The 56,561-nt window shown below is 63.8% G+C and carries 52 protein-coding genes (2 of these 52 cut by a window edge); 27 read left to right on the top strand and 25 right to left on the bottom strand.

All coding sequences use genetic code 11. The annotated features are described in order from the left end of the window. Window positions 1-119 carry the 3' portion of a hypothetical protein gene (locus OEG79_RS10715; protein ID WP_264145015.1) on the top strand. Its footprint begins 241 nt before the window's first position, so 119 of the gene's 360 nt are visible here — the last part of the coding sequence; the start codon falls outside the window, past its left edge; its stop codon occupies window positions 117-119. 689 nt (window positions 120-808) lie between these two features. Next, window positions 809-991, top strand: a complete 183-nt coding sequence (locus tag OEG79_RS10720) for a hypothetical protein (protein WP_264145016.1) — start codon at window positions 809-811, stop codon at window positions 989-991. Between the two features lie 11 nt (window positions 992-1,002). On the opposite strand, the gene katE is transcribed toward OEG79_RS10720, so the two are convergent. Continuing rightward, window positions 1,003-3,141, bottom strand: a complete 2,139-nt coding sequence (katE, locus tag OEG79_RS10725) for a catalase HPII (RefSeq protein ID WP_264145017.1) — start codon at window positions 3,139-3,141, stop codon at window positions 1,003-1,005. Between the two features lie 279 nt (window positions 3,142-3,420). Between katE and OEG79_RS10730 the strand changes: the two genes are divergently transcribed. Further along, window positions 3,421-3,945, top strand: a complete 525-nt coding sequence (locus OEG79_RS10730; RefSeq protein WP_264145018.1) for a DUF4142 domain-containing protein — start codon at window positions 3,421-3,423, stop codon at window positions 3,943-3,945. Window positions 3,946-3,989: 44 nt separating this feature from the next. Here the strand turns inward: OEG79_RS10730 and OEG79_RS10735 are convergent, their stop codons facing one another. After that, a complete protein-coding gene (locus OEG79_RS10735; protein ID WP_264145019.1) occupies window positions 3,990-4,472 on the bottom strand; it encodes a CinA family protein in 483 nt (160 codons plus the stop codon). A 234-nt stretch (window positions 4,473-4,706) separates the two neighbouring features. Here OEG79_RS10735 and glgA point away from each other — a divergent pair, with 234 nt between their 5' ends. From glgA to OEG79_RS10790, 11 genes are all read left to right on the top strand, one after another. Further along, window positions 4,707-6,242 (top strand): glycogen synthase GlgA, encoded by a 1,536-nt coding sequence (gene glgA / locus OEG79_RS10740; RefSeq protein ID WP_413247501.1) that lies wholly within the window; start codon window positions 4,707-4,709, stop codon window positions 6,240-6,242. A 23-nt stretch (window positions 6,243-6,265) separates the two neighbouring features. Then, window positions 6,266-7,996, top strand: a complete 1,731-nt coding sequence (gene treZ, locus OEG79_RS10745) for a malto-oligosyltrehalose trehalohydrolase (protein WP_264145020.1) — start codon at window positions 6,266-6,268, stop codon at window positions 7,994-7,996. Beyond that, on the top strand, window positions 7,993-10,047 hold the full coding sequence (malQ, locus tag OEG79_RS10750; protein WP_264145021.1) for a 4-alpha-glucanotransferase: 2,055 nt from the start codon (window positions 7,993-7,995) through the stop codon (window positions 10,045-10,047). Before treZ ends, malQ begins: the two co-directional genes overlap by 4 nt. Then, the gene (locus tag OEG79_RS10755) at window positions 10,040-12,802 is read left to right on the top strand and encodes a malto-oligosyltrehalose synthase (protein ID WP_264145022.1); all 2,763 of its coding nucleotides are present in this window, start codon (window positions 10,040-10,042) and stop codon (window positions 12,800-12,802) included. The genes malQ and OEG79_RS10755 overlap by 8 nt, the downstream gene beginning before the upstream one ends. After that, a complete protein-coding gene (locus tag OEG79_RS10760; RefSeq protein WP_264145023.1) occupies window positions 12,799-13,065 on the top strand; it encodes a DUF2934 domain-containing protein in 267 nt (88 codons plus the stop codon). Before OEG79_RS10755 ends, OEG79_RS10760 begins: the two co-directional genes overlap by 4 nt. Before the next feature lie 10 nt (window positions 13,066-13,075). Next, entirely contained in the window at window positions 13,076-15,196 is a 2,121-nt protein-coding gene (glgX, locus tag OEG79_RS10765) for a glycogen debranching protein GlgX (protein WP_264145024.1), read from the top strand. 184 nt (window positions 15,197-15,380) lie between these two features. Further along, window positions 15,381-16,649: a zinc-dependent alcohol dehydrogenase gene (locus OEG79_RS10770; RefSeq protein WP_264145025.1), complete on the top strand. Its 1,269-nt coding sequence runs from the start codon at window positions 15,381-15,383 to the stop codon at window positions 16,647-16,649. 16 nt (window positions 16,650-16,665) lie between these two features. Further along, on the top strand, window positions 16,666-17,454 hold the full coding sequence (locus OEG79_RS10775; RefSeq protein WP_264145026.1) for an endonuclease/exonuclease/phosphatase family protein: 789 nt from the start codon (window positions 16,666-16,668) through the stop codon (window positions 17,452-17,454). Further along, a complete protein-coding gene (gene clsB, locus OEG79_RS10780; RefSeq protein WP_264145027.1) occupies window positions 17,451-18,653 on the top strand; it encodes a cardiolipin synthase ClsB in 1,203 nt (400 codons plus the stop codon). Before OEG79_RS10775 ends, clsB begins: the two co-directional genes overlap by 4 nt. Further along, the gene (locus tag OEG79_RS10785; RefSeq protein ID WP_264145028.1) at window positions 18,650-19,642 is read left to right on the top strand and encodes a lysylphosphatidylglycerol synthase domain-containing protein; all 993 of its coding nucleotides are present in this window, start codon (window positions 18,650-18,652) and stop codon (window positions 19,640-19,642) included. The genes clsB and OEG79_RS10785 overlap by 4 nt, the downstream gene beginning before the upstream one ends. Before the next feature lie 117 nt (window positions 19,643-19,759). Then, on the top strand, window positions 19,760-19,981 hold the full coding sequence (locus tag OEG79_RS10790) for a hypothetical protein (protein ID WP_264145029.1): 222 nt from the start codon (window positions 19,760-19,762) through the stop codon (window positions 19,979-19,981). A gap of 48 nt (window positions 19,982-20,029) precedes the next feature. Here OEG79_RS10790 and OEG79_RS10795 read toward each other — a convergent pair whose 3' ends face one another. Further along, the gene (locus OEG79_RS10795; protein WP_264145030.1) at window positions 20,030-22,495 is read right to left on the bottom strand and encodes a glycogen/starch/alpha-glucan phosphorylase; all 2,466 of its coding nucleotides are present in this window, start codon (window positions 22,493-22,495) and stop codon (window positions 20,030-20,032) included. Between the two features lie 184 nt (window positions 22,496-22,679). On the opposite strand from OEG79_RS10795, the gene OEG79_RS10800 reads away from it, so the two are divergent. Genes OEG79_RS10800 through OEG79_RS10810 form a run of 3 tightly spaced genes read left to right on the top strand, consistent with a single transcriptional unit; the run spans window position 22,680 to window position 24,963 of the window. Then, window positions 22,680-23,108, top strand: a complete 429-nt coding sequence (locus OEG79_RS10800; RefSeq protein WP_264145031.1) for a hypothetical protein — start codon at window positions 22,680-22,682, stop codon at window positions 23,106-23,108. Further along, window positions 23,108-24,196 (top strand): DUF3182 family protein, encoded by a 1,089-nt coding sequence (locus OEG79_RS10805; RefSeq protein ID WP_264145032.1) that lies wholly within the window; start codon window positions 23,108-23,110, stop codon window positions 24,194-24,196. The genes OEG79_RS10800 and OEG79_RS10805 overlap by 1 nt, the downstream gene beginning before the upstream one ends. After that, window positions 24,193-24,963 (top strand): alpha/beta hydrolase family protein, encoded by a 771-nt coding sequence (locus OEG79_RS10810; protein ID WP_264145033.1) that lies wholly within the window; start codon window positions 24,193-24,195, stop codon window positions 24,961-24,963. Before OEG79_RS10805 ends, OEG79_RS10810 begins: the two co-directional genes overlap by 4 nt. A gap of 25 nt (window positions 24,964-24,988) precedes the next feature. On the opposite strand, the gene glgB is transcribed toward OEG79_RS10810, so the two are convergent. From glgB to OEG79_RS10830, 4 genes are all read right to left on the bottom strand, one after another. Next, window positions 24,989-27,151, bottom strand: a complete 2,163-nt coding sequence (gene glgB / locus OEG79_RS10815; protein ID WP_264145034.1) for a 1,4-alpha-glucan branching protein GlgB — start codon at window positions 27,149-27,151, stop codon at window positions 24,989-24,991. Then, complete coding sequence (gene treS / locus OEG79_RS10820) at window positions 27,148-30,453, bottom strand: maltose alpha-D-glucosyltransferase (protein WP_264145035.1); 3,306 nt, start codon at window positions 30,451-30,453, stop codon at window positions 27,148-27,150. Before treS ends, glgB begins: the two co-directional genes overlap by 4 nt. Window positions 30,454-30,469: 16 nt before the next feature. Further along, entirely contained in the window at window positions 30,470-32,452 is a 1,983-nt protein-coding gene (locus tag OEG79_RS10825; protein WP_264145036.1) for an alpha-1,4-glucan--maltose-1-phosphate maltosyltransferase, read from the bottom strand. Between the two features lie 160 nt (window positions 32,453-32,612). After that, complete coding sequence (locus OEG79_RS10830) at window positions 32,613-33,131, bottom strand: MgtC/SapB family protein (RefSeq protein ID WP_264145037.1); 519 nt, start codon at window positions 33,129-33,131, stop codon at window positions 32,613-32,615. A 157-nt stretch (window positions 33,132-33,288) separates the two neighbouring features. On the opposite strand from OEG79_RS10830, the gene OEG79_RS10835 reads away from it, so the two are divergent. Beyond that, window positions 33,289-33,663: a Rho termination factor N-terminal domain-containing protein gene (locus OEG79_RS10835; RefSeq protein WP_264145038.1), complete on the top strand. Its 375-nt coding sequence runs from the start codon at window positions 33,289-33,291 to the stop codon at window positions 33,661-33,663. Here the strand turns inward: OEG79_RS10835 and OEG79_RS10840 are convergent. The 5 genes from OEG79_RS10840 to OEG79_RS10860 all read right to left on the bottom strand — a co-directional run bounded on the left by OEG79_RS10840 (window position 33,660) and on the right by OEG79_RS10860 (window position 37,164). Further along, window positions 33,660-33,860: a metallothionein gene (locus OEG79_RS10840; RefSeq protein ID WP_264145039.1), complete on the bottom strand. Its 201-nt coding sequence runs from the start codon at window positions 33,858-33,860 to the stop codon at window positions 33,660-33,662. The genes OEG79_RS10835 and OEG79_RS10840 overlap by 4 nt on opposite strands. Then, window positions 33,857-34,279, bottom strand: a complete 423-nt coding sequence (locus OEG79_RS10845) for a hypothetical protein (protein ID WP_264145040.1) — start codon at window positions 34,277-34,279, stop codon at window positions 33,857-33,859. The genes OEG79_RS10840 and OEG79_RS10845 overlap by 4 nt, the downstream gene beginning before the upstream one ends. Window positions 34,280-34,351: 72 nt before the next feature. Next, the gene (locus OEG79_RS10850) at window positions 34,352-34,696 is read right to left on the bottom strand and encodes a DUF2892 domain-containing protein (RefSeq protein WP_264145041.1); all 345 of its coding nucleotides are present in this window, start codon (window positions 34,694-34,696) and stop codon (window positions 34,352-34,354) included. Window positions 34,697-34,803: 107 nt separating this feature from the next. After that, complete coding sequence (locus tag OEG79_RS10855) at window positions 34,804-35,970, bottom strand: zinc-dependent alcohol dehydrogenase (RefSeq protein WP_264145042.1); 1,167 nt, start codon at window positions 35,968-35,970, stop codon at window positions 34,804-34,806. A 57-nt stretch (window positions 35,971-36,027) separates the two neighbouring features. Further along, window positions 36,028-37,164 (bottom strand): carboxylate-amine ligase, encoded by a 1,137-nt coding sequence (locus OEG79_RS10860; protein WP_264145043.1) that lies wholly within the window; start codon window positions 37,162-37,164, stop codon window positions 36,028-36,030. 160 nt (window positions 37,165-37,324) lie between these two features. Here OEG79_RS10860 and OEG79_RS10865 point away from each other — a divergent pair, with 160 nt between their 5' ends. Beyond that, the gene (locus tag OEG79_RS10865) at window positions 37,325-38,725 is read left to right on the top strand and encodes an iron-containing redox enzyme family protein (RefSeq protein WP_264145044.1); all 1,401 of its coding nucleotides are present in this window, start codon (window positions 37,325-37,327) and stop codon (window positions 38,723-38,725) included. Between the two features lie 14 nt (window positions 38,726-38,739). Then, window positions 38,740-39,705: a class I SAM-dependent methyltransferase gene (locus OEG79_RS10870; protein WP_264145045.1), complete on the top strand. Its 966-nt coding sequence runs from the start codon at window positions 38,740-38,742 to the stop codon at window positions 39,703-39,705. Window positions 39,706-39,752: 47 nt separating this feature from the next. Here the strand turns inward: OEG79_RS10870 and OEG79_RS10875 are convergent, their stop codons facing one another. The 9 genes from OEG79_RS10875 to gorA all read right to left on the bottom strand — a co-directional run bounded on the left by OEG79_RS10875 (window position 39,753) and on the right by gorA (window position 45,848). After that, window positions 39,753-40,223, bottom strand: coding sequence for a hemerythrin domain-containing protein (locus OEG79_RS10875; protein WP_264145046.1), 471 nt, complete (start codon window positions 40,221-40,223; stop codon window positions 39,753-39,755). Window positions 40,224-40,300: 77 nt separating this feature from the next. Then, window positions 40,301-40,471, bottom strand: coding sequence for a general stress protein (locus OEG79_RS10880; protein ID WP_264145047.1), 171 nt, complete (start codon window positions 40,469-40,471; stop codon window positions 40,301-40,303). A 91-nt stretch (window positions 40,472-40,562) separates the two neighbouring features. Continuing rightward, a complete protein-coding gene (locus OEG79_RS10885) occupies window positions 40,563-41,417 on the bottom strand; it encodes an SDR family oxidoreductase (protein WP_264145048.1) in 855 nt (284 codons plus the stop codon). 27 nt (window positions 41,418-41,444) lie between these two features. Next, window positions 41,445-42,308: a UTP--glucose-1-phosphate uridylyltransferase GalU gene (galU, locus tag OEG79_RS10890; RefSeq protein WP_264145049.1), complete on the bottom strand. Its 864-nt coding sequence runs from the start codon at window positions 42,306-42,308 to the stop codon at window positions 41,445-41,447. A 145-nt stretch (window positions 42,309-42,453) separates the two neighbouring features. Beyond that, window positions 42,454-42,621 carry a general stress protein gene (locus OEG79_RS10895; RefSeq protein WP_264145050.1) on the bottom strand — a complete coding sequence of 56 codons (168 nt, stop codon included), beginning with the start codon at window positions 42,619-42,621 and terminating at the stop codon, window positions 42,454-42,456. A gap of 118 nt (window positions 42,622-42,739) precedes the next feature. Then, the gene (locus OEG79_RS10900) at window positions 42,740-43,189 is read right to left on the bottom strand and encodes a DUF421 domain-containing protein (RefSeq protein ID WP_264145051.1); all 450 of its coding nucleotides are present in this window, start codon (window positions 43,187-43,189) and stop codon (window positions 42,740-42,742) included. A gap of 10 nt (window positions 43,190-43,199) precedes the next feature. Then, complete coding sequence (locus tag OEG79_RS10905) at window positions 43,200-43,691, bottom strand: hypothetical protein (RefSeq protein ID WP_264145052.1); 492 nt, start codon at window positions 43,689-43,691, stop codon at window positions 43,200-43,202. Window positions 43,692-43,858: 167 nt separating this feature from the next. Then, a complete protein-coding gene (locus tag OEG79_RS10910; RefSeq protein ID WP_264145053.1) occupies window positions 43,859-44,482 on the bottom strand; it encodes a trimeric intracellular cation channel family protein in 624 nt (207 codons plus the stop codon). Between the two features lie 7 nt (window positions 44,483-44,489). Further along, a complete protein-coding gene (gene gorA / locus OEG79_RS10915) occupies window positions 44,490-45,848 on the bottom strand; it encodes a glutathione-disulfide reductase (RefSeq protein WP_264145054.1) in 1,359 nt (452 codons plus the stop codon). A 71-nt stretch (window positions 45,849-45,919) separates the two neighbouring features. Here gorA and OEG79_RS10920 point away from each other — a divergent pair, with 71 nt between their 5' ends. Continuing rightward, complete coding sequence (locus OEG79_RS10920; RefSeq protein WP_264145055.1) at window positions 45,920-46,354, top strand: VOC family protein; 435 nt, start codon at window positions 45,920-45,922, stop codon at window positions 46,352-46,354. 141 nt (window positions 46,355-46,495) lie between these two features. Here OEG79_RS10920 and galU (OEG79_RS10925) read toward each other — a convergent pair whose 3' ends face one another. Then, window positions 46,496-47,335 (bottom strand): UTP--glucose-1-phosphate uridylyltransferase GalU, encoded by an 840-nt coding sequence (gene galU, locus OEG79_RS10925; RefSeq protein ID WP_161866841.1) that lies wholly within the window; start codon window positions 47,333-47,335, stop codon window positions 46,496-46,498. Window positions 47,336-47,608: 273 nt separating this feature from the next. Here galU (OEG79_RS10925) and OEG79_RS10930 point away from each other — a divergent pair, with 273 nt between their 5' ends. The 3 genes from OEG79_RS10930 to OEG79_RS10940 all read left to right on the top strand — a co-directional run bounded on the left by OEG79_RS10930 (window position 47,609) and on the right by OEG79_RS10940 (window position 51,203). Then, window positions 47,609-48,256 (top strand): hypothetical protein, encoded by a 648-nt coding sequence (locus OEG79_RS10930; protein ID WP_264145056.1) that lies wholly within the window; start codon window positions 47,609-47,611, stop codon window positions 48,254-48,256. Between the two features lie 161 nt (window positions 48,257-48,417). Then, window positions 48,418-50,211: a thiamine pyrophosphate-requiring protein gene (locus OEG79_RS10935; protein WP_264145057.1), complete on the top strand. Its 1,794-nt coding sequence runs from the start codon at window positions 48,418-48,420 to the stop codon at window positions 50,209-50,211. 17 nt (window positions 50,212-50,228) lie between these two features. Beyond that, on the top strand, window positions 50,229-51,203 hold the full coding sequence (locus tag OEG79_RS10940; RefSeq protein WP_264145058.1) for an SDR family oxidoreductase: 975 nt from the start codon (window positions 50,229-50,231) through the stop codon (window positions 51,201-51,203). 8 nt (window positions 51,204-51,211) lie between these two features. Here OEG79_RS10940 and ligD read toward each other — a convergent pair whose 3' ends face one another. The 3 genes from ligD to OEG79_RS10955 all read right to left on the bottom strand — a co-directional run bounded on the left by ligD (window position 51,212) and on the right by OEG79_RS10955 (window position 54,939). Next, window positions 51,212-53,740 (bottom strand): DNA ligase D, encoded by a 2,529-nt coding sequence (gene ligD / locus OEG79_RS10945; protein ID WP_264145059.1) that lies wholly within the window; start codon window positions 53,738-53,740, stop codon window positions 51,212-51,214. A 15-nt stretch (window positions 53,741-53,755) separates the two neighbouring features. Further along, window positions 53,756-54,616, bottom strand: coding sequence for a Ku protein (locus OEG79_RS10950; RefSeq protein WP_264145060.1), 861 nt, complete (start codon window positions 54,614-54,616; stop codon window positions 53,756-53,758). Window positions 54,617-54,714: 98 nt separating this feature from the next. Next, on the bottom strand, window positions 54,715-54,939 hold the full coding sequence (locus OEG79_RS10955; protein WP_264145061.1) for a PLDc N-terminal domain-containing protein: 225 nt from the start codon (window positions 54,937-54,939) through the stop codon (window positions 54,715-54,717). Window positions 54,940-55,124: 185 nt separating this feature from the next. Here OEG79_RS10955 and OEG79_RS10960 point away from each other — a divergent pair, with 185 nt between their 5' ends. The 3 genes from OEG79_RS10960 to OEG79_RS10970 form a co-directional block, all read left to right on the top strand. Next, complete coding sequence (locus OEG79_RS10960; RefSeq protein ID WP_264145062.1) at window positions 55,125-55,997, top strand: DUF72 domain-containing protein; 873 nt, start codon at window positions 55,125-55,127, stop codon at window positions 55,995-55,997. A gap of 67 nt (window positions 55,998-56,064) precedes the next feature. After that, entirely contained in the window at window positions 56,065-56,472 is a 408-nt protein-coding gene (locus tag OEG79_RS10965) for an antitoxin Xre-like helix-turn-helix domain-containing protein (protein ID WP_264145063.1), read from the top strand. Beyond that, window positions 56,472-56,561, top strand: the 5' end (the start) of a protein-coding gene (locus tag OEG79_RS10970) for an RES family NAD+ phosphorylase (RefSeq protein WP_264145064.1). 606 nt of this gene lie beyond the right edge of the window; 90 of the gene's 696 nt are visible here — the first part of the coding sequence; the start codon lies at window positions 56,472-56,474; its stop codon lies off the right edge, out of view. The genes OEG79_RS10965 and OEG79_RS10970 overlap by 1 nt, the downstream gene beginning before the upstream one ends.

Consider the following 56,561-nt stretch of genomic DNA (forward strand, 5'->3'; position numbering starts at 1 on the left):
AGTTCAGCCGCTCCATTCTCACTTGCTCGAATATATATCGCGCCCCTCTGCGCACACACGCAGAGGACAGACCCGCCAACGTGATGATCGAAGTGATCCGCTCCAATCACACCTTCTAGATGCCCTTCGGCTGGCATTTCCGGCCATCAATACTGCCTTTCTCCACCTCGCCTTTTATTGCGCCCCGATTATTTGATCGAATCATCGGGGTGACTGTCGATATGCACATAGCGTTAAACAGCGCAGAACTGTTCGCCAATTTATTTCTCCGCCCCCGCGATAAGCGGCAATAAGCGAAACCCCTTGCGTGGACAGGAAGGATAAAACCCGGAAACGCTGTTGCGATCAGGCAGCATTTCTTCTTGGCAAATAGATACTTAGCCCGTTGCCCGATCAAATTGTTCCTTATTGGTACAGGAAAGATGTTCCTACAGCATTTATACAAGAAGGCGTGAAATGAAAGGCATCGACAATTATCAGCAACACGTCAACGCCTACAACCATTGCGCAAACGCCTGCGAGCAATGTGCATCCGCCTGTCTTGATGGAGGTGATGCCGCTCATTATCACTGCATCGAGTCATGTCGAGATTGCGCAGACCTTTGTCGCCTGACGGTCACACTAATGTTGCGCAACAGTCCCTATGTCTCAGTGGCCAGCCAGCTATGCCGGATCGCCTGTCTGTCCTGCATGGAAGAGTGCATCCGACATTCCAGTCGGCATTGCCAGGAGTGCGCGCGCATTATTGCCAGGAGTGCGCGCGCATTTGCCAGATCTGTGCGCAGGAACCCTTATTGGAGTCAGCCTGATGAGCAAGAAAACGCAGAACAGCGACGAGCGGGTACCCGTGGCGCGCTCTGACGAGGCGCTGCTGGATGACCCTGGCAACGAAGACCCGGGCTCGCTACTCGATGCCCCCGTGCCGCTGCGCCCTTCGACCAGGGTGCAGCGGGGCGGAAAGCCCGGACCAGGCGAGGTCAAGCCGCGCTAGTCCGGGGTGGCTCAGGCCGGGATGCTCTTGGTCCGCGGTTCGCGAGCCCAGATGCGATGCTGCTTGAGCGCTGCCTCGAAACGCTTGTACAGCGGATCGAACCTGTCGCCACCGAGCATGCCGTCATCCTCTTCCAGGCCCAGCATGGTCGCCAGTTGAGCGGCATCGCCACTGAGCGCGATAGGCTTGAGGTGCTTGTAGGCTTCCAGCAAGTAATGCTTGGCCACACCATCGCCCTGCAGGGTCTTGAGCACCTGCTCGCCGCCCGGCACGAACACCGCATCGACGGTGATCGACGGCTCCGAGGCGAAGCTGCCGTCTGGCTGGATCGGCTGGCCGGCGGAGTCCTTCACCGCCGCTGGCGAAGGCGCCAGCAGTTTGGCCACGGCGCCGGCACCTTTGAGCATCTTCTTCAGACCGGCGACTTCATCGGCGTTGCAGCCGGGCGTCAGCAGAACTGCGACGCGCCGCCCGCGAATGTCGCCAGGCAGCAGATTCATCTGGCTGAGCGCCGGGGAAATCTGCGTCTTGCCCTCCTCCTTCGACTTTGAGGTGTCATCCAGGTCGATCCCCAGGTTCTGCGCCACGCGCAACGCCAGCTGCGGGTCGATATGGACGAGGATTTCCTTTACCTGACGCTCGCGGATGTACAGACGCTCGACCTTCGACAGCTCGAAGCTGTAGGCGTCGACGATGTGCTGCTGCTCGGCTTCGCTCATGCTGCGCCAGAACATCGTGGCCTGGGAAAAGTGGTCGGCGAAGCTGGGCGAGCGTACGCGGATCTTGGTGCCGTGGACCGGCTCGGGATAGGAACTGTAGCCGCCCCCGCTTGGCGCCGGTGGCGTTTCACGCGGCCAGTTGCCGTCGATCGAGTTCGGTTCGTAGGCGGCGCGACCGCGATTGATCTGCTGGCGATGAGGCGCATCGCGCTGGTTGTTGTGGAACGGGCACAGCGGCCGGTTGATCGGGATTTCATTGAAGTTGGGTCCGCCCAGACGCATCAACTGGGTATCGGTATACGAGAACAGCCGGCCCTGCAGCAGCGGGTCGTTGCTGAAATCGATGCCCGGCACCACGTGACCGATGTGAAATGCCGACTGTTCCGTCTCGGCGAAGAAGTTGTCAGGGTTGCGATCGAGCACCATGCGTCCGACCACGCGCACCGGCACCAGCTCCTCGGGCACCAGCTTGGTTGGATCGAGCAGGTCGAAGCCGAAGCTTTGCGCGTCTTCCTCGTTCATCACCTGCAGGCCCAGTTCCCATTCCGGGTAGAGGCCGCGCTCGATGTCTTCCCAAAGGCCGCGGCGGTGAAAGTCCGGGTCCTTGCCAGCGAGTTTCTGCGCTTCGTCCCACACCAGCGAACAGACGCCGGCCTTGGGCCGCCAGTGAAACTTCACCAGCTTGCTCTGGCCCTCGGCGTTGACCAGGCGAAAGCTGTGCACGCCAAAACCCTGCATCGAGCGATAGGCGATAGGAATGGCGCGGTCGGACATGGTCCAGAGCACCATGTGCGCCGACTCCGGGGTCAGCGAGACGAAGTCCCAGAAGGTGTCGTGGGCCGAGGCACCGGTCGGGATCTCGTTGTGCGGCTCGGGCTTCACCGCGTGGACGAAGTCCGGAAACTTGATCGCGTCCTGGATGAAGAACACCGGCATGTTGTTGCCCACCAGATCGAAATTGCCTTCCTCGGTGTAGAACTTCACGGCAAAGCCGCGCACGTCACGTACCGTGTCGGCCGAACCGCGCGGGCCCTGTACGGTGGAGAAACGCACGAACACCGGGGTGCGCTTGCCGGCTTCGCTGAGGAAGTTGGCGCAGGTCAGGTCGGTGGCCGGGTCGGTCACTTCGAAATAGCCATGGGCAGCCGATCCGCGCGCATGCACCACACGCTCGGGAATGCGCTCGTGGTCGAAGTGGGTGAGCTTCTCGCGCATGATGAAGTCTTCCATCAGCGTCGGCCCACGTTCACCTGCGCGCAGGCTGTTCTGGTTGTCGGCAATGCGCACACCGGTATTGGTGGTCAGGGCCTCACCGGTGGCGTCCTCGCGAAATTGCTCGAGCTGTTCGAGCTTGGCGTTGCTGTTGCTTCTGTCGAGCGTATCGCTGCCGGCCATCTGGCTGTTCCCGGCGCTTTTCGGTTGCTTGCTCATGGACTACTCCCTGCTGTTGGGGGGCACGCATGGGGCCGCGCGCTGATTGTTCGTGGCCATGTCAGGCATGGCGAGCCCGCAGGCCACGGTCGAGACGCTACGGGTAGTTTTTGGAGGTGGTCAGTCGCGGTTCCGTTCGACCTGAATTTTTCCTTTGCACCCGGCCGGTTGCGCCGTTTCGCTTGTCGTATCGCGGTTTCGCTGGCGCAAATTTGTCCTGAACTTCACCAGTGCCTTGCCCTTCTACCCCTGTGAACTCACATCCCAGGAGGATCGAACATGCACCCATTGAAACCACTGGCCTTGTTGGCCGCAGCCGCCTTTGCACTTTGCGCGGTCACCAGCCTGCAGGCCGCGAGCAAGACGGAATCCATCAGCAGCGAGGAGTTCGTCGAAGAAGCCTCGGCCAAAGGCATCGCCGAGATCGAGACGGCCAAGCTGGCTCTGGAGAAATCCCAGAACGATACGGTCAAGAGCTTCGCGCAGATGATGATCGACGATCATCGCCAGGCGAATCAGAAGCTGGCCGACCTGGCCAAGAGCAAGGATCTGGAGGTGTCCGATGACGCCGAGCTGCTCAATCAGGCCAAGGCCATGGTCCTGAAGCTGCGTGGCGAGGCGAGCTTCGACAAGGCGTACATGAACAATCAGGTGGTCGCCCACCGTGAAACCATCGAGTTGTTCCGTCGCGCGGTGAATGTCGATGACGAACAGCTGGCAGCCTTCGCACGCGAGACGCTGCCCAAGCTGGAACACCATCTGCAGCGCGCCGAGCAGCTCAATGGTCAGTTGCCGGAAGAGTAAGCACTCGCCTGCCGGATCGCTGCGGCGGTCCGGCAGAGTCCCAATCAGGCCTGGCGCAGGCGCTCGTAGTAATAAGCCAGCTGCTTCAGGGCATAGCGCGCCGCCTGTTCACGCACCTCGTTGCGGGAACCGCTGAACTGCACCGTCTCGCTGACCACGCCCTGATGCTGGTCGAGACGCATCGCACAGGCGATGCACTGCACGCCGTCCATGTCCCCTTCCGCTTCCGCCAACCCGGTATTGGCCAGCACGATATCGGCATCACTGCGCTGCAGCGCGCCGAGTGCCATTTCCCGCGCCACTTCCTCGCTGGTCAGGCCAAAGCGCTCGATGGTGTTCGGGTTGACGCCCAGGCAGCGCTGCTTGGCCTTGGGTGAATAGGTGACGAATGCGCAGTCGAGCACCTGCCCGCTACCCGGCACATCCGCCACCAGTGAGCTGATCAGACCGGCCGTACAGGACTCGGCAGTGGCCAGGCGCAGCTTGTACTTGCTGAGGAAATCAACCACCTGCTCGACGTTTTGCATTTTCCGTTCTCCCAGAGGCTAGCCGTGAAGCTCTGTGGAAGCGTCAGGCGCATGCAAAGTTCAACCTTTCACGCTCCGTCGGCCGCTGAAAAAAGGTCGAACCTTTGTCGCGATCACCCCGTCAGGAGAAGGGTAAGGGGGGAGATTGCGGATCATGTTCGTCCCATCGTCCTCCTTCGCAGGCCCTCGCTCAGCAGGCGAGTCGTCCCAAGGCCCAACTCAATGGAGAGAGACATGGCAAGTGCTGCAGCCTCTGCACATATTCAGTCCACCCCGACCCTTTACGCCGCAGCCAAGCTACCCCTGCAGATGCACAGCGAGCATCCCGACCGAAAGCGCGTGCTGTTCGTCACGTCGGAGTTCGCCGATCTGATCAAGTGTGGCGGGCTGGGTGACGTTTCCGCCGCCCTGCCTCGCGCGCTTTCTCCGCAACACGACATACGCCTGCTGATCCCCGGGTACCGGCAGGTCGTGGAAAGCGGACGGCCGATCCGCATCGTCGGGCAGGTGCCTGGCGTGGCCGCCCTGCCGCCCTGCCAGATCGGGCGGATGGATCTCGCCGATGGTCTGATCGTCTACGTCCTGCTCAACCATGCGCTGTACGAGCGCGACGGCACGCCTTACGTCGATGCGCATGGCCGCGACTGGGCCGACAGCCACATTCGCTTCGCCCGCCTTGGCCTGGCCGCAGCGGAAATCGCCACGGGCGACGCCGGTATCCAGTGGCGTCCGGAGCTGGTACACGCCAATGACTGGCCCGCAGCGATGGCGCCCGCCTACATGGCCTGGCGCCAGGCCGGCACGCCCGCCCTGCTGACCATTCACAACCTGGCCTATCAGGGCCTCTGCGACATGCGCTGCGCCAGCGAGCTGGCGATACCGGAGTCGGCGTGCGGCGTGGATGGCCTGGAATTCTATGGCCAGCTGTCCTTTCTCAAGGCCGGCATCGCCTACGCCCAGCATGTGACTACCGTAAGCCGCCGCTATGCCTGGGAAATCACCACATCGGAGCATGGCTGCGGCCTGGACGGCCTGCTGCGGGCCAAGGTGCTGGGCAATCAGCTCAGCGGCATCGCCAACGGCATCGATGAGAGCTGGCAGCCGGAGAGCGATGTGCACCTGGTGCAGGGCTTCAGCGCCGGCGACTGGGCCGGCAAGCAGGCCAACACCGAGTACGTGCAGCGCTGGCTGAATCTCGACGCTGACGGCCCGCTGTTCGCGGTGGTATCGCGTCTGGTGCAGCAGAAAGGCATAGACCTGACCCTGGAAGTCGCCGAGCACATCGTCGCCCGCGGTGGTCGCATCGGTGTGATCGGCCAGGGCGAGCCGGCCCTGGAAGCTGCCATGGCCGATCTTGGCCGGCGCCATCCCGGCCGCGTCGGCGTGCACATCGGCTTCAACGAGAGCGATGCGCGGCGCCTGTACGCTGGCAGCGACTTCCTGCTCATGCCTTCGCGTTTCGAGCCCTGCGGCCTCAGCCAGATGTACGCCCAGCGCTATGCCTCGCTGCCCATCGCGCGCTGCACCGGCGGCCTGGCCGATACCATCGAGGATGGCGTCAGCGGTTTTCTCTTCGATGCGCCGCATGTCGATGCCTACCGCGAGGCCATCGACCGCGCATTGAAGGTCTTCGAGCATCCCGAGCTGCTCGAAGCCATGCGCTGCCATGCCATGCGCTCCCCGCTCTACTGGCGCCAGTCGGTTCAGCCTTATGACCGCCTGTTCAAACGCCTGCTGAGCCAGGTCAGCGCCCGTCGGGCTCTGCGTTGATGTACAGCCATGGCGCTCGGCCAATGGCCGATGGACGTGTGCGCTTCGCCCTGTGGGCGCCCAGCGCCAGTCAGGTTGAGCTGGAACTGCAGGACGGTGGCTTGCAACCGATGCAGGCGCAGGAGGACGGCTGGTTCGTGGCGCTGCTGCGCTGTCCGGCCGATACCCGCTATCGCTACCGCATCGACGGGCAGTGGTCGGTACCTGACCCGGCCTCGCGGCGTCAGGTCGAGAACGTGCATGGTTTCAGCCAGGTAGTCGACCATTCGGCCTACCCCTGGCGCCACCACGAGTGGAATGGCCGCCCCTGGCACGAGACGGTGCTGTACGAGCTGCATGTCGGTCTGTTCGGCGGTTTCCAGCAGGTCGTAGAGCATCTGCCGCACCTGGCCGACCTGGGCGTCACTGCCTTGCAGCTGATGCCCCTCAATGCCTTCTCCGGAACGCGCAACTGGGGCTACGACGGCGTTCTGCCCTTCGCCCCGGCCAACGCCTACGGCACCCCCGACGAACTCAAGCAACTGATCGACGCCGCCCATGCCTATGGCCTGATGGTGTTCGTGGATGTGGTCTACAACCACTTCGGCCCTGACGGCAATTATCTGGGTGTGTATGCGCGGCAGTTCTTTCATGAAGAGCGCATCACGCCCTGGGGTGCGGCCATCGATTTCAGCCGCCCGCAGGTACGTGATTTCTTCTGCGAAAACGCCCTGATGTGGTTGCTGGATTACCGCGTCGACGGCCTGCGCCTGGACGCCGTGCACGCCATCGACGATGACGATTTTCTCAGGGAACTGGCGGCGCGCGTGCGCTCGGCAATGCCTCAGCAGCGCCAGGTGCATCTGGTGCTGGAGAACGAGCACAACGCCGCGCACCTGCTGCGTGACGGCTTCGATGCGCAGTGGAACGACGATGGCCACAACACCCTGCATGCGCTGCTCACTTTCGAGAACGAAAGCTACTACGCCGACTACGCCCAGGCGCCGACGCGCAAGCTGGCTACCTGCCTGGAACAGGGCTTCGTCTATCAGGGCCAGGCCAATCGCCACGGCCAGCCACGCGGCGAACCCAGCGCGGATCTGCCGCCGCACGCCTTCGTGCTGTTTCTGCAGAACCACGACCAGGTGGGCAACCGCGCCTTCGGCGAGCGACTGACGCTGCTGGCCGACGTCGACGCACTGAAGGCCGCCACCGTGCTCCTGCTGCTGTGCCCGATGGTGCCGCTGCTGTTCATGGGGGAGGAATGGGGCAGCAAGAGGCCGTTCCTGTTCTTCACCGATTACCACGACGAGCTGGCCAATGCCGTGCGTGAAGGCCGGCGCAACGAGTTCGCCGACTTTTCCCAGTTCAACTCGGCGCACAGCCGCGAGGCCATCGCCGACCCCAATGCCGAAGCCAGCTTCCAGCGCTCGCAGCCGGATCTGGCGCCGGCCCTTGAGCCGCAGCAGCGCGATTGGCTGGCCTTCTATCGCGGCCTTCTGCAGGTGCGCCACAGCCGCTTGCTGGCGGGCTTGCAGGAGGCCCGTAGCCTCGGTGCACAAGTGTGGGGCGACGGCGCCGTACTGGCACGCTGGCGACTCGGCAACGGGCCGGCGCTGAGCATCGCCGTCAACCTGGGTACCAGCGCCGTATCCCTGCCTGCCGAGGCCATGCACGGCGAACGCCTGTACACCTTGCACATCGACGATGCCGACCTGCGTCAGGGGCAGCTGCCGTCGCGCAGTGCCCTGGTCACCCTGGAGCCCGCCCGATGAGTGATCAACTACTGGCCGAACTGGCCCGGGCTGCGGACCTCAGCATCGACTGGGTCGATGCTTACGGCCAGCCACAAAGCGTCACCCCGGAAGCGCAACGCAACCTGCTGGAGGCATTGGGCTACCCGGCGCAAAGCCCCGGGCAGCTGCGTGAAAGCCTGAACTCGCTGGTGCACCGCCAGCAGGTGCCGGAAGACTGCGCCCTGCTTCTGCAGGACCAGGGCCAAGCGCTGTCCCTGACCCTTTACCCGGCCGAAAGCCCCTACCGCCTGACCGACGAACAGGGCAACGTCAGCGAGGGACGACTCGACTCGAAGGGTCGTTTGCCGCCCCAGCAGCAGACGGGTTACTTCCAGCTGGAAATCCGCGATAGCCGACATGCGCTGGCGGTGGCGCCTGAGGCCTGCATGTCGCTGCAGCAGCTGTGCGGCAAGCCGCGCATCTGGGGTCTGACCGCGCAGCTATATGGTCTGCGCCGCGCCGGCGACGGTGGCCTGGGCGATACCCTGGCCGTTGCCGACCTGGCCCGGCATACCGCCAATCACGGCGCCGATGCGATCGGCCTGAGCCCGGTACACGCCCAGTTCAGCGCCGATCTGCGCAGCTATGGCCCCTACTCGCCCTCGAGCCGGCTGTTCTTCAACACGCTGTACGCGGCCCCGGTCACCCTGTTGGGCGAGGAGCGCGTCAGGCATGCCGTCCAGGCCGCCGGGCTGCAGGATGAAATGACACGTCTGGAAGCGTTGGAACTGATCGACTGGCCGGCTGTGGCGACCGCTCGCCAGCGCCTGTTGCGTCAGCTGTACGCAGACTTCTGCCAGGAGCCGGGAGCGCTACAGGCCCGTTTCGCGGCATTTGGCGCAGCCGGCGGCGAAGCCCTCCAGCAACATTGCTGTTTCGAGGCCATTCATGCGCATCGCCTGCGTGAAGGAGCCAGCGGCGACTGGCGAACCTGGCCGGATGAGCTGCGCAGCCCCAACCAGGGTGCGGTGACACGTTTTGCCATCGAACATGCAGATGAGCTGCACTTTCACGCGTTCTGCCAATGGCTGATCGCCCACGGGCTGGAAACAGCACAGGCCACGGCCTGCGGCGCCGGTATGGGCATCGGCCTTATCGCCGACCTGGCGGTGGGTGCCGACTGCGGCGGCAGCCAGGCCTGGTCGCGACAGGACGAACTGCTGCCGCGGGTTACCGTCGGCGCACCGCCGGATGTGCTCAATCGCCAGGGGCAGAACTGGGGCGTCGCCGCCTTCTCGCCGCAGGGCCTGCGCCAGCATGGCTTTCGCGCCTATATCGAAATGCTCCAGGCCAACCTGGCGCATGCCGGCGGCATCCGCATCGACCATGTAATGGGCCTGCAGCGGTTGTGGGTGATCCCCCAGGGCGGGGAATCGCAACACGGCGCCTATCTGCGCTACCCGCTGGATGACCTGTTGCGCCTGCTGGCTCTGGAATCGCACCGCCATCGGGCGCTGGTGATCGGCGAAGATCTCGGCACTGTGCCCGATGGCCTGCGCGAGAGGCTCGCCGCACGCAACATACTCGGTACCCGAGTGCTGCTGTTCGAGCAGGACGACCTCGGCTTCGTGCCGGCCGAGCGTTGGCCGGGCAATGCCCTGGCGACCACCACCACTCACGATTTGCCGACGATCAAGGGCTGGCTCGCCGGACGCGATCTGGAATGGCGGGTGCGTGCCGGCCAGCGCGATGTCGAGCTGCTGGAGGGCGATCACGCCGAGCGTGCCGCAGAACGCGTGGCGCTGCGCCAACTGCTGGAACGCCAGGGCATGGTGGCCGGCGGTGATGACGATGCCTGCCTGCAGGCCTGCATCGAACATGTCGGCCGTACACCGGCGCCACTGACGCTGCTGCCGCTGGAGGACGCCTGCGGCCTGGAGCAGCAGCCCAACCTGCCCGGCCCCGGCGATATCCACCCGAACTGGCGGCGGCGCTACCCGCTGCCGGTGAGTGAACTGCTGGAACAACCGGCCGTCAGTGCGCGCCTGGCCACCCTCGATGAAGCACGCCTGGAGGCTGGCAATGATTGAGTTGCGCGCAACGCAGCGCCTGCAGCTGCACAAGGATTTCACCCTGTTCGACGCCGCTGCGCAGGTGCCCTACCTGGCGCAGCTGGGAATCAGCCACCTGTATGCCTCGCCGATCCTCACCGCCCGGCCGGGCTCGCAGCACGGCTACGACGTGATCGACCCGAGCCGGATCAACCCCGAACTGGGAGGTGAAGAAGCGCTGGTGCAGCTGGTCAATACCCTGCGCGCCCATGACATGGGGCTGATCCTGGATATCGTGCCCAACCATATGGCCGTCGGTGGCGATGGCAACCCCTGGTGGCTGGACGTACTGGAATGGGGGCAAGGCAGCCCTTACGCGGCCTTTTTCGACATCCAGTGGCAATCCCACGACCCCTTGCTCAGCGGGCAGCTGCTGGTGCCCTTCCTGCGCACCGACTACGGCGAGGCGCTGCGCGACGGCACCCTGGAGCTGCACTTCGATGCCGAGCGCGGACGCTTCCATGCGCAACACTTCGAGCATCGCCTGCCGCTGACGACCTCCAGCTACGCCATCATCCTGCGCAGCAGCGATGATCTGGCCCTGCGCGAACTGGGCCAGCGTTTCGCCCGTCTGGGCAATGACGAGGCGAGTCGCGCGCAGGCCGCGCCGTTATGCGCCGAACTGGCCGCTCAGGCGCACAAGGTGCCGCCTCTGCTCGCCAGCTTTCAGGGCCGTGATGAAGCGGCGCAGAAACGCCTGCACGCCCTGCTGGAACGTCAGCACTACCGCGTGGCCAGCTGGCGTACCGCGGCGGACGACATCAACTGGCGGCGTTTTTTCGATATCAATGAGCTTGGCGCGCTGCGTGTCGAGCATCGCCAGGTGTTCGAACAGACGCATGCCAAGGTTTTCGAGCTGATCGAACGCGGCCTGATCGACGGCCTGCGCATCGATCATATCGACGGCCTGGCCAACCCGCGCGCCTATTGCAGTCGTCTGCGCCGGCGCATCCGCCAACTGCGCGGCTATGCGCCCTTCCCCATTTTCGTGGAGAAGATTCTCGGTGCCGGCGAACGCCTGCCGCAGGAATGGCCAGTGGACGGCACTACCGGCTACGAATTCATGAATCAGGTGTCGCTGCTGCAGCACGACCCGCACGGCGAACTGCCGCTCAGCGAGCTGTGGCAAACGTTCAGCGGGCGGCCAGCGGCCTTCGGGGAAGAAATCCAGCAGGCACGGCGCCTGGTGCTGGAAGGCTCGCTGGCCGGCGATCTGGAGGAAGTCGCCCAGCGCCTGCTGCACGTCGCCCGCCACGATATCGCCACCCGCGATCTGACCCTCGGCGCGATTCGCCGGGCGCTGCGCGAGCTGATCGTGCATTTCCCGGTGTACCGCACCTACGCTCAGGCCTGTGGCCGCTCGCAGCAGGATCGGCGCTTCTTTCAGCAGGCGCTGGAGGCCGCACGGCAGACGCTGGCCGAGGCCGACTGGCCATTGCTGCCGCATCTCGATGACTGGCTCGGGGGTACCGCCCTGCGCACCCTGCCACCAGGCCGGGCGCGGCGTCTGCGTACTCAGGCGCTGACGCGTTTCCAGCAACTGACCTCGCCAGCGGCCGCCAAGGCCGTAGAAGACACGGCGCTGTATCGCGCCGGGGTGCTGCTCTCGCGTTACGACGTGGGCTTCGATGCCGAGCACTTCAGTGCCAGCGTCGAGAGCTTTCACCAGGCCTGCGCCGAACGGTCCGCGCAGCATCCGCTCAATCTGCTGGCCACTGCCACCCATGACCACAAGCGTGGTGAAGACTGCCGCGCCCGCCTGGCGGTACTCAGCGAGCGCGCTGCCTGGTATGCCGAACGTGTCAGGCGCTGGCATGACCTTGCGCAACCGTTGCGCAGCGACCACCAACAGGCACCGGATGGCGGCGAAGAGGCGATCCTCTACCAGGCGCTGCTCGGCAGCTGGCCGCTGGGGCTTGAAGCGGATGACCAAGTGGGTCTGGACGCCTACCTGCAGCGCCTGCTCGGCTGGCAGCGCAAGGCGCTGCGCGAAGCCAAGCTCAACAGCGCCTGGAGTGCGCCGAACGACGCCCACGAGACAGCTTGTGCGGCCTTCCTGCGGCGCATGCTATGCGAGCCTGCGGGACTGGCCATGCGGCAGGAACTGGCCGACACGGTTGCCGCGATAGCTCCGGCAGGTGCGTTGAACAGCCTGGTGCAGAGCCTGCTGCGTCTGACCACGCCCGGGGTGCCCGATCTCTACCAGGGCTGCGAATTCTGGGATTTCAGCCTGGTCGATCCGGACAACCGGCGTCCGGTGGATTTCACCGCGCGCCAGGCCGCCCTGCACGCCGAGGTCAGTGCCGAGGCCAGGCTTGCCAACTGGCAGGACGGACGCATCAAGCAGTGGCTGATCCGTCAGGCACTGGCCTTGCGCAGCGAGCGCCCGCATCTGTTTAGCCAGGGCAGCTATCGCCCGCTTGGCGTCACCGGCGAGCACGCCGCCCAGGTGCTCGCCTTCCTGCGCAGCCATGGCGACGATCACCTTCTGGTCATCGTGCCGCGCCTGGCGGCCGGCCTGCTCGGCGAGCACCCGCTGCCGCACGTACCGCCCCGGCGCTGGGGCAACACCACTGTGCTACTGCCCGAAGAACTGCACGGCCTGCAGGCCACGGGCCTGCTCGGCGACTGTCAGATCGCCACGGGCCAGGGCATAGCGCTTGCCACGGCGCTGGCCGGGTTCCCGGTCAACCTGCTTCGCATCCACCCCGTCACTACAGGAGCCACGCCATGATCGATGAACAGCGTATCCGCGAGTTTGCCTTCCAGATCTGGGAGTCCGAAGGTCGTCCCCATGGCCAGCATGAACGGCACTGGAAAATGGCCAGCAAACTGGCCGAAGCCGAGGCGCAGGCTCAAGCTCAGACGCAGCCCCAGGCAGCGCCCAAGCCGCGGCGTATCAGCAAGCCGAAGACGGTGCCGCTGAGCGAAGCCGAACAGCCCGTGCTGCTGAAGAAACCCCGTGCCCCGCGCACACCAAAAACGCCGAAAGCCTGAGGTCACCATCATGCGCAAACAACAGCGCTCGCGCGTCACCGAAGGCACACCCTTCCCCCTGGGTGCCACCTGGGATGGTCTCGGCGTCAACTTCGCCCTGTTCTCGGCACACGCTACACGCGTCGAACTGTGCCTGTTCGACGAACAGGGCAAGACCGAAATCGAACGCATCGAACTGCCGGAGTACACCGATGAGATATGGCACGGCTATCTGCCCGATGCGCGCCCCGGCCAGGTCTACGGTTACCGCGTGTACGGCCCCTACGAGCCGGAAGCCGGGCACCGTTTCAACCCCAACAAGCTGTTGATCGACCCCTACGCCAAGCAACTGGTGGGCAAGCTGCAATGGTCGGAGGCGTTGTTCGGCTACACCATTGGCCACCCCGAAGCCGACCTCAGCTTCGACGAGCGCGACAGCGCGCCGTTCGTGCCCAAGTGCAAGGTGATCGACCCGGCCTTCACCTGGGGCGAACAGCCGCCGCCACGCATTCCCTGGGACAGCACGGTGATCTACGAGGCGCACCTGCGCGGCCTGAGCATGCGTCACCCGGCGGTGCCCGACGCGCACCGCGGTACCTGCGCGGCACTGACCAATCCGCAGTTGCTGCGCTACCTGCGCGAACTGGGCATTTCCAGCCTGGAACTGCTGCCGGTACACGCCTTCGTCAACGACCAGCATCTGCTGGAAAAGGGCATGAACAACTACTGGGGCTACAACAGCATCGGTTTCTTCGCGCCCCACCCCGCCTACCTCGCCAGCGGCAAGATCAGCGAGTTCAAGGAGATGGTCGCCCACCTCCACGCGGCCGGCCTGGAGCTGATCCTCGACGTGGTCTACAACCACACCGCCGAGGGCAACGAACGCGGCCCGACCCTGTGCATGCGCGGCATCGACAACGCCAGCTACTACCGCTTGATGCCCGACGAGCGCCGCTACTACATCAACGACACCGGCACCGGCAACACCCTGGACCTGTCGCATCCCTGCGTGCTGCAGATGGTCACCGACTCGTTGCGCTACTGGGCCACCGAAATGCGCGTGGATGGTTTCCGTTTCGACCTGGCGACCATTCTCGGCCGCTATGCCGACGGCTTCGACGAGCGCCACAGTTTTCTCGTCGCCTGCCGCCAGGACCCGGTGCTGAGCAAGGTCAAGCTGATCGCCGAACCCTGGGACTGCGGCCCCGGCGGTTACCAGGTCGGCGGTTTCCCACCCGGCTGGGCGGAGTGGAACGACAAGTTCCGCGACAACGTGCGCGCCTTCTGGAAAGGCGACGAAGGCGAGCTGGCCGAGCTGGCCAGCCGCCTTACTGCCTCCGGCGACCTTTACAACCAGCGCGGACGACGGCCGTTCGCCTCGGTCAACTTCATCACCGCCCATGATGGCTTCACCCTGCGCGACGTGGTGTCCTACGACCACAAGCACAACGAGGCCAACGACGAGAACAACCAGGACGGCACCGACCACAACATCTCCTGGAACCATGGTTGCGAAGGCGAGACGGACGATCAGGACATCCGCCAGCTGCGCCTGCAGCAGATGCGCAACCTGCTGGCCACCCTGCTGTTCGCCCAGGGTACGCCGATGCTGCTGGCCGGCGACGAGTTCGGGCGTACCCAGCACGGCAACAACAACGCCTACTGCCAGGACAACGAACTGAGCTGGGTCGACTGGGCCATCGACGAGGAAGGCCAGGCGCTGACCCGCTTCTGCCAGCGTCTGATCACCCTGCGCCGCAGCCACCCGATCCTGCGCCGCGGACGCTTTCTGGTCGGCCACTACAACGAGGAACTGGACGTCAAGGACGTCACCTGGCTGGCTCCCGGTGGCGAGGAAATGACCGAAGCGCACTGGCACGACGGTGAGGCGCGCTGCATGGGCATGCTGCTCGACGGACGCGCCCAGCCCACCGGCATCAAGCGCAGCGGCGCCGACGCCACCCTGTTGCTGCTGCTCAATGCCCATCACGACGGCCGCACGTTCCAGCTGCCCGAAGTGGCGGGCGGCAAGCACTGGATCTGCCTGGTCGACACCCATCGTCCGGACGAAGCCGGTGAGCAGCGTCCGCTGCATAGCGAGGCCCTCGAACTGGCCGGCCGCTCCCTGCAACTGCTGGAGTTGCAGCGCTGACAACGGAGCCATGGATGGCGGACCGGAAAAAAAGCCTGAACCCTGCTTTCGTCTGCCGACTCGAAACCACAAAGACGTCGGACAAACCCGTGGCGCCATTTTTCCGGCGTGCACGGGCTTGTCCTATGGCAGATGCCCAGCCGATCCATGCGCGCCGGCATCTGACCGACAACGGGAGACACTCATGAAGGCAGTGGTATTTCACGACATCGGCGACATCCGCCTCGAGGATGTGCCGGAACCCGAGGTACAGGCGAGTACCGATGCGGTCATTCGCATTACCGCATCGGCCATCTGCGGCACCGACCTGCATTTTGTACGGGGCACCGTCGGCGGCATGCGTAAGGGCACCATCCTCGGTCACGAGGCCGTGGGTATCGTCGAGGCGCTGGGCAGCGATGTGCGCAACCTGAACATCGGCGATCGCGTGGTGGTGCCCTCCACCATCGCCTGCGGCAACTGTAGCTACTGCCGCGCCGGCTACTATGCCCAATGCGACGAGGCCAACCCCAACGGCAAGCAGGCCGGCACCTCCTTTTACGGCGGCCCTGAAATCACCGGCGCCTTCCACGGCCTGCAGGCCGAGATGGCGCGTATTCCCTTCGCCAATATCGGCCTGGTGAAACTGCCCAGCGAAATCAGCGACGACCAGGCCATCCTGCTCTCCGATATCTTCCCCACCGGATATTTCGGCGCTAAGCTGGCCGAAGTCGGCAGCGGCGACACCGTGGCCGTCTTCGGCGCCGGCCCGGTCGGTCAATTCGCCATCGCCAGCGCCAAGCTGCTGGGTGCTGCGCGCGTATTTGCCATCGATCACCTCGACGACCGCCTCGACATGGCCCGGCGCCAGGGTGCCGAGGTGATCAATTTCGATCGTGAAGATCCGGTCGAAACCCTGCGCCGGCTGACCGATGGCATCGGTGTGGACCGCGCCATCGGTGCCGTGGGCGTCGATGCGCAGTGCCCTGCCCACGGTCACTCGCCGCGCCAACCCGAAGGCCACGAATGGCAGCCGGGTGATGCTCCCGAGCAGGCTCTGCAGTGGGCTGTCGATGCCCTGGCCAAGGCCGGCACGCTTGGCATCATCGGTGTATATCCGCAACAGGCGCGTGAGTTTCCCATCGGCCAGGCGATGAACAAGAACCTCAGCGTCAACATGGGCAACTGCAACCACCGCCGCTATATCCCGGAACTGATCGAGATGGTCCAGGCCGGGCGTATCGATCCGGCGAAGATCCTCACCCAGGTCAAACCCATGAGCGACGCCATCGAGGCCTTCAAGGCCTTCGACCGACGTGACAGCGGCTGGATCAAGGTGCAACTGCAGCCGGCGAAGAACGACGCCGGCCACGGCAGCGAAGAGCAGGTGCACGGCGAAGCGATTCTCGACCGCGCCATAGCAGAGGCCGACCCGCTCGGCGAGTCACGCTCGAAGAAGCCTGCCAGCCTGTGAACGAGTGCCGTCGGACATGAACAACACCATTGCCCAGCCGGAGGTGATCATCGACCGTGTGACCCCGGTCAAGTGCCTGCGCGTGCTGACGATCAACACGCACAAGGGCTTCACCGCCCTCAATCGCCGCTTCATCCTGCCGGAGCTGCGCAGCGCCGTGCAGTCCACCGGGGCCGACCTGGTGTTCCTCCAGGAGGTGCTCGGCAGCCATGCCCAGCACGCCAGGCGCTTCCATGACTGGCCAAGCGTGCCGCAATACGAATTTCTCGCCGACAGCATGTGGCCGCAGTTCGCCTACGGGCGCAATGCCGTGTACCCGCACGGTCACCACGGCAACGCCCTGCTTTCGCGCTTTCCCATCCTCGAACATCACAACCTCGACGTGACGGTCAGCGGCACCGAGCAGCGCGGCCTGCTGCATTGCCGGCTGGACGTGCCGGGGCACGATGCCGTGCATGCGGTGTGCGTGCACCTCGGTCTGCGCGAGGCGCATCGACGTCAGCAGATCGGCTTGCTGCTCGATCTGCTGGCGACCTTCGATCCCGGCGCGCCAGTCATCGTGGCGGGTGATTTCAACGACTGGCGCCTGCAGGCGGACCGGCAACTGGCTCCGCATGGCCTGCGCGAAGCCTTCGAGCATCGTCACGGCAAGCCCGCGCGCAGTTTTCCGGCACGCATGCCGCTACTGCGCCTGGATCGCATCTACACCCGCAACGCAGCGGCACACCAACCGCAAGTGTTGTCCACCCGGCCGTGGTCGCATCTGTCGGATCACGCGCCACTGGCAGCGGAGGTTCACCTGTGAGCGGTATATGGAGAGACGGCAACCAGCTGCGCCTGCTGATCAATGGCGAAGACTACTACCCGAGGGTTTTCGAATGCATCCGCGCGGCGCGCGTCGAAGTGCTGCTGGAAACCTTCATCATCCGTGAAGACAAGGTCGGCCTCGAACTGCAGGAGGTGCTGATTGAAGCCGCACGGCGCGGAGTACGCATCGTCATCGCCGTGGACGGCTACGGTACTGCCGACCTGCAGCACGAATACGTCACGGCCCTGACCCGAGAAGGAGTGAAGATCCACGTTTTCGATCCGAGCCCCAGGCGCTTCGGCATGCGCACCAACCTGTTTCGTCGCCTGCACCGCAAGCTGGTGGTGATCGACGGCGAGCGTGCCTTCGTCGGCGGTATCAACTATTCGGCCGACCATCTCGGCGATTTCGGCGAGATGGCCAAGCAGGATTATGCCGTCGAAGTGATTGGCCCGATCGTCAGCGATCTGCACGTGGCCATGCTGCGTCTGCTGCGCCCTGCCCTCAGCGAACCGAGCCCGGCGCAGCCGTCGAAACAGCCAGTGGGCGACGCGCGGGTGATGCTGCTGGAACGCGACAACGAGCGCCATACCACCGACATCGAAGACGAACACCTGCGTGCCTTCGAGTCGGCACGAAAGCGCCTGGTGGTGGCCAACGCCTATTTCTTCCCCGGCTACCGGGTGCTGCGCGCCTTGCGCAATGCGGCACGGCGCGGCGTGCGGGTCACCCTGATTCTTCAGGGACAACCGGACATGCGCTGGGTCCAGGCCTTCTCGCGCCTGCTCTACAACTACCTGCTGCGCGACGGCGTGGTGATCTACGAGTACTGCCAGCGGCCGCTGCACGGCAAGGTGGCACTGGTTGACGAGGAATGGTCCACCGTGGGTTCGAGCAATCTGGACCCGCTGAGCCTGGCACTGAATCTGGAAGCCAACCTGGTGATTCACGACCGCGACTTCAACCAGTACCTCCACGACCATTTGCTCGCGCTGTCTGCCGAGCACTGCAAACGCATCGAACTCGAAAGGGTGATACGCGGCTACTGGTGGCGTGCGCCACTGGTATTCGTGTGCTTTCACTTCCTGCGCCGCTTTCCGGCCATCGCCGGCTGGCTGCCGGCGCACCGCAAGAAACTGAAACCGCTGGAACCAGCCGACAAGGCCAGCGGTTATGAAGAGGAAAAAACCGGATGAACAGTGCACAGAACAACCCCTGGATGCGTTGGGGCAAACGCGCGCTGACGCTGTTTTTCCTCCTGGCGGTGCCAGCGTTGCTGTACATGCTGGCGCGCAATCTGGACTGGGGCGAGGTACGTCAGTCTCTCAGTGATTACAGCACCCGGACGCTGCTGGTGGGTTTTCTGATCACCTGCGCCAGCTATCTGGCATTCAGCTGCTATGACCTGCTTGGCCGCAAGTACAGCCGCCACCACCTGCCGGCGCGTCAGGTCATGCCGGTGGCCATGGTCTGCTATGCCTTCAACCTGAACTTCACCACCTGGATAGGCGGCGTAGCGATGCGGTACCGGCTTTACATGCGCCTGGGTCTGGGCGCCTCGACGGTAACGCGCATTCTCAGCCTCAGTCTCCTTACCAACTGGACTGGCTACATGGCGCTGGCCGGGGTGATTTTCTCCCTGCGTCTGGTGCACTTGCCCGAGAGCTGGGGCCTTGGCGTCACGGGCCTGCAGCTGGTGGGTTTTGCGTTGCTGGGCGTGGTCAGCGCCTATATCGGTGTCTGCGCTTTCGCCACGCAACGCGTATGGCACTTTCGTGACCGGGCCATCACCCTGCCCTCGTTGCGAATGGCGCTGATGCAGCTGTGTCTGGGAGCCAGCAACTGGGCACTGATGGCGGCACTGATCTACTGGCTGCTGCCGGAAGGCGCGGCCTACACCTCGGTACTCGGCGTGCTGCTGATCAGCTGCATCGCCGCTGTGGTGGCACATATCCCCGCCGGGCTGGGTGTACTGGAGACGGTGTTTCTCGCCCTGCTGCAGCACCAGTACAGCCAGGCCAGCCTGATCGCCGCCCTGCTCGCCTATCGCGTGCTCTACTACCTGCTACCGCTGCTGGTGGCCAGTATCGCCTACCTGGTGCTGGAAAAACGCGCGAAAACCCTGCGCAAGAAGGGTCAGCAGGCAGCCGAACCGGAGCCGCATCGAACCGTCCATGGCGCCTGATCTGAGCCAAACGGAGGCTCGGCCTGGCGTCAGGCGAGCCACCCGGCGGATGGCGGGAACTCCCAAGCGAGTTGCGTGGGTCCACTGCATATCACTCGGCAAAAACGGAGGCACACCATGGCCAAACCACTGCATCTGATCAGCTACATCCTGCACAACCAGCCACACAGCGTCGAAGTCGAATCGGATCGTGAGCAGCTCACGCCTGATCAGGCGCGTTTCTACCTGAGTGCCCTGCATACCTTCGAATGGCCCAGCGAGTTCACCGACGTGCAGGTCACCCGCATCCTGCATCCGAAGAAAGGCAGCCCCACCCCGGCGCACCGAGTTCAGCGCTGAGCGTCCTTTCGGGTCGCTTCGAATGAACACGAGGAGGGGGTGAGGCGCTCAGTCCCCTTCACGCGGCGGCAGCGGCACCTGCCAGATGTCGCGGGCGTATTCGGCGATGGTGCGATCGGAAGAGAACCAGCCCATCCGAGCGGTGTTCAGCACCGCCGAACGCCACCACTGTTCCGGCCGCTGCCAGCGCTGATCGACCAGGCGTTGCGCCTTCCAGTAGGCATCGAAATCGGCGCAGACCATGAAGCGGTCGTCGTACAGCAGAGCATCCACCAGGCCCACGTAACGCGCGGGATCGTCCGGTGAGAACACCCCCGCGCGGATGGCGCCCAGGGCTGCGCCCAGGCGCTCCGAGCCGGCTACCACATCGCCCATCTGCAGCCCCAGACGTTGTCGCGCAGCAACCTGCTGGGCATTCATGCCGAAGATGAACATGTGCTCCTCGCCGATCTGCTCGCACATTTCCACATTGGCGCCGTCCAGCGTGCCAATGGTCAGCGCGCCATTGAGAGCGAACTTCATGTTGCTGGTGCCGGAGGCTTCCAGCCCGGCCGTGGAGATCTGCTCGGAGAGATCGGCGGCGGGAATGATGGTTTCGGCCAGGCTGACGTTGTAGTTGGGAATGAACACCACCTTGAGCAGCCCGCGTACGGTGGGATCGCCATTGATGGTGCGGCTGATGTCGTTGGCCAGCTTGATGATCAGCTTGGCCTGGTGATAGCTGGCTGCCGCCTTGCCGGCGAAGATCTTCACCCGCGGCACCCAGTCGGTGGTCGGATCGTTGCGGATGGCCTGGTACAACGCCACGGTGTGCAGCAGGTTGAGCAACTGGCGCTTGTACTCGTGGATGCGTTTGACGTGAACGTCGAAGATGGCCGTGGTGTCGAGGTGGATGCCCAGCAGTTGCCGCACCCGCTCGGCCAGAACCTCCTTGTTGCGCTGGCGGCACAAGGCGTACTCGTCGCGAAAGTCCGCGCGCTCGGCGTAGGGCTCCAACGCCTTCAGATGGGCCTCGGGCCGTTGCAGCACGGGCTCGCCGAGAGCATCGACGAGCAGGTGGGTCAGCCCCGGATTGACCTGAAACAGCCAGCGGCGGAAGGTCACGCCATTGGTCTTGTTGTTGACCCGGTCGGGGTACAGCCTGTGCAGGTCGCGGAACACCGTGTCGCGCATCAGCCGCGTATGCAGTGCGGAAACCCCGTTGATGCTGTGTGCGCCGAGAAAGGCCAGGTTGCCCATGCGCACGCGCCGGCCATGGTCCTCCTCGATCAGCGATACCGCGCGCAGCAGGCGAAAGTCGTGAATGTCCTTGGCGCGCAGCGCATCGATATGCTCGGCGTTGAGCAGATAGATGATCTGCAGGTGGCGAGGCAGCAGACGCTCCATCAGCGCCACCGGCCAGGACTCCAGCGCTTCCGGCAGGAGCGTGTGGTTGGTGTAGGCGGTAGTCGCCACCGTCAGCTGCCAGGCCTGCGCCCAGGGCATGCGATGCTCGTCCACCAGCAGACGCATCAGCTCGACCACGGCGATGGCCGGGTGAGTGTCGTTGAGCTGGATCGCCACGTGCTGCGGCAGGCTTTGCAGGTCCTGATGCAAACGCAGGTGGCGCTCGATCAGATCCTGCAGCGAGGCGGAAACCAGAAAGTACTCCTGGCGCAGGCGCAGCTCCTGACCCGCCTCGGTATCGTCGGCCGGATAGAGCACACGCGAGATGCTCTCGGCGCGGACTTCGCCGGCCACCGCGCCAAAGTGATCGCCGGCATTGAAGCGGTCCAGCTGCAGGTTTTCCTCGGCGCGCGCGCGCCACAGCCGCAGGGTGTTGACCGAAGCACCACGCCAGCCTACCACCGGCGTGTCGTAGGCGATGGCGCGTACGCTCTCCTGCGGCTGCCACAGTTGCCGCGCGGTGCCCGTACCGTCGTCGAGGCTCATCACGCCGCCGCCGAAGCCGATGCGATAGGCCACCTCGGGACGCTCGAACTCCCAGGGATTGCCGAAGTCCAGCCAGGTTTCGGTCTGCTCGGCCTGCCAGCCGTCGATGATCGCCTGGCGGAACAGACCATGTTCATAACGGATGCCGTAGCCATGCGCGGCCAGGCGCAGGGTCGACATGCTCTCCATGAAGCAGGCTGCCAGGCGCCCGAGGCCGCCGTTGCCCAGTGCCGCATCCGGCTCGATCTCGCGGATGCGTTCAAGCTCGACACCGAGCTCGGCCATGGCCTGGCGGGCCACATCGAGCAAGCCGAGATTGCTCAGGTTGTCCACCAGCAGGCGGCCGATGAGAAATTCCAGAGACAGGTAATAGATACGCTTGGCGCCCTGACGCTCGACCTGCGCGGAGGACTCTTCCCAGCGATCGATCATGTGATCGCGAGTGGCCAGGGCTAGCGCCTCGAACCAGTCGTGGTCGTAGGCGGTACTCGGGTCCTTGCCCACGGCATAGCGCAGCTTGGCCAGGATGGCCGCCTTGAAGCGTGCTACGGCACTCTCGGTCTCGCTGTGCGATTCGCTCATATCGTCCCCTCACGCGCGCGTCGCGTTGATGACAGCCGAAGCGACGTTCGGCCTTTTCTTTGGGGCCTTGGCGATGGCGATGAGTTCAGGGTTTTTCTGCCCTGCGCCCGCTGATCAAAAAGCCTGAACTTCGACTTCGCGGCTCCTCTCACAACTCATGAACGGCAACGTCGAGGAGATCATCATGCGAGCCATCATTCCCGGCCTTCTGGTCGGCGCGCTAGCGGCAGGCGACGCACTGGCCGAGGCCTGCTACGTCAGTGCCAGCGCCTCCAGCGAGGCCATACAGGAAGTTGAACAGGAGTTCTGTTACGAGTTCACCGGCATGGACAAGGGCGCGATCGACTGGTCGTGTCATAATGAAACCGGCGACATGATCAACAGCGAACAACGCAAGGTGGCCAGTTGCGCCGAGTCCAAGCTGGGCAGCTGCGAAGCGGCGCTGACCCAGGAAACCCTGACCAACTACCGCTCCGGCGACGATGACGAGCGGGAAGCGCGCCCCGCCGTGCCCAACGATGCCAAGGTGGTCACCCATTACTACCAGGCGGGCGATCTCAAGCAGGTGCGCATCGACTGCGAAAGTGCCGGCGGCACCTGGCGGGAACGCTGATGGCTACCTACGACGGCCTGTTTCTGCTGCCAGGCAGCGCTCAGCACATGGCCCATGAGCGCATGGTGCAACGCCAGCTTGGCGAGAAGCTGGCCGCTCTGCTTGGCTGCCCCTTCCTCGGCCCCTGCCAGCCGGGCAGCGAGGTTCGCGGCCACCACTATTTCCTGCCCGAGGACACCCTGGTCGGCGATGTCAGCTCGCTGGGCATCGACGGGCCGGATGATTTCTTCGGCGGGCAGGTCGAACACGCCTTTCTTGCCACCAAGGCGATAAGTCACCCTGCTCTGGAAGCGCCCCGACATCTCCCCGCGGGTTGGTCCGAACGTTTCGCCCGACAAATCGAGAGCATCACCCTACAAGGTTACAGCGTGTTTGATCTGCAGGACGCGACCGAGGCCGGTCAACGGCTGTTGCGCGAAGGCCCGGTTCGCCTGAAACCGGTGGACGGTACCGGTGGCCGCGGCCAGCAGGTGGTGCGTTCGCCCGATGAACTGGAGCGTGCATTGGCGGAGCTCGATGCGCAGCGCGTGGAGCAGCAGGGACTGGTACTGGAAGAGGACCTGCAGCAGCCCAGCACCTATAGCGTCGGGCAGATTCGTGTGGCGGACATAACCCTGAGCTACCACGGTACCCAGCAACTGACCGACGACGGCCATGGTAACCAGGTCTATGGGGGCTCGCGCCTGACGCTGGTGCGCGGCGACTACCTGGCGCTGATGACGCTCGACCTGCCGCGCAGCGTACGTCTGGCCGTGCAGCAGGCGCGCATTTTCGAGCTGGCGGCGCTGGAGGTGTATCCCTCGATCCGGGCCTCGCGGCGCAACTATGACGTAGCTCAGGGGCTGAATGCGCGCGGGCTGTCGCGTAGCGGCGTGCTGGAACAGTCCTGGCGCGTCGGCGGTGCCAGTGCCGCGGAAATCTTCGCCCTGGAGGCGTTCATCAACGACCCGCAGCTGCAAACGCTGCAGGCGTCGACCCATGAATACTATGGGGATGTGTCTCCGCCAGCAGGCGCCGTCTGCCTGTATCAGGGACAGGACAGCGAGGACGGCCCATTGGCCAAGTACGTCAAGGTGGGCCACTCATGACCGCCTGCAGCCAGGACCTGGACATTCTGGTGGATGACCAGCATATCGCCGGCACCCTGCTGACCCCGCCAAACAAGGTTCCCGGGGTGCTCTTCGTACACGGCTGGGGCGGCAGCCAGCAACGTGACCTGGCACGAGCCCGTGGTATCGCCGGACTGGGCTGCGTGTGCCTGACCTTCGACCTGCGCGGGCACGAACGCAACATAGAAGCGCAGGAGCGCGTGTCGCGCGAGCACAACCTCGCCGACATTCTCGCCGCCTACGATCTGCTCGCCGCGCATGACGCGGTCGACCCCGAGTGCATCGCGGTTATCGGTACCAGTTACGGCGGCTACCTGGCCACCCTGCTCAGCGTGCGTCGGCCGGTACGCTGGCTGGCCCTGCGGGTACCGGCACTGTACTGGGACGAACAGTGGCAGCTGCCCAAACGCCAACTGGACGTTGCCCGGCTGGGGGAGTACCGCCGCAGGCCGCTGCGTGCGCAGGACAACATGGCGCTGGGCGCCTGCTCGGAATTTCGCGGCGACGTGCTGCTGGTGGAATCCGAGCATGACGATTTCGTCCCGCACACCACGCTGATGAGCTACCGAAACGCCTTCGACAAGGCTCACTCGCTGACCCACCGCACCATGGCCGGTGCCGACCATGGGCTCAGCGAGGACCGCCACCAGCAAGCCTACACACGCATCCTGATCGACTGGGTCAGCGAGATGGTGATAGGAGCACGGGTAGGCGACTACCCGCACCATCTGGTGCGCTACTCCTGAATCGCCGCGCCCTGCTCCCCTCTGGTCAATCCGCCAGGCGCAGGATCAGCGTTGCGAGCGGCGGCAATTGCAGATTCAACGAGTCGGACTGGCCATGCGCGGCCATCTGCTCGCTGTGCAGCTCACCCCGAGTGCCGGCACCCGAACCGCCCCAGCGACCTTCGTCGGTATTGAGCAGCACCTGCCAGCGCCCTGCGGCTGGCACGCCGATGCGGTAGCCATCGAGCACCTGCGGAGTGAAGTTGTGCACCACCAGCAGCGGTGAACTGCCCTCGCCGCCCTTGCGCAGCCAGGCGAATACGCTGTTGCGCGCATCGTCGCCGATCAGCCATTGGAAGCCGCTGTCCTGATCGTCGAGGCGGTGCAACGCCGGTTCCTCGCGGTACAGACGATTCAACTCGCGCACCAGCGCCTGGGCGGCGGCATGCTCCGGGTACTGCAGCAGGTACCAGTCCAGCTGCTGATCGTGGTTCCACTCGCGCCACTGGCCGAACTCACAGCCCATGAACAGCAGCTTCTTGCCCGGGTGACTCCACATCAGCGCGAGGAACAGGCGCAGGTTGGCGAACTGCTGCCAGCGATCGCCAGGCATGCGCCCGAGCAGCGAGCGCTTGCCATGCACCACCTCGTCATGGGAGATCGGCAGGATGAAACGCTCGGAGAAGGCGTAATGCAGGCCGAAGGTGATCTGGTGGTGATGATGCTGGCGGTACAGCGGGTCCTGCTGGATGTAGCTCAGGCTGTCGTTCATCCAGCCCATGTTCCACTTGTGGCTGAAGCCCAGGCCGCCCTGCTGTACCGGGCGGCTGACCCCGGGCCAGGCGGTGGATTCCTCAGCGATCACCAGCGCCCCGGGTACTTCGCTGCGTACCACCTCGTTGAGGTGCTGGAGAAACTCGATGGCCTCGAGGTTCTCGCGCCCGCCGTGACGGTTGGGAATCCACTGCCCCGCTTCGCGCGAATAGTCGCGGTAGAGCATCGACGCCACCGCATCCACGCGCAGGCCGTCGATGTGGTACTCGTTCAGCCAGTACAACGCGCTGGCCAGCATGAAGCCGTGTACTTCGGTGCGCCCGAGGTTGTAGATGCAGGTGTTCCAGTCCGGGTGAAAACCCTCGAACGGGTGCGCGTACTCGTACAGTGCGGTGCCGTCGAACTCGGCCAGACCGTGGGCATCGTTGGGAAAGTGCCCGGGCACCCAGTCGAGAATCACGCCAATGCCTGCGCGGTGGCAACGGTCGACAAAGGCGGCGAAACGCTGCGGGCTGCCGAAACGTGCAGTGGGTGCAAACATCGACAGCGGCTGGTAGCCCCAGGAACCGCCGAACGGATGCTCCATGATCGGCATCAGCTCGATATGGGTGAAACCCAGGTCCTGCACGTAGGGAATCAGCCGGTCCCCCAATTCGTCCCAGTCCGGCGCCTGGTCACCGGCCCACTGCCATGAACCGGCATGCAGCTCGTAGATCGCCAGCGGTGCCTGGGGGGCCTGACGCTGCTCACGCTCGCTCATCCACTGTTGGTCCTGCCAGGCGAAGACCTCAGCCTGTGGCACCCTTGAGGCGGTCGCCGGCGGCATCTCTGTCGACTGCGCCATGGGGTCGGCGCGCAGCGGCAACAGGCCGTGCGGCCCGAGGATTTCGTACTTGTAGCATTCACCTGGTTGCAGCCGTGGAATGAACAGCTCCCACACGCCTGCCGGGTAGCGCAGGCGCATGGGATGACGGCGGCCATCCCAGCTGTTGAAACCACCGACCACCGAAACCCGCCGCGCGTTGGGCGCCCATACGGCGAAGCGCACGCCCGGCACACCCTCGTGTTCCACCGGTGCGGCGCCCAGACAGCGCCACAGCTGCCGGTGGTTACCCTCGGCGAACAGGTAAAGGTCGGTGTCGCCCAGCAGCGGGCCGAAGGCATAGGGGTCTTCCGTCTCCTGCACGCTGCCCGGCCAGTGAATGCGCAGGCGGTAACGCTGCAGCTGGGGCAATCGCAGCTCGAACAGTCCCTCCGGGTCGCTGCGCTGCATGCGCCCCAGCGCCGAGCCATCGCTGGCCAGCAGGTCCACGGCATCGGCGCCAGGCAGCCAGACCCGCACCAGGGTCTCGTCGCCCTGCGCATGCGGGCCGAGAAAGCTGAATGGATCGCCATCCTCGGCCCGCTGCAGGCGCTGCACTCTGTTCTGATTCAAGTTCGTACTCCAGGTAATTGTTGAGCGAGGTCCACCAGCCCCTGCAACGGGACATCGATCCAGTCGGGGCGGTGGCCCGTCTCGTAGAGAATTTCGTAGGCGGCCTTTTCCACGCAGAAAAGCAGCAGCGCCGCGCCCTCGCCGTCGCGTTCGCGCCATTCGTGGGGCAGTTCGCTGGCGGCCACACGGTATGCATCGAGGAAGGCGCCGCGGGCCTGCTCGCGGTAACGCGCCACCACCTCCTGCACCACCTGCTGGGCATCGCGCGCTGCCTCAAGTCCGGCGGCATTGCGTTGTGCCACGGCGGCGGCGTAGGCAAAGGAGCGCAGCATGCCGGCCACGTCCTTGAACGGACTGTGATGCATGCGGCGCTCCTCCAGGGTGCGACTGGGCTCACCTTCGAAGTCGATGATGTAGGCATCGCCCTGCACCACCAGAACCTGGCCCAGGTGCAGATCGCCGTGTACGCGGATACGCAGCCCGCCAGCGGCCTGCGTGGCCAGCCGGGCGACAGCCTCGAGCAGCGCTTGCTGACGTGCCAGCAGCCAGTCGGTCTGCTCGGCTGCCGTCGCGGCCAGCTGGCCACGGCATTGGCTCAGGGCATGCAGGGCGTGGCGCAGCTGATCACCGATCGATTCGCTCCAGTGCGTACTGTCTCGCTCGCTGCTCAAGCGGTAGCCGAAGTCAGGGTTCTCCAGCGGACGGGCCAGAACGCTGTGCATCTCGCCGAGCCGCTTGCCCAACACGCCGCAGAATACTTCCAGCTCGGCCAGTGGATCGCCCCCGGAGCTGGCCGAACCGCCGCACAGCGCGTCACGAATGGCGCGGTCGAGGGTGTTGAGCGTCCACTGCCAGGCATCACCCTGGTTGTCGAGAAAGCGCTGGACCACCATCAAGGTATGCGACTGCCCCTCGGGATCGATGCGCACCACCTCTCCGAGGAAAGGCGCGATATGGGCGTAACCCTGATCGGTGAGGAAGCGCCCCATCTCCACTTCCGGGTGGATACCCGGAAAGCCGCGACGCAGGAGTTTCAACAAGAGCTGGTCACCGATCAGCGCCGAGCTGTTGGACTGTTCGGCCGACAGCAGCTTGAAATCGTTCTCGTCGAGGCCTTCGAGCTCAACCAGCGTCGGCTCGGCGCGGAACTGCAGCTCGCCGCCGTCACTGCGCAGAACTGCCTGCTGACGCAGCAGGCGAAGGGCCTGCTGACTGAACTGCGGCAGACTGAAAGCATCGGTCAGCAGTTCGACATGACGCCCGCGCCGCAGCCGGGCCAGGGCCAGCTGCTGTGGCAGATCGTTGCCGGCAGCCTGTGTCGGCACCGCTGCCAGGGGCAGGCGGTAATGCTCGGCCCCGCCTTCGCCGGATACCTCAACCTCCGCCAGCAGCGGCGCATCGGCAGCCTCGGACAACGGCATGACATAGAGCAGGCTGACACCGGCGGATGGCCGCTGGCCGCCGGCGAACCAGCGCCGCTTGGCCAGATACAGTGGCAGCGATTCGCGCTCCAGGGTCTGCCGCGCGCGCCCGTCCATCACTTCAGTCAGGGCACGACCGAGTACCAGGGTCTGCAGCTCCGGCATGCGATCCACCGGTTTCAGGTGCCAGCTGGGCATCTGCGAGGCATCGGCCAGATAGAACCAGTAGAAGCCATACGGCGGCAGCGTCAGCAGGTAGGTAAGCTGGCCGATGGGCGGGAACGAGGCGCCGCCGATCATCTCCACCGGAACCCGGTCATGGTAGTCGGCCAGTTCCAGCTCGACGGCCTGGGCCGCGCTGGACAGATTGGCCACGCAGAGAATCTGCTGATCGCTGCCATCCTCGCCCCGATACATGCGCAGGTAGGCGAGGATGCGCCGGTTGCTCGGTGCCAGCATCGTCAGCGAGCCGCGGCCGAAAGCCTTGTGCTGGTTGCGGATGGCAAGCATGCGCCGCGTCCAGTTGAGCAGCGAATGCGGATCACGCGCCTGCGCCTCGACATTGATGGTCTGGTAGCCGTACAGCGGGTCCATGATCGGCGGCAGCACCAGGCTGGCCGGGTCGGCGCGGGAGAATCCGCCGTTGCGGTCCATCGACCACTGCATCGGCGTGCGTACACCGTCACGGTCGCCGAGGTAAATGTTGTCGCCCATGCCGATCTCGTCGCCGTAGTACAGCGTCGGCGTGCCGGGCATCGACAGCAGCAGGCTGTTGAGCAGCTCGATGCGCCGTCGGTCGCGCCCTACCAGCGGTGCCAGACGCCGGCGAATGCCCAGGTTGATGCGGGCACGGCTGTCAGCCGCGTAGTAGTTCCACAGATAGTCGCGCTCGTCGTCGGTGACCATCTCCAGGGTCAGCTCATCGTGGTTGCGCAGGAAGATCGCCCACTGGCAATTGGGCGGAATTTCCGGCGTCTGACGCAGGATGTCGGTGATCGGGAAGCGGTCTTCCTGGGCGATGGCCATGTACATGCGCGGCATCAGAGGAAAGTGGAAGGCCATGTGGCATTCGTCGTCCTCACCGAAGTACGGGCGGGTGTCCTCCGGCCACTGGTTGGCCTCGGCCAGCAGCAGGCGATCCGGATAGCGCGCATCCAGTTCGGCGCGGATGCGCTTGAGCACCGCGTGGGTCTCCGGCAGGTTCTCGCTGCTGGTGCCGTCGCGCTCGATCAGGTAGGGGATGGCGTCCAGACGCAGGCCGTCGACACCCATGTCGAGCCAGAAGCGCATCACCCCGAGCACGGCTTCGAGCACCTTGGGGTTGTCGAAGTTGAGGTCCGGCTGGTGCGAGTAGAAGCGGTGCCAGAAGTACTGCCCGGCTACCGCGTCCCAGGTCCAGTTGGACTTCTCGCTGTCGATGAAGATGATCCGCGTGCCGGCGTATTTCTCGTCGCTGTCGGACCAGACGTAATAGTCGCGTGCCTTGGAGCCCTTCTTCGCCCGGCGCGCGCGCTGGAACCAGGGGTGCTGGTCCGAGGTGTGGTTGATCACCAGTTCGGTGATCACGCGCAGGCCGCGCCGGTGCGCCTCGGCAATGAAACGCCGGGCGTCGCTCAGCGAGCCGTAGTCGGGGTGGACGTCGTTGTACTTGGCGATGTCGTAGCCGTCGTCGCGGCGTGGCGACGGGTAGAACGGCAGCAGCCAGAGCGTATTCACGCCGAGCGCGGCGATGTAATCGAGCTTGTCGATCAGCCCCTGGAAGTCGCCGATGCCATCGTTGTTGGCGTCGAAGAAGGACTTCACGTGAACCTGGTAGATCACCGCGTCCTTGTACCACTGCGGATCGTTGAGGAAGGTCTTGCCGGCGCTGCGCTTGGCCATGGTGCTACTCCCTTGTTCAGCGGACGGTCTGGATTCGCCAGATGCCGAAAGGCAGGTGCCAGGGTTCGATACGCATCCACTGCACCTTGCCGTGCCAGATCCAGCGGTGGCCGTTCATCAGGTCTTCACCTGCCAGATCGGCATCGTCGGGCAGGCCCAGTTCCCACAGCGGCAACTCGAAGTGCGCTTCCTGGGCGTTGTGCGGATCGAGGCTGACGGCAATCAGGATGAAGTTGGAGAGGTCCGCGGTGCGCTTGCCGAAATAGAGGATGTTGTCGTTCCACGCGGTGTAGGCCTGAAAGCCCAGATGGGTCTGCAGCGCCGGGTTCTCGCGGCGAATCTGGTTGAGCCGGGTGATCTCGGCGTTGATGTTGCCGGGCGCCTGGTAGTTGCGCGGGCGCAGCTGGTACTTCTCCGAATCGAAATACTCCTCCTTGCCCGGAACCGGTTCGGCTTCGCACAGCTCGAAGCCCGAATACATGCCCCACAGCCCGGAGCCCATGGTCGCCAGCGCGGCGCGGATAAGGAATCCCGGGCGACCGCTGCGCTGCAGGAAATAGGGATTGATGTCCGGCGTATTGACGAAGAAGTTCGGCCGGTAACAATCGCGCCAGGGCGCCTGGTTCAGTTCGCTCAGGTAGCTCTGCAGCTCGGCCTTGGTGTTGCGCCAGGTGAAGTAGGTGTAGCTCTGGCTGAAGCCGAGCTTGCCCAGGCGCGCCATCATCGCCGGCCGGGTGAAGGCCTCGGCGAGGAAGATCACCTCGGGGTGGCGTTCCCGCACGTCGGCGATCAGCCATTCCCAGAACGGCATCGGTTTGGTGTGCGGGTTGTCGACGCGAAACAGTGTCACGCCCTGCTCCACCCAGCCCAGCACAACGTCACGCAGCGCCAGCCACAGATCGGGCATGGCCGCTTCGGCGTAGAAATCGACGTTGACGATGTCCTCGTACTTCTTCGGCGGGTTCTCGGCATGGCGGATGCTGCCATCCGGGCGCCAGCTGAACCAGCCGGGATGCTGCCTGAGCCAGGGGTGGTCGGGCGAGCACTGCACGGCGAAATCCAGTGCCACTTCCAGACCATGTTCATGCGCCACGCGTACCAACTGGCGAAAGTCCTCGAGGCTGCCAAGCTGCGGATGCACGGCCTCGTGACCGCCCTCCTCGCTGCCGATGGCATAGGGGCTACCGGGGTCGTCCGGGCCGGCCTTGAGGCTGTTGTTCGGCCCCTTGCGGTGGGTGCTCCCGATCGGATGAATGGGCGGGAAATACAGCACGTCGAAGCCCATCCCGGCGATTTCGGGAATGCGCGCCTGCACGTCGGTGAAGGAGCCGTGACGGCGTTCATCGCCCAGCGAGCGGGGAAACAGTTCGTACCAGCTGGCGAACTCGGCCAACTGGCGCTCGACATCCAGTGGATAGTTCGGTGTACGCAGCAGGTGCGGCCGATATTCGGCGCGGCGCATCAGTTCGTTGACAGATGGGTCGATCAGCACCGCCTCGCGTTCGGCCTGCGATTGCGCGGCCTCCATGCGCTCGATCAGCGCAGCCAGCTCGGCGCGCAATTCCAGCGGCGCCTGGGCGGCGATGCGCCGAACCAGCTGCGCCCCCTCCTGCAACTCAAGCTCCACCGGCACACTGGCACCGAGCTTCTTCACCAGCTCCTGACGGTAGCTGGCATAAACGTCCAGCCAGGCCTCGATGGCGAATTCGCCGCGCCCCTGCTGATCGATGCGCAGCTCTGCGCTCCAGTGATCATTGCCCAGCGCCTGCATCGGCACGCGCTGCCAGGATGCCTCGCCATTGGCGCGCCACAGCAGATCGGCGGCCAGCTGTTCGTGGCCATCGCTGAAGATCACGGCGCTGATTGGCAGCGGCCGGCCGCACAGGCACTTGCTGGCGAAACGGCCGCCTTCCACGGTCGGCTGTACAGCTTCGATGGCCAGTCGTGGCTGGGCGATGGCGTGATTCACGGTCTGGTCGGCATGCTGCGGGGACGGCATCTTTCCTGGCTCCTCTACGCCTGGCAGACGTGTTTGAAGGGGTTCGCGGGCAGGTCTGCGACAGCGTGCTGGGGCGCTGTACCTGTCAGAAAATCCGAGGCGGACGCGGCAGGAAAAGTTCAGGCAGTTTTTGCCCGTTCAACGGGCTGGCGAACTATTGTTAATCGCCCGGCTTTTCGTCCGATTGGTCGTCCGGTTTGATCCGGGTGCCTGGATCAACCACCATCGGCATCAGGTGCAGTACCACCAGTACGATCACCGTGGACAGCACGGCAGTGGCCTCGCGCCCGAGACCGACGGCCACGCCGATGGCGGCCGAGGCCCACAGCCCGGCTGCGGTGGTCAGGCCCTTTACATCGGAAATGTTCTGACCCTTGAGGATGGTGCCGGCGCCGAGAAACCCGACGCCGGCGGCAATGCCCTGGATCACGCGGCTCATGGCATCGGGTTCGGCGCCGTCCTGCTCCAGTGCCATGACGAAGACCGCTGCGCCAACGCACACCAGCATGTGTGTACGCATTCCGGCAGCCTTGCCCATGACTTCGCGCTCGTATCCCAGCAGGCCGCCGAGGAACATCGCCAGGAGCAGGCGCAGCGTGGCACGGGTGATGTGCTCCACCTGGCCAAGGTCGGAGAACTCCTGCACCAGCGTCGCGAGAATTCGCTCGAGTATGTCCATCTTCGTTCAATCTCCTGAAGCGCTTTCCTTCTGAGCGACGAACAGACGAAGAGGTTCGCCTCCGGTTATCCGAAAGCGGGAACAAACAGGCCCTGACGCATTCACTTCAGTTATGCGCCAGGGGCAATCCGGCTCGTGGCGAACCGGGAGAACGCTCATGCCCCGCGGCAGCAAAGACAAGTACAGCGCCAAGCAGAAACGCAAGGCCGAGCACATCGAGGACAGTTACAAGGAGCGTGGCGTAGCGCCGGAAGAAGCTGAGGCGCGCGCCTGGGCCACGGTCAACAAGCAGTCCGGTGGTGGCGACAAGGCCGGAGGCTCCGGGCAGAAGACCAGCGCGGCGAGCAAGGAGGCTGCGCGCAAATCCTCGGCACGGCGAGCGGCAGCGACGCGACAAGGCACGCCTCGCCCTGGTCAGCGACTGGAATCGATGAACAAGGCCGAGTTGACGGAACTGGCGCGCAAGCGGGATATCGCCGGGCGCTCCCGCATGCGCAAGGATGAATTGCTGCAGGCGCTGCGCAAGTCCTAGGAGACCTGCTCGCGCTCACGCTCCACACGCTCGCCGCAATCGCAGCCAGCGCTCTGGCACTGCACCATTCCCTTGGGATGGTGCAGCAGACAGGCCTCGCAGCAGTACAGCAGATCCTGGCCGGGGGTCTGGTGCAGCCACTCCCGCGACTCGACCGGACAATTGCAATGCGCACAGGCGCAGGTCGATGTGCTCATGGCTCGCCCTCCTCGTCGCCGGGTACGACCTCGTCGGTCCAAGGCTTGCCGTCGAGCGGCGCCGAGCGTGCCAACTCTGCTTCGTCCAGGCCGAAGCCGCCACCGACCTGGGTTTCGTCCACCACGCTGAGTTCCTCATCGTTGGCACCGTCATCGCCGCGCTCGAGCGGCGAACGCGCACCACTGTCGTCGATCAGGGTGTCCGGGCTCAGGTCATCGAGACTGACGTTGTCCTCGTGCTCGCTTTCACCGAGCGTCGCAGCGCCAGTCAGGCCGATCTCGTCGTCGCCGCTGGAAGATGGCCGCGCAGTCTGCTGCAGCGAGGGCTCACCCGTACCCAGGCTGTCTTCGTCATCGCTGAAGTCCAGCGCCTGCTCATCGACTGGTTCCGGATTGACACCTGAGATGGAGTCTTTCATGGCATACCTCCTTCGAACGGTAAGGAACACGTCCGACGACGGCGTACAGGCGCCATCGTGCGGACATTCGGCTCAAGGCGAAATCGGATCGCTGGCCGGGAAGGTTTCCTCTACGGCATGGTCCAGACGGTTGTCCTCGCGCCCCTTCAAGGCATCCATTTCCTTCTGCAGGCGCGGCAGCGCTGCACGCAGCTCGGCCACACGCTCGCGCAGGCTTTCCAGCTCGGTCTTGGGGTCGCTGATCAGCCCCTTGACCACGCAGTGTCCGCTCAGCCCGCGCTGCAGCAGCGCAGCACCGCCAAGGGCCTTGAGTACACCCGAGGTGCCGCCCTGGCAGACACCGGCGACAATGGCAGTGGCGCCGGTGGCGAGCGAGATGGCCCGCTCCAGGCGAGGGACATTTTGGGTCAGTGACATGGCGTTTCCTCCTGATGGTTGCATGACGAATGCCGATTGCGGCGCCCGTGAGATTTAGAAAGCCTCGCTGGCGCCAAAGGTTCAGAGAATCGGTCCAGTGGCCCGTTTCAGGGCCGCAGAATCACCTTGCGGCACTGCTCGCGCCGCGAGTCGAACAGGCGATAGCCTTCAGCCGCCTCGGCCAGCGGCATGCGGTGGCTGATGATGATTTGCGGATCGAGGTCGCCGCTCTGAATGTGCTCCAGCAGCCTGGGCAGCAGCGGATGGACGTGGGTCTGGCCCATCTTGAAGGTCAGCCCCTTGTCGAACGCATCGCCGAACAGAAAGCCGTGGATGAAACCGGCATAGACACCCGGCACGCTGACCGTGCCGCCCCGGCGAACCGCTGCGATGCACTGGCGCAGTGCCACGCCGCTGCTGGCTTCCAGCTTCAGCGTGGTCAGTACGGTTTCGGTAAGGCTGCCCTTGGCTTCGAAACCCACCGCATCGATCACCGCATCCACGCCACGGTAGCCCGGCGTCTGTTCGATGATGGCGCTGGCCGGGTCATCGACCTTGTCGAAGTTGATCGGTATCACGCCGTAGGTCTGCCGGGCGTAGTCCAGACGATAATCGTGGTGATCGACCATGAAGATCTGCTCGGCACCGAGCATGCGCGCACAGGCTGCACTCATCAGCCCGACCGGGCCGGCGCCATAGATCGCCACGCGACTGCCCGGACCGACTCCGGCATTGACCGCGGCCTGATAGCCGGTAGGCAGGATGTCGGTGAGAAACAGCACCTGCTCGTCATCGAGCACGTCCGGCACCTTGAACGGACCGGTATTGGCCTTGGGCACTCGCACCAGTTCCGCCTGTCCGCCCGGAACACCACCGTACAGCTGGCTGTAGCCGAACAGCGCCGCGCCTGGCGGAATCTGCTTCTTGTTGAGAATCGCGCCGCGCCCCGGGTTGGTGGTTTCGCAGGCCGCATGCAGGTCCATCTGGCAGAAGAAGCAGTCACCGCAGGCGATGACGAAAGGCACGATGACCCGGTCGCCCTTGCTCACAGCTGTGACCTGCGGGCCGACTTCCTCGACCACACCCATGAACTCGTGGCCGAAGATGTCGCCATCCTTCACCTGCGGAATCTTGCCGCGATACAGGTGCAGATCGGAGCCACAGATCGCCGTGGCGGTAACCCGCAGAATGATGTCGTCCGGTTGCTCGATAACCGGATCGGGCACCCGCTCCACCCGCACGTCGTGACTGCCGTGGTAGGTCAATGCTTGCATGAGGCTTCTCCCGGAATAAGGCATGTCCCTATTCCGAAATCGCTGCTGTGCAGATGTTCAGGCTATTTGCGGGATGTTCTGCATGGATGTTTGCTGCACCAGCCGGTCGACCACCTGGTAGACGGCAGCACGATGATCGGCGCCGCCGCTACGGGCACGGCGATAGAGGCCAAGCTGGGCTTCTGCGCTGCCACCGATACGCGCCAGCTGGCGCGCGTGCGCCATGATCCAGCGATCCTCGGGGGCGATATGCCCGGCTATGCAGGTTAGAACCTGATCCAGCCAGGCACGGAACGGCAAGGTGCTGTGGCTGCGCGGCTCGATGAACAGGCCGCGCAGGCCGCGACGTTTGGCGCGCCAGCGATTTTCCAGGGTGAGAATGCGCGTCAGCGGGTCATCGAACCATTCAAGGTGCGGGGTATCCAGCGCATGGCCGAGCATGGCGCGAAACAACCCGGCAATGCACAGGGCGTCCTGCAGTTTCGGGCAGGCGTCGGCGATACGCAGCTCCAGGGTCGGAAAGCGCAATGACGGGCGGATGTTCCACCACAGATTGACCGCCGAGCCGATGCAGTCGGTATCGGTCATCACCTTCAGGTAGCGCTGGTACTCGGCGTCATCGCGAAAGTGGTCGGGAATGCCCATGCGCGGCCACTCGTCACAGACGGCCTGGCGATAGCTCATCAGGCCAGAGGGGCGACCGTCCCAGAATGGTGAGGACGCGCTCAGCCCCAGCAACAGCGGCAACCAGGGCGTCAGCCGGTTCATCAGGCGAATGCGGTCGATGCCTTCCGGCACCCCGACATGCACGTGCAGGCCGGCCAGCACGCTGCGGCTGGCAACGATGCGGTAGTCGTCGAAGATGGCCTGATAACGGGCCATGTTGGTGGCCTGCACGCTGCGCCATTGCCCCAGAGGATGCGTACCCGCAGCAAGGATGCCGCAACCGAACTCGCGGGCCAGATCGGCCATGGTCCGACGAGCCTGGTCAAGGAAGTCGCGCGCCTCGTCGAGTCTGCTGAGCACCGGGGTCACTACCTCGAACTGCGCGGCGAACATCTCTCGCGTCACGCACGGGCCCAGGGCGCGGCGGCTGGACACGGCAAAGGCCTCGACTCCGCGCTGCGCCACGCAGCGGCTGGCCAGATCGGTGAGAAAGTATTCTTCCTCGATGCCGAACGTACTCGTGGTCATGACCACCTACCTCCCAGGATTCCTGCAATGGAGGGAGTTGCGGCGGTTTCGGTTCAACCTGTTTTGACGCTACGTCGGCTGTGGCGAATTTAGGTGGAATCTTTGTTCAGGCAAGGCCCTCCTAAACAGAACATGGACCCGTTTTCAGGAGACTTGACTCATGTCGATCGCCAGTTTCATCGACACGCCTGCCGCGCAAAGCATTTCCCTGGTTCCTGCCACCGGACCCTGGCAAACCCTCTATCACCAACTGATGGACGAGCCCGAGCCGGGCCATCCGCAAGCACGCGAGTTTCTTCTCGAGTGCCTGCAGGAGGTCGCCGGGCTGCCCTGCGAGCTGCCGCAAAGCCCCTATGAGCTGGCAGCCTGGTCGCTACGCCAGACTCAGCAGGTGACTGCCGATTACGCCAGCTATCTGGAGGGACGCCGATCCGGCCAGGGCCGCCGCTACTTCCCGCGCAAGGCGCATGCCCTGCATTTTCTCCGTGCGGTGGCGCCGACCAAGCTGGTCGACGGTGCCTGGCTCTACGGCACCCTGCCCCACTGGCGCGATTACCGTGTCTATCCACTGGTGCGAACCTACCTGGAAGAACTGGGCGACGGGGTGCCGGCACAGAATCATGTGCTGCTGTATCGACAACTGCTGGCGAGCCAGGGCTGTGATGATGCGCTGGAGCTGGATGATGCGCTGTATCGTCAGGGCGCGATCCAGCTGGCGCTGGGGCTGATGGTGGACGAGTTCCTGCCCGAGGTGATCGGTTACAACCTCGGCTACGAGCAGTTGCCTCTGCACCTGCTGATCAGCGCGTTCGAACTCAACGAGCTGGATATCGATCCCTATTACTTCCAGCTGCACGTCACCATCGACAACGGCTCCACCGGCCACGCTGCCAAGGCGGTACAGAGCGTGCTGGACAACCTGCCGCGGGTCGGCGATGCACAGGCCTTCTATGAACGGGTGATGCGCGGCTATCTGCTCAATGACCTCGGGCCTGGCTCCACCGCCGTGATCGACAGCTTCGAGCTGGAGCAGCAGGTACTGCAGATGCTCGAACGCAAGCGCACGGTGGCCAGCCTGGTGCATTCCGACTACTGCCGCATCGAGGGCCGCACAGTTAACCAGTGGCTGGGCAACTCGGGTGACGTGGCAGGCTTTCTCGAGGCCATGCAGCGCAACGGCTGGATAAAACGTGACAAGGACCCGGCGGAGAGTCGTTTCTGGCGTCTGGTGGAGGGTCAGGGCGCGGCCATGTTTGGGGTCTTCAGCCCCTACGAGCGCCAGTTGCTGCATGACTGGATCGCCGGGGACTGGCAACAGGCCGAGCAGCGCCCACCCTTTCGCGCACGTCGTCCGAGCAAGAGCGCCCTGCCCGCCGAAGGCAGTACACAGCATGGTGAGCTGGACCGCGAGCGCCGCGACATGCTCCGCCAGCTGCAAGGCCTGGATGCCTATCGACGCGAATGCCGCCTGATCGAACTGCAATCGCCAGGACAGCACTGGCGCAGCGCCGGCCTGGCTGCCACCCGCACCTTCACGGCGTTGATGCAACAGCCACGCTGACTCAGGAGTCGCACATGCGCGAACACACCTACGACGCCCCGCAAACCCTCGCGCTGCTGCGCCTGGGTAGCCTGCTACGGGCGCGTGGCTACCACTTCGTCACCCCGACTCCGCTCACCCATGAACGGGTCAATCAGCGTGCGGACAACGCCATGGCGAACGACCTGCGCGACGTGTTCGGCTGGAGTCGCCCCTTCGCCGACGGCACGCTCGATGAGGAAATCGTCGCAGCCATGCGTGAAGCGCAGGTCCTGCAGTCTCATGCGCTGGGCTGGATCAGCCAGGTACGTTTCTCCAGCCTGGGGGACGAACTCTACGTGCACTCGCGCTTTCCCACCGAGGAGAGCGACGCGGTGTTCTTCGGCCCCGATACCTATCGATTCACCCGCTGGCTGCGCGAATACCTGAAGCACGCGGATCAGCCGTTGCGGCGCATTGCCGATATCGGCTGCGGCGCCGGCCCAGGTGCGATCACCGCGGCGCAGTTGCGCCCGGGGGCCGAAGTCATCGCACTGGATATAAACCCCAGGGCACTGGCCATGACTGCGGTGAATGCGCGCCAGGCCGGTATCGACAACCTGCGTGTTCAGCGCAGCGACCTGCTGCGAGATGTGCCGGGCCAGTTCGATCTGATCATCGCCAACCCGCCCTACATGCTCGACCCGCAGCAGCGGACCTATCGCCACGGCGGTGGCTCGCACGGCGCCGGGTTGTCCCTGGCGATCTTCGACGCGGCAATGGAGCGACTGGCACCTGGCGGTACATTGCTGCTCTATACCGGTGTGGCGATCTTCGATGGGGAGGACCCATTCCTCAATGCAATTCGCCTGTCACTTCGCGATACCGGCTGGGACTGGGACTACCAGGAAATCGATCCGGACGTGTTCGGCGAAGAGCTGCAGAAAACCGAGTATGCTCAGGCCGAACGCATTGCCTGCGTAGCCTTGCGCCTGACCTATCAGGCCAGTTCGCAAGGCTAAAGCCGCGCCTGCGAATGGCAGGCGCGGCTTTTTCTTTCCAAGGATGCTCAGGCTGCCTTGGCCTCGACACTGCTCTTCAAATACTTGCGCAGTACCTCCATGGACTCGCCCAGCTCCTGCAACTGCTGTTTGCTCAGCAGCTTGCGGGCCTGAGGGAACATGTCGCGCTCCTCTTCCTCGATGTGGTGTTCGAGCAGCTCCTTGAGCACTTTGACCCGGCCCGCGAACTCGAGGGCGGACGGCGGAGTCTCCTTGATGTCGGGCAACACCAGCGCTTCCACGGCGCGGTGCTCTTCCTTGGCCTCGGTGGTCAGCACTGCTTCGTCCTTGTTGCCCGCCTGCCTGAATGCCGGATAGAAGATCTGCTCTTCGAGCTCGGTATGGATCTTCAGTTCCTGTTCGATCCTGGCCAGCAGCTTCTTGCGTGTCTGCACCGCTCGCTCGGTGGTTTCTTCGAGCTTGCTCAGCAGGTCTTTGACGGTATCGTGGTCCTTCTTCAGCAGTTCGATGGCATTCATCGTCTTGCTCTCCTCAGGTCTGCCAATCACATCGTTGGAAATGCCAGGGCCCGCTTCAAGCGGGCCCTGGGTAGCGGTCACGAATCGCGAGCGCCGTGGCTTTTCTGGCCACCCTTGCGTCCTGCCTCGGAAGCTCTCTGGCGGTCATTGGCGAAATTGCCACCGCTGTTGTGGCCACCTTTGCGGCCGGCCTCCGAGGCCCTCTGACGATCATTTGCGAAGTTACCCGGATTTTTGTTGGTCGCCATTACTGGTACCTCCTGAGAATTTTTCGCGAGGCGGATTTGCCTCTACATAATTTCAGGCAGGCGCTTCGCCGAGTTGTTCAGGCTTTTTTCATCAGCCATTGACCACGCTGCCACCGTTGACATGGAGCATCTGCCCGGTGACGTAAGAGGCGTCGTTGCTTGCCAGATAGACGAATGCCGGCGCGACCTCCGAGGGCTGTCCGGGACGTCCCAATGGCGTGTCGGCGCCAAACTCGGAAACCTTCTCGGCACTGAAGGTCGACGGGATCAGGGGCGTCCAGATCGGCCCCGGGGCAACACCATTGACCCGTATGCCACGCGGCGCCAGGTTGATCGACAGCGAGCGGGTGAACGAAGTGATCGCACCCTTGGTGGAGGAATAGTCGAGCAGCATGGGATTGCCCTTGTAGGCCGTCACCGAACTGGTGTTGATGATGCTCGAGCCCGGCTGCAGATGCTGCAGCACGGCCTTGGTCAGATGAAACATGGCGAAGATGTTGGTGCGAAAGGTCTGCTCCCACTGCGCCTCGTCGAGTGCTTCGAGGTCGCGCTCGGGGTGCTGCTCGCCGGCGTTGTTGACCAGGATGTCGATGCGTCCCCACTTGGCGATCACCGCATCGACCACGCACTGACAGAAGCTGCCGTCGCCCACGTCTCCGGCCAGGGCGATGGCCTCGCCACCGTGCCGCTTCACTTCATCGAGGGTTTTCTGCGCGTCCTGGTCTTCATTGAGATAGACCAGAGCGACGTTGGCGCCCTCCAAAGCGTAGTGCACGGCAACGGCGCGACCAATGCCGCTGTCGCCGCCAGTGATGATCGCCACCTTGCCAGCCAGCTTGCCGGCGGCGCGGTAATCGTCGGCCAGGTACACCGGCTCGGGATGCATGGCGTGCTCGACACCAGGCTGGCGCTCCTGATGCTGAGCGGGCAGTGTCTTGTCGTTCATCTTCACATCCTCCCTTCGGACAAGCGTTCAGACGGCCTGCAGACGTGGGCTGGCGGTCACCGGGTGGGTCTTGTGGCGATTCTCGAAGCAGAAGTTGGTGGCCTGTACATAGCCTTCGGCCGAACCGCAGTCGAAGCGGCGTCCCTTGAACTTGTACGCCAGCACGCAGCCCTGCTGGGCCTGCTTCATCAAGGCATCGGTGATCTGGATCTCGCCGCCCTTGCCTGGCTCGGTCTGTTCGATCAGCTCGAAGATGTCGGGAGTGAGGATGTAGCGGCCGATGATTGCCAGGTTCGACGGCGCATCCTCGGGGCTGGGTTTTTCCACCATCCGCTCGATACGGAAGATATCGTCACGCAGCGCTTCGCCGGCAATCACGCCGTAGCGCGAAACCTCCTCCATCGGCACTTCCTGAATGGCGACGATGGAGCAGCGGAACTGTTCATAGAGCTTGACCATCTGCGCCAGCACGCCGTCGCCTTCCAGGTTCAGGCACAGGTCATCGGCCAGGACCACGGCGAACGCCTCGTCGCCGATCAGCGAACGGCCAGTGAGGATGGCGTGGCCGAGGCCTTTCATCTCGATCTGGCGGGTGTAGGAGAAGGTGCACTGATCGATCAGGTGGCGCACGCCACTCAAGGATTTCTCCTTGCCGGTGTTGGAAATCTCGTGCTCCAGCTCGTAGCTGATGTCGAAGTGGTCTTCCAGCGAGCGCTTGCCGCGGCCGGTGACGATGGCGATTTCGTTAAGCCCGGCTTGCAGTGCTTCTTCGACGCCATACTGGATCAACGGGGTGTCGACTACCGGAAGCATTTCCTTGGGCATCGACTTGGTGGCGGGAAGAAAACGGGTGCCGTAACCGGCTGCGGGGAACAGGCATTTCTTGATCATGGTTTCTGTACCAGTTGAGTGACTCGGTACTAGAACCTGACCTGCCCAAAGCGTTTGCGGTTCAAGGTATTTCGCGCGTTGCCGTTACGTTGCCCGAATGGAGAAAGGAGGCCCTTAGAGGGCCTCCCCAAGGCTACGCAATCAATCAACTGCGCCCCCCACCGTGGCTGCTCTGGCCACCCTTGCGGCCTGCTTCGGAGGCTTTCTGGCGATCATTGGCGAAATTGCCGCCGCTGTTCTGGCCGCCCTTCTTGCCGGCTTCGGAAGCTTTCTGACGATCGTTGGCGAAGTTGCCTGGATTCTTGTTGCTCATGTCGCTTCTCCTCAGTGATGGGCAAAATTGCCCGTGCACTGTTTTGGAGAAAGTACCTTGCGCGGATGTTCAGGCTAATTCCCCGCCTCGCTCGGCAATCACTGACGAGCGGTCATGCTCATTTCTCTTCGGACCGCCGGATGATGGAGATCTTGCCGTTACGCTCGATGATCGCGTATCGAATCTGATCCAGCCGCTCCAGTCCATTCTCCCGCGCCGACTCCATGAGATCGTCCATCGTCAGGCGTGCCTTGTTCATGCGCCACTGCATCGGCACGCCGTCCTCGACGATGATGGTCGGCGAACCATCGAGCAGCCGCGCCAGCCAATCGTTGCGGCGTTTGAGCAGCGAAGCACCAACGTCCAGAGCGATCAGGGTCGCGATCACCAGAATCATGTTGGTGACGGAGAAGTCATCACCCAGCAGCGCCTGCTGAGTCGCCTCACCAATGATCAACAGCAGTACGAAATCGAAGGTAGTCAGCTGCGCCAGCGAGCGTCGGCCAGACAGCTTGAAAAGAATCAATAACGCCAGGTAGACGGCGCCGGCACGCAGTACCGCATCCATAATCGCCTCCTCAGGGGTAGATGAACTGATTCAGCTCGACCTGCTGGCCGGCTGCACGGAGTGTGGTGCGATAGGCGCCAATCCCGTCAGCCGTGAGGCGCAGGCTCACGGTGATACGCTCAGCCTCCGTGCTGAAGTCGAGAATCAAGCCACCCGCTCCATCGCTGGCACTGCGCATCGGCACGGGCTGGATCGACTCAATGGAAAAACCCTCCAGCAGTTCACCGGCAATATGTAGCCGCGGCGTGCCCTGAAGGCTCACCTTCAGCGGCGTTTGCGCACCGTTGCGGGCGAAACGCTGGTATTCGACCTGCAGTACATCCTGCGCCTCACCAGTCTGGACATGGCTGAGCGGCCCTTTGGAGAATAGCCCGGCCAGGGCCAAGGCCATGAGCAGCAGCAGGCCATACCAGCCCAGACGCTCTATTTGCCAGCCACGGATCTGCAGGGCCATGTTTTCCCGGACGGGAACGTTACGACTGCTTTGTTCAGGTAAGTGCATGTCGGTCTCCTCCTGAAACCTATGACCTGCCATCCATGGCAAACATTTCCTTGATGTCTCAACCAAGCCGGACGCGCGTTGCACACATCCCATCTGCCGGCATGACAGGCTGGGTCAACTGCATAACGGGAAGCACTACACGAAGGCGATAGCTTCAGCAGAAATGTTCAATGCCGGTCAAGCAGATGGAAACGCGGCAGACCCAGATGCCAGTGGATCGCCGCCAGGCGGGCCGCCAGTACCACGAACATCGCTGCGGCGGTATCCAGCCAGTGCGGCGTTCCCAGCATGCGCAGACCGATGAAGGTAAGCGCGCCGGCGATGCAGGCGGTGGCGTAGATTTCCTTCTGGAAGATCAGCGGGATCTCGTTGCACAGCACGTCGCGGATCACCCCGCCGACGACACCGGTCATAACCCCCATGATCACCGCGGTACTGATCGGCGTACCGTTCTGCAGCGCCAGCTCGGTGCCGTACACGGTGAACACCGCCAGACCGAAGGCATCGGCGACCAGCAGACCTTTCTCGTGAATTGGCCGGGTCATGCGTACCCAGGCCACGGTACCCAGCGCCGCCAGGGACGCGACGAGGATGTAGGTGTCGTCGCGAATCCAGCTCACCGGATGGTTGTCGAGAATCAGGTCGCGCAGCGTACCGCCACCCAGCGCGGTGACGATGGCCATCACCAGCACGCCGAACAGATCCATGGACTTGCGTCCCGCCATCAGTGCACCGGTGATGGCGAACACCGCTACGCCGAACAGGTCGGCGAAATAGAAAAGCTGTTCCATGCTGTCCTCAGCGGTTGACCGGCGTACGCAGGGTGACGAATTCCTCGGCAGCGCTCGGGTGCACGCCTATGGTCTCGTCGAAGATCTGCTTGGTTGCACCGGCCTTGAGCGCGATGGCCAGGCCCTGAACGATCTCGCCGGCCTCCGGGCCGACCATATGGCAGCCCAGCACGCGGTCGCTGTCGGCATCGACCACCAGCTTCATCAGGGTACGCTCCGGATTTTCGGTAAGGGTCAGCTTCATCGGGCGGAAGCGGCTTTCGAAGATCTTCACCTTGTGGCCGTCTTCGATGGCCTGCTCTTCGCTGAGGCCAACGGTGCCGATGTTCGGCAGGCTGAACACGGCGGTGGGGATCATGCGGTAGTCCAGCGGACGGTATTGCTCGGGTTTGAACAGTCGGCGTGCCACGGCCATGCCTTCGGCCAGCGCGACCGGAGTCAGTTGCACACGGCCGATCACGTCGCCGATGGCGAGAATCGACGGCGTGGCGGTCTGGAACAGATCATCGACTTCGATATAGCCGCGTTTGTCCAGCTTGACCTCGACATTCTCCAGGCCGAGGTTGTCCAGCATCGGTCGGCGTCCGGTGGCGTAGAACACGCAGTCGGCCTCCAGCACGCGGCCGTCCTTGAGCGTGGCAGCGAGGCTGCCGTCAGCCTTGCGTTCGATGCTGGCGATGTCGGCATTGAACTGCAGGTCCATGCCCTTCTTGCTCAGCTCGTCGCGCAGATGCTCACGCACCGCGCCGTCAAAGCCACGCAGGAACAGATCGCCGCGATACAGCAGCGAAGTCCGTGCGCCCAGGCCATGGAAGATCGAGGCGAACTCCACGGCGATATAGCCGCCGCCGACCACCAGTACACGCTTGGGCAGCTGCTTGAGGAAGAAGGCCTCGTTGGAGCTGATGGCGTACTCGCGACCGGGAATGTCCGGAATCTGCGGCCAGCCGCCGGTGGCGATGAGAATGCGCTCGGCGCTGTGGCGCTGGCCATTGACCTCGACGGTATGGCCATCGACGATGCGCGCATGGCCTTCGAACAGGCTGACGCCACTGTTGGTCAACAGATTGCGGTAGATGCCGTTGAGGCGCTCGATCTCGCGGTTCTTGTTGGCGATCAGCGTCGCCCAGTCGAAGCTCGCTTCGCCAAGCGACCAGCCGAAATCTGCAGCCTGCTCGAAGTCCTCGGCGAAATGCGCACCGTACACCAGCAGTTTCTTCGGTACGCAGCCGACGTTGACGCAGGTGCCGCCCAGATAGCGGCTCTCGGCGACCGCGACGCGGGCACCAAAGCCAGCGGCGAAGCGCGCCGCGCGTACGCCGCCGGAACCGGCGCCGATCACGAACAGATCGAAGTCGTAACTCATTTTGGGTATCTCCTTGGCAGATGGGGAGCATACCGTAAAGCCCAGCGCTAAGCTGAAAGCAGGAGGTTGATATGCGCCCTACCCTGACTCATCTGGCCCTGCACGTCCCCGATCTCGATGCCTGTATCGCTTTCTACACGCGATTCTGCGGCATGCAGGTGATCCACGAGCGCCCCGGCAAGGGCACACGTATCGTCTGGATGGCCGAACCGGGCAAGGAGCACCAGTTCATCTTCGTCATCATGCCTGGCGGTCAGGATCGCAACCTGGCGGCCAATGACTACAGTCACTTCGGTTTTGCCCTGAGCAGCCGCGAGGAGGTCGACCGTATCGCTGCACTGGCCGAGCGCGAGGGTTGCCTGATCTGGGCGCCACGCGATGAGCCCTACCCGGTGGGCTATTACTGTGGCCTGCGCGACCCTGCCGGCAACTACGTGGAATTCAGCTACGGCCAGCCACTCGGGCCCGGTTCGGAGCAGATGCCAGTCCCTAGGTACGGCCAGTGATTCGAGCACAACAGTTTCGCGGACAAGTCCGCGAAAAAACATTCGGTCCGGTAAAGCAATGAAGAACACCGCGATCATGCAAGACAATCGCGGCGTTTTCTCAACTGACGACCTTACCCCGAGTGCTGACCTGACGGCGAATCAGAACGCCTTGCCGGTCTTGTACAGATTCTCGAAGCAGAAATTGGTCGCGTCGATGTAACCCTCGGCGCTGCCGCAGTCGAAGCGCTGCCCCTTGAACTTGTACGCCATCACGCAGCCCTGCTGGGCCTGGCGCATCAGCGCGTCGGTGATCTGGATCTCGCCCCCCTTGCCCGGCGGCGTGCTGCGGATCAGATCGAAGATGTCCGGAGTAAGGATATAGCGGCCGATGATCGCCAGGTTCGACGGCGCGTCCTCGGGCTTGGGCTTCTCTACCATGTTGCTGACGCGGTAGATGTCCTCGCGGATCATCTCGCCGGCGATCACGCCGTACTTGGAAGTCTCATCCCGCGGTACTTCCTGGATCGCGACGATGGAGCAGCGGAACTGGTTGTACAGCTTGACCATCTGCGCCAGTACGCTGTCGCCTTCGAGGTTCAGGCACAGGTCGTCGGCCAGGACCACGGCGAAGGGCTCGTCACCGATCAGCGGCTGACCGCAGAGGATGGCGTGGCCCAGGCCTTTCATCTCGACCTGACGGGTGTAGGAGAAGCTGCACTCGTCGATCAGGCGGCGGATGCCAACCAGATACTTTTCCTTGTCGGTGCCCTTGATCTGATGCTCGAGCTCATAGCTCACGTCGAAATGGTCTTCCAGTGCGCGCTTGCCACGGCCGGTGACGATGGAAATCTGGTTGAGACCAGCCTCCAGCGCCTCCTCGACGCCATACTGGATCAGTGGCTTGTTCACCACCGGAAGCATTTCCTTGGGCATCGCCTTGGTCGCTGGCAAAAAACGGGTGCCGTAACCGGCAGCGGGGAACAGGCATTTCTTGATCATGTGATTCCCAGATTAAGGGGTGATTGGAAAACGCGGCCAGTCTATCAAGCCGCACCAGCCATACAACCGCGGACATGTCGATGTCCCGGGCTCTTTTGTTCTCTCCCATCCATATATAGCTGCATCGCCACAGTTTCCAGGGATGCTGCAATCGCCAACAACGCCGCTGGCAGTTAGAGGCAAGCGCCGGCCATATCGCCTGACTGGCGTTGGCGCAGAGCCGCTTGTATCTTCGACAGCCAGCATTGGAAACCCGACTATAAGGAACCCGTCATGCGCGCACTGGCTATCGCCGCCCTCGCCTGTTCTGCCGCCACCGTCTTCGCCGCTACCCCGACGCCGCCTTCGCAGGCGCAGATCGCCGCCTGGTCGCCGGCAGAAATCAACGAAATGGGGCCGAGCATCGACAGATTGCTGCCTGTCACGCTCAGGAGTGGTGAGCAGGCCTATCTCGCGTCCGTGTCCTACGAGAATGCCGGGCGCAATTTCTGGGCCGGCTACCTGCTGGTGCGCCCGCAGATCGGCGAGGCGCGACCATTGGATGAATTCGGCGGGCAGTACAACCAGATCCGCACCCTGGACGAATACAGCGCCAGCCACTCCGCGGTGATCATCGGCGGCGCGGGCTCGGGTCAGGGCACGGTGGAGAGCAGCTATTCGCTGGTGGTGTTCGATGGCTGGTCGGCGAACACGCTGTACAGCGCCAGCGAGTCCGACAATTCGGGCAACTGTGGCGCCGATGTGGAGCGTTACTGCACCGGCAACAGGGTATTCATCAATGTCTTCGAGGGCGACGCCAACAGCAAGCGTGTCGGCTTGCTGGTCAGCAATCTCAAGTACTCTTCGCCGGACATCGAAACCACGCCCTATCAGTACAGCCATGAGTCGGAAATCCTGTTCCTGGACAACCCCAACCGGTAATCGCCGCCCGGGGCGCCACGGCGCCCCGCACTGACCGCAGGTCAAACAGTAGAAACTTCCGACGCCGCCTCACGTCCACCCTAATCAGCGGTCATGACATCGGTAGCCGCCTGGTTGCCGCAGCCTCGTCTGGCCGAAACTCGATCTAGCGGAGGGTGCAGATGACCACGACAGTCGGAGATTTCATCGTCGAGCGGCTTTACCAGTGGGGCGTGCGGCGCATCTATGGGTATCCCGGAGACGGCATCAACGGCGTGTTCGGTGCGCTCAGCCGGGCCAATGGAAGGATCCGCTTCATCCAGGCCCGGCATGAAGAGATGGCTGCCTTCATGGCTGCGGCAGATGCGAAATTCTCCGGCGGGCTGGGCGTCTGCATCGCCACCTCGGGCCCTGGCGCGACCCACTTGCTGACCGGCCTCTACGATGCGCGCATGGACCATATGCCAGTGCTGGCGATCACCGGTCAGCAGGAGCGCACCGCGCTCGGCGGACATTACCAGCAGGAGCTGGACCTGGTCTCGGTGTTCAAGGACGTCGCCGGCGCCTTCGTGCAGCAGGCCAGCGCACCGGCGCAGGTGCGTCATCTGATCGACCGCGCCATCCGCACCGCCGTTGGTGAGCGCCGGGTGACCGCCATCACCCTGCCCAACGATCTGCAGGAGGCCGAGTACGCCGAGCCGCCGCACAAGCATGGCACCCTGCACAGCGGCATCGGTTACAGCCGCCCGCGCATCGTGCCCTATGAAGCGGATCTGCAGCATGCAGCCGAGGTGCTCAACAGCGGCAAGAAGGTCGCCGTGCTGGTTGGCGCCGGAGCGCTGAATGCCAGTGATGAGGTCTTCGAAGTGGCGCATAAACTCGGCGCAGGGGTGGCCAAGGCGCTGCTGGGCAAGGCCGTGCTGCCTGACGACTTGCCCTGGGTCACCGGCTCCATCGGCCTGCTCGGTACGGTGCCGAGCTACAAGATGATGGAGGAATGCGACACCCTGCTGGTGATTGGCTCCGGCTTCCCCTATTCCGAGTTCCTGCCCGCAGAAGGACAGGCGCGTGGCGTGCAGATCGACATCCAGCCCGACATGCTCAGCCTGCGCTATCCGATGGAGGTCAACCTGCAGGGCGATGCCGCCGAGACTCTTCGCGCCCTGCTGCCTTTGCTGGAGAACAAGCAGGACGACAGCTGGCGCACGACCATCGAAGGGTGGCGCAGCGACTGGGATCAGACACTGGAAAGTCGCGCCATGGTCTCGGCCAATCCTATCAACCCGCAGCGGGTGGTCTACGAACTGTCGCCGCGCCTGCCCGAGCGCGCCGTCGTCACCTGCGACTCCGGCTCCTGCGCCAACTGGTATGCCCGCGATCTGAAGATTCGCCGGGACATGCTCTGCTCGCTGTCCGGCGGACTGGCTTCGATGGGCGCGGCGGTGCCTTATGCCATCGCCGCCAAGTTCGCCCACCCTGACCGTCCGGTGGTCGGCCTGGTGGGGGACGGCGCCATGCAGATGAACAACCTGGCCGAGCTGATCACCGTGGCCAAGTACTGGCGCGAGTGGGACAACCCGCAATGGGTGCTCGCGGTGTTCAACAATCAGGACCTCAACCAGGTCACCTGGGAGCAGAGGGTGATGGAAGGCGACCCGAAATTCGAGGCTTCGCAGAACATCCCCGACGTGCCCTACCACGCCTTCGCCAACTCCATTGGCCTGCTCGGCCTGTTGATCGAGCGTGAAGAGGATGTCGGCCCGGCCTGGGAACAGGCTCTGGCTGCGGATCGTCCGGTGCTGCTGGAATTTCGCACCGATCCGGATGTCCCACCGTTGCCGCCGCATATCAGCCTGGAGCAGGCCAAGCAGTTCGCCTCCACCCTGCTGCAGGTCGACCCGGACCAGCGCGGCATCCTTGCGCAAACCGCCAAGCAACTGTTCGGTTCGCTGCTGCCGGGTAAGCACAAGAAGTGATCCTTGAGGCTGTTTGAATGATAAAAAACGATTGCCCGGTGGTAGTGATCTGCGGGGCCAGCGCCGGTGTCGGCCGGGCCACCGCGCATGCTTTCGCTGCCGCGGGCTATGCCGTCGGCTTGCTGGCCCGCAGCGAGGAAGGATTGGCAGCAGCGACATCGGAGCTGCAGGCCTACGACGTCCCGACCCTGGCGATCAGCGCGGATGTGGCCGATGCCAATGCCCTTGAGCTGGCGGCGCAACGTTTCGAGGCCGAACTGGGGCCCATCGACGTCTGGGTCAACTCGGCGATGGTCACGGTGTTCGCTGCGATCGAGCAGTTGACGCCAGAGGAGATCAGGCGCGTTACCGAGGTGACCTACCTCGGCGCCGTGCATGGCACCCTGGCGGCGCTGCCCCTGATGCGTGCACGTAATCGCGGCGTGATCATCCAGGTCGGTTCGGCACTCGCCTATCGCGCCATTCCTCTGCAGTCGGCCTATTGCGCCGCGAAGTTCGCGCTACGCGGCTTCACCGACTCGCTACGCTGCGAACTCATCCACCAGGGCAGCCAGCTCAAGGTCTGCATGGTACAGTTGCCGGCGATCAATACCCCTCAGTTCGACTGGGCCCGCAACAAGCTGGGGCAACGCGTGCAGCCGGTAGCGCCCATACATGACCCCGGCGTCGCGGCGCGCGCCATTTTCAGCGTCGCGAGCGCACCTCCACGGGAACTCTGGGTCGGCCTACCTACCGTCAAGGCCATCCTCGGCAACCAGTTCTTCCCAGGCTTGCTCGACCGGCTACTGGCACGTCGCGCCTGGCAAGGCCAGCTGAGCGAGGGTCAGCGAGAAGCGGCAGGCGACAACCTTTTTTACTGCGTCGATGGTCTGCACAAGGTGCAGGGGCGCTTTACCCGCAGATCGCGTGGATACGCCCTGGCCCTGAGTTCGGCTAGAGTGACCGCCCTGCTGGGAACCTGCGCGGTATTGCTGGTCCTACTGCTCATCTGATCCGCCAATCATGGCGCTTCGGCGCCGAGCCGGTCCCACATGGCGCGGGTCAGGCGCTGGCGGTTGGCATAATCATCCCACGGGTCCTCTCGCAGCCCATCGAGACGCTGCCGCAGATTGGCGACAGTCCACTGCTGGGCGCTGCGCAGACCGTCCAGTTCGTCCCGGGCGATCGGCACCGAAACCGGCAGGCCGGGACGCGCGCGTACCGAGTAGGCCGCGACCGTACTGGCGCCACGGCCGTTGCGCAGATAATCGATGAAGATTTTTCCCACCCGGTTCTTCGGGCCTGATGTCGCGGTGAAACGCTCCGGTAACTGTCTGGCCATGAACTGCGCCAGCGCCTTGGCGAAGCCCTTGACCCTGTCCCAGTCGGCATGCCGGGCAAGTGGCACGATGATGTGGATGCCCTTGCCGCCGCTGGTCTTGAGAAACGCTTGCAGGCCCAGCTCATCGAGCACGCTCAGGGTCAGCCGGGTCGCTTCCAGCATGCTGCGCCACGGCAGCGCCGGGTCAGGGTCGAGATCGAGGACGAAATGGTCCGGTGTTTCGATGCGGTCGGTAGTGGCGCCCCAGCGGTGAAACTCGATACAGCCCATCTGTACTGCACCGACCAGAGCCGACGCGCTGTCGATCTCCATCAGCCGCGCGTGTCCCGGGTCCAGCTTGGGATCGAGGTGCTTGATATTGGGAATCGCCAGACGCTCGGCATGCTTCTGGAAGAATTGCTCTCCCCCCACCCCGTCCGGCGCTCGTACCAGCGCCACCGGCCGGTGGCGCAGATACGGCAGCAACCACTCGGCGATATCCGCGTAGAACTGCGCCAGCCGCAGTTTCGTAGTGCCGCTGTCCGGGTCGATTACCCGCTGCGGATTGCTGATCGGCACGCCGGCCACCAGCGGCTTGGCGGATGACTTGCGCGAACTTCCGGCCTTCTTGCTCTGTTTCTCCGCTGCGGCGCCTGGCGCATGTGGATGCTCACGAACGATCTGCGCCGCCGGCTTGTCACTGCGTAGGGCGATGAAACTGGCCTGGCGCACGATGCCTTCGCGCGTCCATGCGGCGAACTCGACTTCACCGACCAGTTGCGGGTCGACCCAGGTCACACCGCGGGCCTGGGCGGCCGTCAGCTTCCGTTCGAGTGGCGACTCGTCACGTTCCAACTTACGCAACTGCTCATGCAGGGTCTTGAGCGACGCTTCCCCGAAGCCGGTGCCGACCCGTCCGGCATGGCGCAGCCCACCTGCCTCGTTAACCGCCAACAGTAGCGCGCCAAAGCCGCTGCGACTGCCCTGTGGCTTGGTGTAGCCGACGATGACGAATTCCTGGCGCAGACGGCATTTGAGCTTGATCCAGTCGGCGCTACGCCGCGACACGTAGAGGCTGCCGGCACGCTTGCCGATAACGCCTTCCAGCGACATGGCGCAGGCGCTCTCGACGATATCCCGATGATGAGCGGTAAATGCTTCCGAGAAACGCAGCAGGCTACGGCGCGTGCTGCCCAAGGCAGCCTTGAGTTTGGCGCGTCGAGCTTCCAGGGGCACATCGCGCAGGTCTTCGCCGTTGAGAAACGGTGCATCGAACAGGTAGTAGACGAGATCGTGGCTGCGGCCGATGTCGAAGGCGTTCTGCAGTTGCTGAAAGTCCGGCAGGCCTTGCTCGTTGAGCGCCACGACCTCACCGTCCAGCCAGCTGTCGCTCAAGCCGAGTTTGGTCAGAGCCTTGGCCTGCTGCGGCAGGCGCTGCGTCCAGTCATGGCCGTTGCGGGTGAACAGGCGCACCTCACCGCCGCGCACCCGCGCCAGAATGCGGTAACCGTCGAACTTCACCTCATACAGCCAATCGCCTTCGGGCGGCCGCTCGGCCAGGGTCGCCAGTTGTGGCGCCAGGCTATCAGGGAACTCCGCCTGGCCCTTGCGACTTCTTGTCGGCTTGGCCGGCGCCTTGCGCTTGGCAGTCTTGCTCGGGCCACCCACCAGCGCGCCACTGATCACGCTTTGCGGCTGCGCCTCGACGATGTCGTACTCTTCACTGGAACGCGCCGTGTCGTCGCGCTCCTTGATCAGCAGCCACTGTTCCTTGTCGCTGCTGCCGCGCAGCCGGGTACGTACCAGCGTCCAGTCCCCGGCCAGCTTCTCGCCCACCAGGGTGAACTTGAGCTTTCCAGCTCGATAGGCGGCCGCCGGATCGCCCTGGGGTTGCCAGATGCCATGGTCCCAGACGATCACGTCGCCCGCGCCATAGTTGCCCTCGGCGATGCTGCCCTCGAAGCTGGCGTAATCCAGCGGGTGATCCTCGACGTGTACCGCCAGGCGCTTTTGCGTTGGGTCCAGGCTCGGCCCCTTGGGCACCGCCCAGCTCTTCAGGGTGCCGTCCAGCTCCAGGCGAAAATCGTAGTGCAGGCGACGAGCATCGTGTTTCTGCACCACGAATCGCAGCGCGCCGGCCTTGTTGCGGCGCTTGCGCGGCTGCTCGCGAGGTTCGCTGGTCTGTTCGAAATTGCGTTTGCGGTTGTATTCACTCTGCGCTCTGGCCATGGTCGGTATCCCGGCTTACTTGCGTGCAGTCCTGGCGCTCTTGCGTGGCGTGCTCGCCTTGGGCTTGGCCTTCGACTTGCTCTCGGGCTTGCCACCCAGGCTGCGCTTGAGCAACTCGGTCAGGTCGATGACATCGGCGCTGCGCCGCTCCTCCTCGCCTTCGACACGCTCGACGTTCTCGATCTTGCCGGCCTTGGCCTTCTTCTCCACCAGCGCCATGATGCGGTCCTGGAAGCTGTCCTGATATTCCTCGGGCTGCCAGTCGGCGCTCATGTCCTTGATCAGACGCTTGGCCATGTCCAGCTCGCTTTTGGCCAGCTTGGGCTTGGTTACCGAGTCGTCCAGCTCCAGCGTGTCCAGACCGCGCACTTCGCTGGGCCAGCGCAGCATCACCAATACCATTGCCGATTCGATCGGCATCAGCGCCGCCAGGTGCTGGCGGGTGTGCAGCACCACATGAGCCAGGGCCACCTTGTCGGTGCCGCTCAGCGCTTCGCGCAGCAATGCGTAGACCTTCTCGCCCCGACGATCAGGGGCCAGGTAGTAAGGCTTGTCGATGTGCTGCAGGGGAATCTGCGCGCTGTCGACGAAGGCGAAGATGTCGATCGTCTGCGTCGACTTGGGGTGCGCCTCACGAATCTCTTCTTCGCTGATCACCACATAGCGGCCCTTCTCATAGGCCACGCCCTTGACGATATTTTCCTTGCTCACTTCCTTGCCGGTGACCTTGTTCACCCGCTTGTAGCCAACCGGGTCCATGCTGCGCTTGTCCAGCCAGTCGAAATCGACCCCCTGGGTCGACGTGGCTGTCACCAGCGCGACAGGAATATGAACAAGACCGAAACTGATGGCGCCTTTCCAGATGGCCCTGGGCATATCGTTCGTCTCCTTGCTGGGCATTGCCGGCGCACCCGGCGTCTAGAACACAGTCATCCGACCATCCTGTGCTCGCCATGACAGTCAGGTCAGTTCCGCTACTTGCTGTGCTCCGGTGATGACGGCGGCGGGCTCATGCCGCGAGGCCCGAACAGGCCCCAGAGCCCCAACCCGAGCCCCGGGAACAACGCGATCAGCAGTGACCACAGGGCTTTGGCCTCTACTCCCTTGTCGCTGCGGTAGACACTGACGATCGCCCACAGGTCGAGCAGGATGATGATCACGCCGAGCGCAATGAATAACAGGCTGATTTCACCGGACATCTCGAAATTCCTCCGCACAGGTCCATACAGTTGTGGCCGCATCCATGGCCTACGGTTCAGAGAAAATTCGCTCGAATGATCGCCACCTGCCAGGTATCGAATGACGCATGCAGGCTGCGAGGTGATGCCATGAGCTTTTTCGTTCCGTACCAACAGCACCGTCCACGTCTACGGGAGGTGACAGCATGAGCGATGTACGCATCGGCATCTCCGGCTGGCGGTACGCGCCCTGGCGCGGCGACTTCTACCCCAAGGGCCTGCCTCAGCGGCGTGAACTGGAGTTCGCTTCGCGCGAGGTCAACAGCATCGAGATAAACGGCTCGTTCTACGGCCTACAGACGCCCGAGCGTTACAGTAAATGGGCAGAGCAGACGCCGGATGACTTCGTCTTCAGCGTCAAGGCGCCGCGCTTCATCACCCATGTGCGCCGTCTGGTCGACATCGACGAGCCGCTGGCCAACTTCTTCGCCTCCGGCCTGTTGGGGCTGAAGGAAAAACTCGGCCCTATCCTCTGGCAGTTCCCACCCAGCTTCCGCTTCGACGAGGAACTCTTTGCCGAGTTCGTCACCAAACTGCCGGCCGATACCGACCAGGCCCGCAGTCTTGCCCGCCACGCCTCTGCCCGTCTGCACGTGGCTGGTTATCTGGACGCCGCAGCAGATCGCCCACTGCGCCATGCCGTGGAAATCCGCAACGCCAGTTTCTGCAATCCGGCCTTCATCAAGCTGCTGCGCCGACATGGCATCGCCCTGGTAGTGGCGGATACAGCAGGCAAATGGCCTTATGCCGAGGACATCACCGCCGACTTTCTCTACCTTCGCCTGCACGGCAATGCAGAACTCTATGTGAGCGGCTATTCGCCTCAGGCCCTGCAGCATTGGCATCAGCGCATCGAAACCTGGACCGCAGGCGAGCAGCCCGCGGATGCGCGGCTGATCGACAAGACGCATAAACCCCGCCGAACAGCCCGGGATCTCTACTGTTACTTCGATAATGACGTGAAGGTGCGAGCGCCCTACGACGCGCGAGACTTGCAGCAACGCCTGCAAAAAGAATAAAACGCCCACTTAAGTCTGCAGACGCAAATATGCTATATTCTGGCCTACAGACTATAAAGGGCTTCCCATGACCGCTCCAGCCATCCAGATTGAGGACTTTTCCAAACGCCAGTGCGCAGCCGGTCTGCGCGCAGCGCTGAACATTCTCGACAAATGGCGGGCGACCGCTGAGCAGGCTTGCCGTGTGCTACGGATTTCCCGCAGTACCTACACCCGTGCCAGCCAGAACGACCCTTCGTGGACCGTCAGCCTGGACTCCGATCAGATGCAGCGCATCAGTCTGGTGTTGAATATCCATGCCGCACTACGAGTAGTGTTCGACAACCCCGATAACGTCTACGGTTTCCCTCGGATGGAGAACCACAACGAGTTTTTCAATGGCCGCAAGCCGTTGGACGTCATGGCACAAGGCGACATGATCTCGTTGTACGAGACGTTCAGGCGCATCGACACCCTGCGAGGTGCCCAGTGGTGATGCTTGGCGACCTGCCGCTGCTTGAGGACGAACCGCTACAGGCCTACCGCCTGGTCAACTCCAAGTTCCCGCCCATCGCCCTGTTCGAC

Source organism: Pseudomonas sp. Z8(2022), assembly GCF_025837155.1.
Lineage (GTDB): Bacteria > Pseudomonadota > Gammaproteobacteria > Pseudomonadales > Pseudomonadaceae > Aquipseudomonas.

Bases quoted from the DNA above. Each gene is read 5' to 3' on its own strand.
- OEG79_RS10805 (WP_264145032.1), top strand. From the start codon at position 23,108: ATGGCTACCTACGACGGCCTGTTTCTGCTGCCAGGCAGCGCTCAGCAC.
- OEG79_RS10760 (WP_264145023.1), top strand. From the start codon at position 12,799: ATGATCGATGAACAGCGTATCCGCGAGTTTGCCTTCCAGATCTGGGAG.
- OEG79_RS10860 (WP_264145043.1), bottom strand. From the start codon at position 37,164: ATGACCACGAGTACGTTCGGCATCGAGGAAGAATACTTTCTCACCGAT.
- gorA (WP_264145054.1), bottom strand. From the start codon at position 45,848: ATGAGTTACGACTTCGATCTGTTCGTGATCGGCGCCGGTTCCGGCGGC.
- galU (WP_161866841.1), bottom strand. From the start codon at position 47,335: ATGATCAAGAAATGCCTGTTCCCCGCTGCCGGTTACGGCACCCGTTTT.
- OEG79_RS10955 (WP_264145061.1), bottom strand. From the start codon at position 54,939: ATGTCCGGTGAAATCAGCCTGTTATTCATTGCGCTCGGCGTGATCATC.
- OEG79_RS10850 (WP_264145041.1), bottom strand. From the start codon at position 34,696: ATGTCACTGACCCAAAATGTCCCTCGCCTGGAGCGGGCCATCTCGCTC.
- glgX (WP_264145024.1), top strand. From the start codon at position 13,076: ATGCGCAAACAACAGCGCTCGCGCGTCACCGAAGGCACACCCTTCCCC.
- OEG79_RS10935 (WP_264145057.1), top strand. From the start codon at position 48,418: ATGACCACGACAGTCGGAGATTTCATCGTCGAGCGGCTTTACCAGTGG.
- OEG79_RS10840 (WP_264145039.1), bottom strand. From the start codon at position 33,860: ATGAGCACATCGACCTGCGCCTGTGCGCATTGCAATTGTCCGGTCGAG.
- OEG79_RS10910 (WP_264145053.1), bottom strand. From the start codon at position 44,482: ATGGAACAGCTTTTCTATTTCGCCGACCTGTTCGGCGTAGCGGTGTTC.
- OEG79_RS10940 (WP_264145058.1), top strand. From the start codon at position 50,229: ATGATAAAAAACGATTGCCCGGTGGTAGTGATCTGCGGGGCCAGCGCC.
- OEG79_RS10830 (WP_264145037.1), bottom strand. From the start codon at position 33,131: ATGGACATACTCGAGCGAATTCTCGCGACGCTGGTGCAGGAGTTCTCC.
- OEG79_RS10885 (WP_264145048.1), bottom strand. From the start codon at position 41,417: ATGAACGACAAGACACTGCCCGCTCAGCATCAGGAGCGCCAGCCTGGT.
- katE (WP_264145017.1), bottom strand. From the start codon at position 3,141: ATGAGCAAGCAACCGAAAAGCGCCGGGAACAGCCAGATGGCCGGCAGC.
- ligD (WP_264145059.1), bottom strand. From the start codon at position 53,740: ATGGCCAGAGCGCAGAGTGAATACAACCGCAAACGCAATTTCGAACAG.
- malQ (WP_264145021.1), top strand. From the start codon at position 7,993: ATGAGTGATCAACTACTGGCCGAACTGGCCCGGGCTGCGGACCTCAGC.
- treZ (WP_264145020.1), top strand. From the start codon at position 6,266: ATGGCCGATGGACGTGTGCGCTTCGCCCTGTGGGCGCCCAGCGCCAGT.
- OEG79_RS10735 (WP_264145019.1), bottom strand. From the start codon at position 4,472: ATGCAAAACGTCGAGCAGGTGGTTGATTTCCTCAGCAAGTACAAGCTG.
- OEG79_RS10770 (WP_264145025.1), top strand. From the start codon at position 15,381: ATGAAGGCAGTGGTATTTCACGACATCGGCGACATCCGCCTCGAGGAT.
- OEG79_RS10730 (WP_264145018.1), top strand. From the start codon at position 3,421: ATGCACCCATTGAAACCACTGGCCTTGTTGGCCGCAGCCGCCTTTGCA.
- OEG79_RS10825 (WP_264145036.1), bottom strand. From the start codon at position 32,452: ATGCCGTCCCCGCAGCATGCCGACCAGACCGTGAATCACGCCATCGCC.
- OEG79_RS10875 (WP_264145046.1), bottom strand. From the start codon at position 40,223: ATGAATGCCATCGAACTGCTGAAGAAGGACCACGATACCGTCAAAGAC.
- glgA (WP_413247501.1), top strand. From the start codon at position 4,707: ATGGCAAGTGCTGCAGCCTCTGCACATATTCAGTCCACCCCGACCCTT.
- OEG79_RS10755 (WP_264145022.1), top strand. From the start codon at position 10,040: ATGATTGAGTTGCGCGCAACGCAGCGCCTGCAGCTGCACAAGGATTTC.
- OEG79_RS10785 (WP_264145028.1), top strand. From the start codon at position 18,650: ATGAACAGTGCACAGAACAACCCCTGGATGCGTTGGGGCAAACGCGCG.
- OEG79_RS10775 (WP_264145026.1), top strand. From the start codon at position 16,666: ATGAACAACACCATTGCCCAGCCGGAGGTGATCATCGACCGTGTGACC.
- treS (WP_264145035.1), bottom strand. From the start codon at position 30,453: ATGGCCAAGCGCAGCGCCGGCAAGACCTTCCTCAACGATCCGCAGTGG.
- OEG79_RS10960 (WP_264145062.1), top strand. From the start codon at position 55,125: ATGAGCGATGTACGCATCGGCATCTCCGGCTGGCGGTACGCGCCCTGG.
- galU (WP_264145049.1), bottom strand. From the start codon at position 42,308: ATGATCAAGAAATGCCTGTTCCCCGCAGCCGGTTACGGCACCCGTTTT.
- OEG79_RS10855 (WP_264145042.1), bottom strand. From the start codon at position 35,970: ATGCAAGCATTGACCTACCACGGCAGTCACGACGTGCGGGTGGAGCGG.
- OEG79_RS10800 (WP_264145031.1), top strand. From the start codon at position 22,680: ATGCGAGCCATCATTCCCGGCCTTCTGGTCGGCGCGCTAGCGGCAGGC.
- OEG79_RS10865 (WP_264145044.1), top strand. From the start codon at position 37,325: ATGTCGATCGCCAGTTTCATCGACACGCCTGCCGCGCAAAGCATTTCC.
- OEG79_RS10845 (WP_264145040.1), bottom strand. From the start codon at position 34,279: ATGAAAGACTCCATCTCAGGTGTCAATCCGGAACCAGTCGATGAGCAG.
- OEG79_RS10920 (WP_264145055.1), top strand. From the start codon at position 45,920: ATGCGCCCTACCCTGACTCATCTGGCCCTGCACGTCCCCGATCTCGAT.
- OEG79_RS10950 (WP_264145060.1), bottom strand. From the start codon at position 54,616: ATGCCCAGGGCCATCTGGAAAGGCGCCATCAGTTTCGGTCTTGTTCAT.
- OEG79_RS10880 (WP_264145047.1), bottom strand. From the start codon at position 40,471: ATGGCGACCAACAAAAATCCGGGTAACTTCGCAAATGATCGTCAGAGG.
- OEG79_RS10835 (WP_264145038.1), top strand. From the start codon at position 33,289: ATGCCCCGCGGCAGCAAAGACAAGTACAGCGCCAAGCAGAAACGCAAG.
- OEG79_RS10720 (WP_264145016.1), top strand. From the start codon at position 809: ATGAGCAAGAAAACGCAGAACAGCGACGAGCGGGTACCCGTGGCGCGC.
- OEG79_RS10895 (WP_264145050.1), bottom strand. From the start codon at position 42,621: ATGAGCAACAAGAATCCAGGCAACTTCGCCAACGATCGTCAGAAAGCT.
- OEG79_RS10810 (WP_264145033.1), top strand. From the start codon at position 24,193: ATGACCGCCTGCAGCCAGGACCTGGACATTCTGGTGGATGACCAGCAT.
- OEG79_RS10870 (WP_264145045.1), top strand. From the start codon at position 38,740: ATGCGCGAACACACCTACGACGCCCCGCAAACCCTCGCGCTGCTGCGC.
- OEG79_RS10965 (WP_264145063.1), top strand. From the start codon at position 56,065: ATGACCGCTCCAGCCATCCAGATTGAGGACTTTTCCAAACGCCAGTGC.
- OEG79_RS10930 (WP_264145056.1), top strand. From the start codon at position 47,609: ATGCGCGCACTGGCTATCGCCGCCCTCGCCTGTTCTGCCGCCACCGTC.
- OEG79_RS10900 (WP_264145051.1), bottom strand. From the start codon at position 43,189: ATGGATGCGGTACTGCGTGCCGGCGCCGTCTACCTGGCGTTATTGATT.
- OEG79_RS10790 (WP_264145029.1), top strand. From the start codon at position 19,760: ATGGCCAAACCACTGCATCTGATCAGCTACATCCTGCACAACCAGCCA.
- OEG79_RS10905 (WP_264145052.1), bottom strand. From the start codon at position 43,691: ATGCACTTACCTGAACAAAGCAGTCGTAACGTTCCCGTCCGGGAAAAC.
- OEG79_RS10795 (WP_264145030.1), bottom strand. From the start codon at position 22,495: ATGAGCGAATCGCACAGCGAGACCGAGAGTGCCGTAGCACGCTTCAAG.